The organism is Streptomyces hokutonensis, assembly GCF_000376565.1.
In the GTDB taxonomy this organism is placed as follows: Bacteria; Actinomycetota; Actinomycetes; order Streptomycetales; family Streptomycetaceae; genus Streptomyces; species Streptomyces hokutonensis.
This window is the reverse complement of record NZ_BARG01000030.1, coordinates 114,624-172,294: the sequence shown is the minus strand read 5'-3', so window position 1 is coordinate 172,294 and position 57,671 is coordinate 114,624. Positions and strand designations below refer to the sequence as shown.

Genomic DNA, 57,671 nt, shown 5'->3' with positions numbered 1-57,671 from the left:
CCGAGGCCCTGCACGGCCCGGAACCCGATCAGCTCCCCCATGTTCTGCGCCATGCCGCTCAGCGCGGAGCCGATCAGGAAGATCACGATCGACGACATGAAGACGCCCTTGCGGCCGTACATGTCACCGAGCTTGCCCCAGATCGGGGTGGCCGCCGCAGTGGCCAGCGTGTACGCCGTCACCACCCATGACAGGTGCTCGGTGCCGCCCAGCTCACCCACGATCGTCGGCATGGCAGTACCGATGATCATGTTGTCGAGCATCGCGAGCATCATCGCGATCATGAGCGCGAAGAGCACGAGCCGAGTGCTCCTGGGCTGTTTCGCCGTCCCGGCGCCGTCGACGGTGTCGACGGTTAGCGTGTCCGCCATTGTTCCCTCTTTCCCAGGACTGCGGCCCTGACCAGCCACGTTCCTGCCGAATCAGTCTCCACGAGCTACTTACTTGCCGCCCGGCAAGTTGGCTACACTTGGAAGGTAGCCCCGGAACTAGCCGGGCGTCAAGTAAGTTATCTAGTCGGGCGGCAAGTAAGTTCGCAGGAGACGCGAGGAGCGCGAGAATGGTCGGCACCATGGACGACACCAAGCGGCAGCAACGCGGCAACACGCGCCAGCGCATCCAGGACGTGGCCCTCGAGCTGTTTGCCGAGCAGGGCTACGAGAAGACATCGCTGCGGGAGATCGCGGAGCGCCTGGACGTCACGAAGGCGGCGCTCTACTACCACTTCAAGACCAAGGAACAGATCCTCGTCAGCGTGTACGAGGATCTGACTCGACCGATCGTCGAACTGATCGATTGGGGCCGACAGCAGCCGCAGTCATTGGAGACGAAGCAGGAGATCCTCCGCCGCTACCACGACGCCCTGGTCGAGGCCGCGCCCTTCTTCCGCTTCATGCAGGAGAACCAGGCGACGGTGAAGGAACTGCGTATCGGCGAGATGTTCCGCACACGCATGCTGGGGCTGCGCGACATCCTCCTCGACCCCGACGCCGCCCTCGTCGACCAGGTCCGCTGCGTCAGCGCGGTGTTCACGATGCACGCCGGCATGTTCGCCCTCTCCGACCTAGCGGGCACGGACGAGGAGAAGCGGAGAGCGGTCCTGGAGGTCGCGACCGGCCTGATCACCGACGCGCATCAGGGAACGGATACGCCCTAGGTATGTGAGGGCTCGACGTTGGTGACGGACGATGGCCGGCCGTCTCAGCCCTCACCCGAGCAGCACGCCCGAGAAGACGAGGCACTTGAAGTACCGTCCCGCAGGCAGCGGACAGCGTGGCTCGCGGCAGGCCACTGCGTCCTCAACCTGCCGCCACCACTAGCCTGTTCACCGCCCTTCAGGCATCCACACACGCATGGCTTGCGTGTGCCCGACATGGCCAACGGCGCGCTACTGCCGTACGTGGCGAAGCGCGATGCGGACACGGCCGTCATCGCCTGGAACAAGCCCGACGACGCCACCGGTTTCACCCTCTACCGGACCTCAGACGCAGACACAGCGACCACCAATCCCCATGAGGACGCGGCGGGTTGGGACGACGTCCTCGCCGACACCCGGCTCCGCAGCTAGACGGAGGACGACCTGCGGCATGGCAGACGCTGGTTCAAGGTCGCCGCCTCGCTCGCGAGCGGTGGCAGCAGCCTCAGTGAGGAGGTGGCGATCGTCGGCGGCGAAAGCCTCGGGTACAGCTGACTCTGTCGGTGCGTCTCGGGAAGGCGTTTCCGCGCTGCAACCTGGCGGTCCGGGCGCCGAACCGCCTCGCTGCGGAGGTCAAGGCAATCGAGCGTCCGTGTCGCCGGTCACCGACACATCGACGGCGGGCAGCGGGCGGGCGGCGTCCTGGGCGGGCCGAGTCGAGCAGTGCGAAGGCGGTCTCGTGATCCACGGGCCGCCGTCAGTACGCACGGCATCGTCGACGCGCTCGCCACGACGAATCTGAAGTGCTGAGCGGACCGGGTGCACCAGAGCGCCGGCCGCCCTGTCCGGGGGGTCGTTCCGAGAGGCGCCGACTCGGGTGGCAGCGTCGACACAACAGCACCCACGCCAAGATCCGCTGCAGCGCCACCGGGATCACCGACATGGTGCAGGCTCGTGAGGCTGGAGAACACTCACTCAACCCGTCGACCACATCGAACTGTTGCCTGCCAAACGCCTGACGATCGGCGTCTACGGCATCCGCATCAACCGCCTCACCTACAACAGGTGAACCTGGAGCGACGGGTCGATGCGCGAACCCTGCTGTCCGCATCATGGACAAGGTATGTCATATTTTGGGATGACGAGAGTAGGGTGCCGTACATGTCTCGCATTCTCGATCTCGCAGTGATCCCCGGTGACGGCATCGGCCAGGAGGTCGTGGCCGAAGGTCTCAAGGTCCTCTCCGCCGTCCTTCCGCAGGATGTGAAGCTGGAGACGAAGGAGTACGACTTCGGCGCCCGGCGCTACCACGCCACCGGTGAGACCCTCACCGACGCCGACGCGGACGCGCTCAAGCAGCACGACGCGATCCTCCTCGGCGCCATCGGCGACCCGTCGGTCCCCTCCGGTGTCCTGGAGCGCGGCTTCCTGCTGAAGCTCCGCTTCCTCTTCGACCACCACGTCAACCTGCGGCCGAGCAAGCTGCTGCCGGGTGTCGAGACGCCCCTCAAGGGCGAGCCCGCCATCGACTTCGTCGTGGTCCGCGAGGGCACCGAGGGCCCGTACACCGGCAACGGCGGCACCATCCGCAAGGGCACCCCGCACGAGGTCGCCACCGAGGTCTCCGTGAACACGGCCTTCGGTGTCGAGCGTGTCGTGCGTGACGCCTTCGCCCGCGCCCAGGCCCGTCCGCGCAAGAAGCTCACGCTGGTCCACAAGAACAACGTGCTGTCCTTCGCGGGCCACCTGTGGACGAACATCTTCAACCAGGTGGCCACGGAGTTCCCCGAGGTCACCACCGACTACATCCACGTCGACGCGGCGACCATCTACCTGGTCACCGACCCGGCCCGGTTCGACGTGATCGTCACCGACAACCTCTTCGGCGACATCATCACCGACCTCGCCGCGGCCGTCTCCGGCGGCATCGGCGTCGCGGCGAGCGGCAACATCAACCCCTCCCGCGAGTTCCCGTCGATGTTCGAGCCGGTCCACGGCTCCGCGCCCGACATCGCCGGTCAGGGCAAGGCCGACCCCACCGCCACGGTCCTGTCCGTCGCGCTCCTGCTGCGTCACCTCGGCTACGAGGCCGAGGCCGCCCGCATCGAGGACGCCGTCTCGGCCGACCTCGGCGAGCGCGCCGGCAAGCCCGCCCGCTCCACCTCGGAGATCGGCGACGCGCTGGCCGTACGAGTAGCCGGCTGACCCGCGGCTGCCAGCAACACCTCGAAGCCGCCGGGTCGCAGACGCACCCGGCGGCTTCCGTATGCCCCCCGTCGGCTGACACATCGGCGACCGGCCGCCTGCACTTCGGCTACTTCCGCCGCAGCTCCCGCGAGATGATCGAACGCGGAGCCGCGAACCGGCAGATGGCTAGGCAGGTCAGCCGGCGGACGCGGCGGTCGGTGGCCGCCCGGTGCGGATCGGTCCGTCGGTGCGTCGGCTGTACTGCGAGAACCCGCGATGCGTGAAGACGACGTTCGTCGAGTAGGTCGACGGACCCACGGTGCGCTACCAGCGCAGGGCTGCAGGCGACGGTGATTGCCGTGGTCACCGTCCTTGTAGCTACGGCCGGCTCCCGGCTCCTGCACCGGCTGCATCAGAGCCTGAGCTGGGCCAGCCTGCTTGGCTGCGTGATGAGCACCGCTCCCGCCGTTACGGCGCGATCATGGTCGACGTGGAGAGCCGGCTACCCGTTGGGCCTGGGACACACGCGGCGGTGCGCTAATCACCGACTGGCTGCGCGCGCACCCACAGATCCGTCCTGTGTCCCAGGACGGCTCGTCGGTCCACCGCGGTGCGACATATCGCCGCCTCTCAACAAGCGGCACCCCGCGCGGCTCGACGACTTGATCCACCGGGTCCGCACCTGCGGCGGTCCCCAACTGGGCAGCCTTACCACCTAGTTGCTCGACGACCTCGACGCGGCGACCGCGGCCGCAGGTGGCGGGACGCGTCGGCATTCGCCGCCTGCGCAATGCCTCCTGGCCCATGGGCGATCAACGCCCACGAAAATCCTGTACGCGCCGCGAACTACGCCCTACTGCGAACGGCTCTGGAGGAGCTCGCCGCGCAGACGACGAGCAGCTTGCGCCGTGGGTGACCAGAACCGTAGAGAAGCTGGCAGCCCTTGTGCTGCAAGTCCGGCACGGCTTCGTGATCCGCCGCAGGTACACGTGCTGCGGCATGCGTGGGTCCAGCACTACTGGGACGACGCGGACGGGCAGTTGGGCTGGCGCGGCCCGCCCGCTATACGACGCGAGCGGCCCCGCGATGCCACGATCTCCGAGACTGTCCCCGCCCGCGGCGTGCGGCGCTGCCGCTGTCCCATGCTGGCGAAGATGCGTATCGGAGATCACCAACAGCATCGGAAAGTGCCGAAGAGCCAGATCCAAGTCTCCGTTGACACCCGCGGGGTCGGCTGAGTCGCCCCCTGTCCACTCGGCAGCGAGGAACTCGACGCGGCCAGGGCAGGCAGTGTGAGATCAGTCGACAAGGTCGAGGGCAGCCTGGACGACGCTGTCGGTATCGATGCCGTGGTAGCGATACACCTCGTCCAGGGCGCCGGACTGGCCGAAATGTGTCACGCCCAGTGCGGTGAGGGACACCCTGTTGACGGTGGCCAGGAAAGCGAGGGTGTGTGGATGGCCGTCGAGGAGAGTGACCAGCGGCGTTGCACGGTCCGCGGGCAAGACCTGGTCGAGGATCCATGTCGGGTCATCCGACAGACCGCGACGCCCCTGGACCGCCCGGAACAGCAGATCTGGGCTGGTGACGCAGATGACGTCGGCGCTGTGACCGAGGGCGGTGAGCCGATGGGCGGCTGCCAGAGCTTCGGGGATCATCGCGCCCATCGCGGCGATGGTGACCGTCGGGTTCTGCGTACGCCGCAGCGGGTAAGCCCCCGCGACCACCTGACGCCGTCGTCGCTCGCGGGCCGCCACGTCGGTGGGCACTGCTGCCAGGGTCTGGTCGACGGATCGGGTGGACAGCCGCAGATACGCCGAGCTACCGCCCTCCTTGCCGAGGTTGCCGAGCGCGGCGAGCAGGGTCCACTCTGTGTCCTGGGCGAAGGCCGGCTCGTAGGACACACATCCTGGCTGCTCGATACCCAGGGACGGCGTGGTGATCGACTGGTGTGCGCCACCCTCCGGCGCCAGCGTGACCCCGGACGGCGTACCGACAAGGATCGACTGGCCGCCCGCGTAGATCCCGAACGACCAGGGTTCCAGGGCCCGGTTGACGAACGGGTCGTACACCACTCCGATGGGCAGCAGTGGCTGCCCCCACCTCGACCACGTCGCTCCCAGCTCCCCCAGCACACCGACCAGGTTGGTCTCCGCGATGCCCAGCTCCACGTGCTGCCCGGTGGGCTTCTCCCGCCAGTGCAGAATCGTCTCGGCATCGTCCGCGAACCAATCTGTGTGTTCGGTGTAGGACCACACACCGACCTTGTTCAGCCAACCGCCCAGATTGGTCGATGAACTGACGTCGGGCGCGACCGTCACGATCCGCCCGGCCGCCTCAGGCGCCCTGCGGGTCAGATCCAGCAGCGTACGACCCAGCGCCTGCTGCGTGTTGCCGTTGCCCGTTGGCGCCGGACGCCCGAGGTCCGACGGGATTTCAGGCGAAGCGTGATGCGGGATGATCGGGCGTCGTAGCCGCGCTGCCGCCGCCGCGCACAGCTGTGCCTCCGTCGACCCTGCGGGGAAGCCCGCCCACGGGTCGTCCAGGTTGCTCCCCAGCCGATTCGCCAGCTCCTCCATCTGCTCACCTGACAGCAGCGAGGAGTGGTTCTGCGGGTGGCCCTCGACCGGCAGCGCGTAGCCCTTCACCGTATAGGCGAAGACCACTGTCGGCCGGGAGTCGTCGATCGCCCCATATGCCCCGAGCAGCGCTTCCAGGTCGTGCCCGCCCAGGTTGCGCAGCGCGGACAGCAGCGTGGTGTCGTCCAGGTCGGCGATCAGTTTGGCGATCGGGTCGGCCGTGGACCCGGTCCCCGGCAGCCTTTCGCGCAGCTCACCAGCGCTGCACCGCAGCAGCCGCTGGTACTCCGGGTTGCCCATGGCGTCGATGCGGGTGCGCAGCGCATCGCCGCCGGGCCGCGCGAACAACTCCTCCAGCAACCGCCCGTACTTCAGCGTGAGCACCTGCCAGCCGGCCGCCGCGAACATGCCCTGCAGCTTTTCCGCCGACATCCCGGGCACGACCCGGTCCAGAGACTGCCGGTTGAGGTCGACGATCCACACGACCTCGCCCAGGTACGGAACCATCGGATCCTGCACGGCCTCCCAGATCGCGCCCTCGTCCAGCTCGGCGTCCCCGAGGAGCGAGTACTGCCGACCTGAGCCGGCCCCGCCGAAGTGGTCCTCCACATACCGGCGGGCGATGCCGCCCCAAATCGGGGCCGTGGCGCCGATGCCGACCGAGCCTGTCGAATAGTCCACCGGATCGGGGTCCTTCGACCGCGACGGATACGACTGCAACCCGCCGAACGACCGCAGCGTGGGCAGATATGACACGTCCAGCTCGCCCAGCAGGTAGTTGATCGCGTGCAGCACCGGCGAGGCATGCGGCTTCACCGACACCCTGTCCTCAGCGGCCAGCTCGTGGAACCACAGCGCCGTCATGATCGACGTCATCGAGGCACTGGACGCCTGGTGCCCGCCCACCTTCAGCCCGGTGGGGTTCGGACGGACCCGGTTGGCGTGGTCGATGATGGCCGTGGACAGCCACAGCACCCGACGTTCAACGGCCGCCAGTGCCTCCAGATCCATCCTGATCGCATGAGTCGTCATGACCACGGTCCTCCTTCCAGAAACGTTTGTATGGTCTGCAGCTGCATGGTCTGCGGCGTCTCGTCAGCGGGCAGAGCGGGCGGCGTCCGTGCTGCACCAGGTGACATGGTTGTCGGGCCGAACCGCGACGCCACTGGCGCAGCCGACTTCGCTGACGGCTGACCGCCTGCACGGCACCATCACGCCAGGCTCCCTTGCGGGCCGGAGGCCTTGGCTTTGGACGCCGCGGCGCGTGCCGGTTCCGGGATCAGTGCCGACGCGGCGAGCCCCACACCCCACATAGCGGCGATCACTGCGTAGCTCACCGTCCGCGAGCCGTCCGTGGCATCACGGAGCGCTCCGATCAGAAGTGCGCCGAGGAACTGGCCGATCGCTCCGAAGCTGTTCCCCACCGCCAGGGCCCCGGCGGCCGCTGCCGGGGGAAGTGCCGCGCCCGGGATCGACGCCAGGACGCCTCCGGTGCTGATGACCGCGCCGCCCGCTACTGCGAGCACCGTCATATGAGCCCAGAGGGTGTCGGGCAGCTGGGTGCCGACGAGCAGGGCCGTTGTTGCCATGCCGAACCCCATGAGCATCGGGGTTCTCCGGTTGTCGTGGGCGTCGCTCCACCGTGCGGCCAGCACCACGGCGATCGCCCCGACCAGCGAGGGCAGAGCGGCCATCGTCCCGACCTCAAGGGGTGTCGCGTGCGGAGAGAGGTCCTCGATGATGGTGGGCAGCCACAGGATCAGTCCCACCGATCCGCCGGTGCCGGCGAAGTACAGCGCCGCGAGCACCCAGACGAGACGCTGCCGGACCAGCAGGGCGAGGCGCATCCGGTCCTCGCCGGCCTTGACCGCCTCCTCCGCGGCAACGCGTTCGGTGACTGCCGCGCCCTCGGAACGCTTCAGCCAGCGGGCCCGGTCGGGGGTGTCCGCCGCGACGAAGAGCCACACGAACGCCCACACCAGCGGGGGCAGGCCCTCGATCAGGAAGACCGTGCGCCAGTTCAGGTGTTCCAGCAGCAGCCCGGTGAGCGGGGCGCCCAGCACCTGGGTAATCGGCAGTACCAGCAGGAACCAGGCCGCTGACCGGGCCCGCTCGGCGGACACGAAGTATCTGCTGAGCAGGAGGATGACGAGGGGGATCAGCGGCCCCTCGGCGAGTCCGAGCAGGAACCGCATGGCGACCAGCTGGGGCATGTTCTGCACCAGGCCGGTGCCCGTCGCGGCGAGGCCCCAGAGGATCATGCACCAGAACACGACCCTGCGCGGCCCGAAGCGGTGGGCCGCCCGTACGGCGGGTAGCTGAAGGAGCATGTAGCCGATGAAGGCCGCCCCCTGCGCGAGCCCGGTCGCGGTGTCTGACATGGGAATGTCGTCGTCGACGTGCGGGAACAGCTGTGCGGTGTTGGTGCGGTCGAGGTAGTGCAGCCCGTAGGTCACGAAGACGATGGGAATGAGGATCGTCCAGCGTGTCCGTGGCAGGGGGACGGGGGTGCGGGCGGAAAGGGACATGACCTACTCCTGGGGAGAGAGGAGCTTGCGCCGCTGTGGATGCAGGTGCGGGACGTGTGCGCTGTGCACGGTGAAGAAGCCCTGTCCGGCACGGAAGAACGAAGCTGAGGGGCGGTCGGGCAAGTGCCTTTCGCGTTCGAGGGAGATGGACGGCTGAGGCCTGGCGCGAGTGGGTGTCCGCGGGCAGATATCGGCGATGGTCGTTGGGCGTCCGGGGGTTCTGGCACGCGCGCGGGCCGGTGGTTGGGTCGCCCTTCGGATGGCGAGTGCAGGCGGGTGTGGGAGGCCCGGTGGGGAGGTCGTATACCTGCCCGATGCGGTGGCGGGCCCTTCAGGGCCTGCCGGGCAGGCGTTGCACGACGACCACCGGGCTCTCCCTGATTCGGGAGGAACTGGCCACCCTCATGGGCCGTCCCTCCCGGTCCTGGCCGCCCTTTACCGGGCCTGCTCCCGGTAGAGACCGATCTTGTCCATGAGGGGCTTGTCGCTGAAGTTGAACAGCACCGCCTCCTGGGCCTGGGAGGTGTTGGCGTGCCGGTGCCAGGCCCAGGTGGGGACGGCGAACGTGTCGCCCTTGGTCCACGCGAATTCGGTGCCGTCGATGACGGTCACGCCCTGGCCCTCGATGACGTGGTAGACGGTCGAGGAGGTGTGCCGGTGCTCCTCGGCTCGCAGCCCGGGACGCAGCAGGTTGACGCCGCACGACATGGTGGGTCCGACTGAGCCGCCGGTCGTGGGGTTGCGGAACTCCAGGGAGACCCCGTCGAAGGGGTCGCCGTCCTCGCCGCGCAGGGCGTCGAGCGCGCGGCGGGTGTCGGCCCACTTGTAGTTGAACAGCGGGGAGTCCATTCCCTCCCAGCGCGTCCAGGTCGGCAGGAGCTGGCCGACCCCGTAGCGCCTGATCGAGTCGCCGGTGCTCACGACCGGCTGCGCGCCCTCGGCCAGCTCCTCGTAGAAGATGCCTTCCAGCGACCTCGTGAGCGGCAGATCCAGCCCGTCCAGCCAGATCACGGGCTCGTCCCCGTCGTTGCGGTGGTCGTGCCAGCGCCAGCCGGAGGTGAGCACCACGTCGCCGGGTTCGAGCTCGCACATCTCGCCGTCGACGGTGGTCGACGCGCCGCGGCCCTCCAGGATCAGTCGGAGCGCGTTGATGGTGTGCCGGTGCGCGTCCGCGACCTCGCCGGGCAGCACCATCTGGATCGACGCGGTGAGCGTGTGCGTGGTCCCGATCTTCGGCTCCATGCCGGGGTTGATCAGGTTGAGCACCCGGCGGTCCGCCCCGTCCGCCCCCACCGGGAGCAGCTCGGCTGCCCTCAGCATGGCCGGACGGATGTCCGCCCACCGCCACAGATAGGGCTCCATGGCCGAAGAGGGCTCCGCCGGCATGAATCCCGGCTGGGTGATGAAGACCGGGCTCGCGTGGAAGGCGTGCACCTCGTCGACGAAGGCGGTGCGCTCCGCGGCCTGGGTCTCGGGTGTGGCTTCGGTGATACTCATCGGCTTTCGCTTTCTTTCTCGGCTTCGTTCCCGACTGCTTTCTCGACGGCGATCACATGTAGCCCCGGGAGCGGTAGAACCGCTCGGCGCCGGGGTGCAGCGGGAGCTCGGCGTTCTGCCAGGTCTTCGCCAGGTCGACGGGCTCGCTCAGGCCCTTGTGGGCGCCCTGGGACTCGAAGAGGGTCTCCATCTGGGGCAGTTGCTGCTCCAGGCCCTGCAACGCCAGTAAGACGAGTTCGTCGTCGACGTCTGCGCGGCAGTAGAGCATCCAGCCCGCGAAGTCGATCGTCGGGACGTCACTCCCGATGCCCGGCAGCCGTCCCGCGGGGAGCACGGTCCGGCGGGCGCCGTACTTCGCCTCCAGGGACGACAGCACCTCGTCCTCGACCGGCAGGAAGGTCATGGGCACGGCCTCCGCCAGCTCCAGCCACGACTTCGACATGATGCCCTCGTCGAAGACCGCGTCGAGCTTTCCGTCCGCGAGCAGGGCCGCGCGACCCGTCAGACCGCCGTCGGTGACTTCGAGGAAGTTCAGCTGCCGTTCGCCGGAGGAGACGGTGCCTCCCCAGCCCTCGATGTCCTCGACGCTCACCCCGTACTCGTCGTACAGCAGGTCCATCACCCAGCCCAGCGGGTGGCCCAGGTGCGTCGGCCCGGTCGAGATGCGCAACGGGATCTTCTCCTCGAAGATCTGCCGCAGCGAGGTGATCCCCAGATCCGCACGGACCGCCAGGGCGAGCTGGTCGAAGTGGGGGAAGACGCAGACCGCGCGCAGGTTGAGCGGCCTGTCGGTCAGCCCGAAGGCGGTGACACCGTCCGCCGCGGCCTTGGCCAGCCAGGGCGGCGACGTCATGCCGAAGTCGTAGGTGCCGTCGTCCACCAGCTGCATCCCGCGCATACACGATTTGCCGGTGTCGATGGTGTGGATCGAGACCGACGAACCCTCGGGCAACGGGCTGTTGTAGCCAGTGAGGCCGAGCCCGATCATGCTCCCGACCCTCAGCCAGTTGGCGCCCGAGGTGAGCAGCCGTACCTCGATAGGAGAACTCATCAATGATCATCCCCTTAAGTCGTTAGTCAGTACACTACTATGAGCCGCAGCGCGTGGCTACAGCCCGCCACACGTGTTTCGGGTAACGAGAGGGTGTGCACCCCATGCCGACGCCAGAATCCGCCTCTGCGCACAAAGACCGTCGCGTCGCGGCCGGCCACGACCTGGAGTCCGTGGCCGCCCACTGCGCCCGGCGAGGGTTCAACCCCGAGGTGGTCGCCGATCGCGAAGAGGCACTGCAGAGGATTCGTGAACTGATCCCGGCCGGCTCGGACGTCACCAACGGCAGCTCGGTGACACTCCGCGAGATCGGTCTCATGGCCGAACTGGAGTCCTCTCGGCACTGGCGCTGGCGCCGGGCCGAGATCTACGCCACGAAGGAGCCCGAGAAGCGCGTGGAGCTACGTCGTTGGGCAACTACCGCCGATTACATGGTGGGCAGCGTGAACGCGCTGGCCGCTACCGGTGAGGCCGTCTGTCTCGACGCGGGCGGCACCCGCGTCGGCGGCTACGCCTACGGCGCGGGAAAGGTCATATGGGTGGTCGGCCGCAACAAGATCACCCCCACACTGGCCGAGGCCATCGACCGTGTGCGCACACACGTCTTTCCGCTGGAGGACCAGCGCATGCGCAGAGACATGGGCCAGCCGGCCTTCGCCGGAAAGCTCCTGCTGGTCGAACACGAACCGCTGCCCGACCGGATCAAGCTGATCCTCGTGGACGAGGACCTCGGCTACTGACGGCCTCCCCGCGCCGAACACCCCCACTCCGCCGGCGTGCGCCTCTCGAAGGGCCCTGCGGGGGCGTACCTGGACCGGTGCGCCCCCGCAGGGCCCTTCAACCCGTCGGATCACCGCGTCACTGTCCGGTGCTGAACGTGTCCGCCAGGCCGGAGGACGAGTGCTCCGCCGAATCGGACTCCAGTGCGGCCAGGATTTCGGCCTGCCTGGCTCGGTACCGGGCCACGTTGGCGAGCTTGACGTCCTCGTAGCCGCGAACCATGTCCGGCAGTTCGGCGAGTTCACGGACGAGCGGGTCGCCGGGCGCGATCCGCACCGCGCGGCTGATCGCCTCGCGGTATTCGGCGATGAGTGCGCGTTCCGTGCGGCGGACGGGGTGGTGGCCGAAGGGGTCCAGCCACTTGCCGCGGACCGTGCGCAGGGCGCGCAGCGCGCGGAACGCCGGGCGGAACCACGGGCCGAGCTTGATCTTTCTGTCGATGCCGAGCGCACGCAGGATGGGCGGGTGGAGGTGGTAGGTCGCTCGGGAGCCGACACCGAACTGCGCGTCGATCTCGGCCTGCAGACGCGGATCCAGGCTGAGCCGTGCGACCTCGTACTCGTCCTTGTAGGCCATGAGTTTGTACAGGTTCCGGGCGACCGCTTCGGCGACGTCGGGCGCCTCGCGGCGTATCTGTTCGACGAAGCGGGCGTACTGCGCGGCGTAGGCCTCGCTCTGGTACGCGACCAGGTCGGGAATCCGCAGGTCGAGCAGCCGCGCGAGTTCGCTACCGGGTTCAGCTGCGACCAGGGACCGAAGGCCCGGGGAACCGGCGGGCTCGGCGGCTTCGTTGGCCGGCGGCGTGGCGGACAGTTCCGCCAGCAGGCCTGCGGGATCGGCGACGGCCTGGCGGCCGCGCCGGAACGCCTGGAGATTGGCGGCCACCGCCGTGCCGTTGAGCTCGATGGCGCGCTCGATGCTCGCGGCCGTGATGCCGACGGCCCCGGCCTGGTAGGCGGCGCCCAGCTGGAGGATGTTGGCGAACTGGTCGTCGTCGAAGAACGCTTCGGCCAGTCCGCGCGCGTCGAGGTAGTACTGGTGCCGGGTCGCGGCGTCGATGGCGGTTCTGAGGGACGACGCGCTCGGGAACGAGACGTTCGGGTCGACGATCATGCTCCCGGTGGGGACCTCGGTGGTGGACACCACGGCGGTCGTCCGGGCCGCGTGGGCCACACGCAGGTTTTCCGGGTCGGCACCGACGAGGGAGTCGCAGACGAGGTAGAGGTCGCATTCGCCGGCCGCGAGTTTCGCCGCCTGCTCGACGGACGCCGAGGTGATCTTGAGGTCGGAGACGACGGCGCCGCCCTTCTGGGCCAGCCCCGTCTGGTCGAGGGTCCGAACCTGTCGGCCGTCCAGGAACGCGGCGGTGGCCAGGATCTGCGTGGTGGTGACCACGCCGGTGCCGCCGACGCCGGTGATCCGCACGGTGAAGTCGCCCGTGACGGCGGGGTCGGTGAAGGCGTCCGCCGCCAGCTCGGCGAAGACCCGGTGTGCGCGTCGGCCGGTGGGCGTCACCGTCATGAACGACGGACAGTCGCCGGCGAGGCAGGCGTGGTCGACGTTGCACGACGACTGGTGGATCGCGGTCTTGCGGCCGAACTCGGTCTCCACCGGCTGCACGGACAGACAGTTGGACTTGACGCCACAGTCACCGCAACCCTCGCAGACACGCTCGTTGATGAAGACCTTGGCGGTGGGGGCAGGTTCGAGGCCCCGGCGCCACTTGCGGCGCTTCTCCGTCGCGCACTCCTGCTCATGGATGAGCACGGTGACGCCCGGGACCTTCGCCAACTCCTCCTGGGTACTCAGCAGTTCGTCCCGGTGGCGGACCTCGACCCCCTTGACGGCCCTGATACGGCGGGGCGCGTCGCTGGTGATGACCACCTTCGCCGCGCCTTCGAGGAGCAGCAGTTCAGCGACCTTGTGCACCGGCAGACCGCCCACCGCGTCCTGTCCCCCGGTCATGGCGACCGCGGAGTTGTACAGGAGCTTGTAGGTGATGTTCACCCCGGCGGCGACGGCCGCCCGCACAGCCAGGCTGCCGGAGTGGGTGAAGGTGCCGTCGCCGATGTTCTGCACGAAGTGCTCGGCGTCGACGAAGGGCGCCATCCCGATCCACTGGGTGCCCTCGCCACCCATCTGGGTCAGCCCGATCACGTCGCCGACGGCTTCGGGTTCCATGAACAACGCCATGGTGTGGCAGCCGATACCGGCACCGACGACCGTCCCCTCGGGGACCTTGGTCGAGGAGTTGTGCGGACAGCCCGAGCAGAAGTAGGGGGTTCGGCTCAGCAGCGGGAGATCTATACGGCCTCGGGGGGCGGGGGCCGGGGCGAGCTCGGCGTAGTGCGCGAGCCGGGAGCGCAGGCCCCTGGCGACCTTGTCCGGGTCCAGCTCGCCGGACTCTTCGAAGAACTCCTTCCCCCGCACCACGGGGGCGTCATGACGGCCGTAGAGGACCTCCTTGACCGCGGACTCGATGAACGCCCGCTTCTCCTCGACCACCACGATCTCGTCCAGGCCGGCGGCGAACTCCCGGACGATCTGGGGTTCCAGTGGGTAGACCGCGCCGAGCTTCAGCAGCCGGATCCCGAACCGGCCGAGATCCTCCTCGCCGAGCCCGAGGCTGCTCAGGGCCTGCCGGACGTCCAGGTAGGTCTTGCCCGCCGCCACGATGCCCACCCGGGCACCGCTGCCGCTGCCGCTGATCCTGTTGAGCCCGCTCGCCCGGATGTACTCCATCGCGAGCGGCAGCCTGGTCCGGAACAGGCTCTCCTCCAGGCCGGCCAGCTCCTTGCCGAGCAGTCGGGCACTGGGCTGATGACGGTAGGCGGAGTCGGGCAGCTCCGGCGGCGCCCACTCGCTGCTGACCAGGGCCGTTCCGGCCGTGTCGGCCACGTTGGTGACCAGCTTCATCGAGGACCACAGGCCGCTCGCCCTGGAAAGCTCCACCGCGTGCAGGCCGAAGTCGACGATGTCCTGGACATCGGCGGGGTAGAGCACGGGGACCGCGAGATCGGCCAGGGCACGTTCCGACGCGCATGGGACGGTGGAGGACTTGGCGTTCGGATCGTCACCCACGAGGGCCACCGCGCCTCCGCGCGGATCCGCGCCGACCAGGTTGGCGTGGCGCAGGGCGTCGGTCGCCCGGTCCAGGCCCGGGGCCTTGCCGTACCAGAGCCCGGTCACACCATCGGTGCGCGCGCCGAGTCGTGCCGTCAGCTGGCTGCCCATCACCGAGGTCAGGCCCAGTTCCTCGTTCAGGCCGGGCTGATGCACGACCCGGTACTCGTCGAGAAGGCGACCGCGCCGCGCCAGCTCCAGGTCGAAGCCGCCCAGCGGGGACCCCTCATAGCCGGAGACGAACGCGGAGGTCTCCCTCCCCTTACGGCGATCATGCCGGGCCCGGTCGAGCAGGACGCGGACGAGAGCCTGGATGCCGGTGAGATAGACCTCTCCGTCTTCTTGCAGGTAACGATCTTCGAGTGTGAACGTGACCACTGCGGAACTTCCTCACGGGCGATGGCGAGCATGCTCGGCGCGCGCAGCGCCATCTGCTCGGCGGGGGTGTGGCCGAGGCGCGGCCGGAACGCGGCAGCCTCGTGGGCCAGATGCTTGTCTCTTGCCTGATCAGGCCAGGAAATGCGCGCGGCTGAGCAGGTTGGGCGAAAAGCCGCCGCGGTGCGGCAGCGCGCCGACGGTGGGCGGGGCTGCATGCACTTGCGGCCCCGCGGCTGAGCCGCATATCGGCACTGCGAGCGGAGCGCTCAGGCGGCCGCGTCGCCTTACGGCGCGAGTTCGGTGGTGAAATACGAGCTGAGGCGCGCATGGTTGGAGCGGTAGTTGCCGATGAAGGAGGCGATGCGCCAGCCGTCCGGAGTCCGGCGGCAGGTTCCCTGCCCCAGCACCCCGGAGACTTCGAAGCCGCCGTCCGGCCAGGCGTTGGTCTGAGTGCCCGACATCATCACCTGGGCGGAGTCCCCGTCGAGGTTCACCACGACGTTGGTCCACTGGTGCTGGCCCGTGATACCGGCCGCCTCACGCCAGTTGGTCTTCCTGCTGAGTCCGGTGTTCTCGCCCTGGTCCCAGTTGACGAAGACCGGAACACCGTCAATATGGGTCGCCAGACTGCAGTCGGACGTGATCATCGAAGGAACCGCGTCCCAGTCCCAGCGATCGATATGCGCGTGGAACCGGAGGACCAGCTCGGTCACTTCGGCGCGGTCGAGAAATGCGGAAAACCGTTCCCGCAGGTCCGCGGGCAGTTGGCCGACACCGTCGGAGGTAGTCAACGGTTTGCTCCTTCCGGGCAGAGATGTTCGCACCGAGCATGGAGCGCCGACGTGGTGGTAGGCACCGCCGACAGCGCCCATCACCACGTCGATGCGTAGTTACCCTACAAACGACTACTCTTCAAACGCAAGGGGATGATGCCGGACAAGGCCTGCTTCAGGAGCCCGCGCGCGGTCCTTTCCGGCGAGCCGTTGCCTGCCGTCCGGCCGTGTCGCCGCCGCGGCGGGGTCCGGCCGGCCGCAGCGGTTCCCGGGACGGTTCGACGGTGAAGGCCGACTGGTTCAGGCGCTGCAAAAGGGCCGCGGCACGTCCCGGCGTCCTGAAACGCTGGACCTCGGGATCAGTGGTGAGCACCTCCCGCGCCTCCCGCTCGACACCCAGCTTGCCGAGCACCAACTGCATGCTCAGCTCGTAGCGGACGAGTTCGGTGGCCACCAGCACGATCGCCGGATCGTCCGCGAAGACGCCCCAGGCCTCGTCCTCCACCAGGCCACCGATGACGACCTGCTCGTTGTCCATACCGACGATCAACAACCGACAGCCCAGACTGGCCAGCGCCTCCTCATCGTTCGTCGTCCGGTGCAACACCGTGTAACCGACCGGCTCCTCCGGCTCAACCAGACTGGAGTACACGGTCTCGACCCGGATTCCGTTGCCGGCCGCCCGCCGCAACATCGGTGCGAGTTCCGCGTACTCGGCCGGCCACGCGAACAGCAGCAGACTCTGCTGCGCCGCACCGATCAGATCCTCACACCGCTCGATCAACTGCTTACGGCCGCCCAGCGGATGCGTCAGATGCGTGGTCTGCTGCGTGGTCACATGCCGCAGCGAACGCTCCAGGCTGTCCAGCGAGGCCTCGGTCTCCCGGCGGACCCTGCTCAACAGCATGTTCGCCGGCATGGGTACGTAGGCGGTCGCGCCGCCCTCGCCCTTGACCTCGTACGCCGCGTTCCTCGCCGTGAGCTTGCCGAGAATCTCATACACCGTGCTGCGCGGGACTCCGGAGCGCTTGGCCACCTCATACCCGTTCAGCGCCTCACCCGCCGAGATCAGCGCGATATACGCCTTGGCCTCGTAACCGGACATACCAACGAACTGAAGCTGCGAGATGAGATCGTCCACACCGAACATCGTAGTCGTTAGCAAACACACGTCCAGCGCCATCGGCTCGGCCGGCTCGGTCAGCAACCCGGGGAAACCGCCCGGAGCAGATTTGAGACCGGGAATCCACGGATCGCCCTGCCGAACAGATGTATCCCGGCCGGGGCCGGCGCGATCCACAGCACAAACGCGTCGCTCTTCTGCCGTCGCTGCAGTTTCCCCTCGCGAGGCCAGTGGCGACCTCCGACCCCGCACACCGCCGGCTCCAGGCGGCACGGCCGAGAAGGTGGGGAGCTCACCCCACCGCCCGTCGGCGTGCATCAATCTGCCGCAGCCGCCTCGCCGCCGCCCTCACCACACCGCAATGAAGCGCAGCACTGGTCAGAGGGTGCGGCCGAACAGGTCCAGCAGGCCCGCCCAGTGGCGTTCGTCCGCCTCCTTGTTGTAGAGGGGTAGGAGGTCGCTTGAGCAGAAGCCGTGTTGGGCGTCGGCGTACATTTCGCTGCGGTGGCGGACGCCGGCCGCGGAGAGGACCGCGTTGAAGCGCTCGACCTCTTCGGGCGGGTTGATCGTGTCCTTGTCGCCGTTGGCGAAGAAGACCTCGCCCTTGATGTGCTCGGCAGCCAGGTGGGGGCTGTCCGGCGCGTCGGTGATCAGGTGGGAGCCGTGGATGATGGCCGCGGCGGCGACCCGGTCCGGGTAGGAACCCGCCGTACGCAGGCACAGCATGCCCCCGTTGCAGTAACCCGTGATGCCCACAGAGCCGCCGGTGGTGAACTCACTGACCTCCAGCCAGTCGAGCCAGGCGAGCGCGTCACGCATCGCGTCCTTCGGAGTCAGCGACTGTGCCACCGGCACGGCTCTGCCGACGACGTCCCAGAGGATGTCGTCGGTGACGACGTCGGGCATCTCCACGACGGGTGCCGGGCTGCTGCGGTAGAAGACGTTGGGTACCAGGACCGTGTAGCCGGCCGCCGCCAGGCGGTCCGCCATCTTCTGCATGCTTGGGCGCACGCCCATGATGTCCGTGTAGAAGAGGACGGCCGGGTGCGGGGCGTCGTCGTCGGGGCGCGCGAGGTACGCATCGGCGCCTCCGTCCTGGGTGGGCAGGATCAGGGTCGTTCCACGGACTGCGACTGGGGTCACGGCTAACTCCATTTTGTGCGAGAGCGGCCTGGTCGCGGTGGTGTCACTTCTGAGGGATGAACACCGGCGCAGCAGTAGCGGCGAAGACCGTCATCCGATGCTTGTGCCGCCTGGCGCGCGGGGCCTTGTGCCTCTGTGGGCGGTGAAAGTCACCGATTCGGCGCGCCGGTCACACCTGCTGTACAGGCAATACCAGACCTTAAGCGGACAGCCGTCCGCCAGGACTGACCGTATGGGACAGCCATCCCTCTGGCAAGGGGGAGTGAGCAGCCGATGTCGATGCCGTCCATCGAGAGAGGCATACCGACCAGTCCAGTCCCATGCGGTTCGCGGGATGGGGCTCCAACTCGCCTGGCACCCGGAAGGCGGGCCCTTGGTACTGCTCGGCGTCCGCCATGCACGGCGGAAGCAAGCGGACAGACGCCTGTCCGCTCGGCAGGGCTGACCACTCGGCCGTCGACCTCCGGATCATCAGCCCCGCCCGGGCGCCCCCGCGCGCAACCCGTCCATGACGATGTCCAGAAGCCGCGCACTCTGGGTTTGCCAGTCCCCGCGGAAATCGATCTGCCAGATGCCGGCGATGGCCAGGATGAAGTCGTCGGCGGTCACCCCCGGTCGAATGGTGCCCGCCTCATGGTTGGCGGCGAGCAGAGCTTCGAGCGCCTCGACCACCAGGGCGTAGCCCGGCTGGGCCGGGCCGGCCGTCGTGCCGACGATCTGCCGCATCGCGTCCGACAGGCCGACCTTGGCGATGCCGAAGCGGGCGAGCTGGTCCATCCATTCACGCAGGGCCTGATCGGGCGCCCGGGTCTTGAGCAGTTCCGTCGCGGTGTCGGTGAGCACCTGCACCTCGTGGCGGTAGATCTCGAGGACGAGTGCTTCACGGTTGGGGAAGTTGCGATAGAACGTGCCCTGCCCGACCCCCGCCTTCTTCGCGATCAGGCTCAACGGGACTTCCACGTCGCGGGACAACTCGGCCAGCGCCACCTTCAGGATCCGTTCCCGGTTGCGCTGCGCGTCCGGGCGCTGAGGCCCGTCGCTCCTGGATCGCACTTCCCTCTCCTTCCGGGACTCACGCACCAACCCTTGATAGCCGGACAGCTGTCCGCTATGTTCTCGACTTGCGGACACCAGTCCGCCTGATGTTCACCATAGCGTCGGCCGCAGCGGAGCCGAATGACGGACGGCGTGCGACCGGTGTTCGGTCCCGCCGTCGAGGCACATCGAATGGACGCCCCCGCTCCTGGCGCCCGTCACGGTCAACGGCGTCGGCGGGTTCGGAAAACGCGGGCGCGGTGGCACTCCCCAAAGGTGTCTGTCACCCCCGACACCCTCTCCCCTCCCGTACTGATCGGGTCCTGTCCAGGGAGTAACCAAGTGCTTGATATTTCCCGAGAATTGGGTCGCTGGCTCGAAGAGGGCCGGGAGTTCGCGGTGGCGACCGTCGTCGGCGTCAGCGGCAGCGCGCCGCGCGGGCTCGGGGCCGCCCTCGCTGTGGACCGTAACGGCACGGCCATCGGATCTGTCTCCGGAGGCTGCGTCGAAGCAGCGGTCTACGACCTGTGCCGACAGGCCCTCGCCAGCGGCACAAGCCTCGTTGAACGGTTCGGGTACAGCGACGACGACGCCTTCGCCGTCGGACTCACCTGCGGCGGCATCCTCGACATCCTCATCACACCCGTCACCGCCACCACACCGGCCCGGGCCGTCCTCGAATCCGCCCTGAGCGCCATGAACCACGGTGAACCAGCAGCCCTCGCCCGGATCACCCGCGGCCCGGCCGACCTCCTCGGCGCGCCCCTGCTCGTCCACGCCGACGGCACCTACGAAGGCTCGTACGCAGACGACCGCCCCGAACTGGAGCAGGCCGCCGCCGCTCAGGCACACGCCCTTCTCCAGGCCGGGCGCACCGGCACGGTCGAACTCTCCGAAGACGGCTCCCACTGCCCCGGCGGCATCACCCTGCTCGTCGAGACACACGCCCCGCCACCCCGCATGATCGTGTTCGGCGCCATCGACTTCGCCGCCGCACTCGTCCGCGCCGGCAAGTTCCTCGGCTACCACGTCACCGTGTGCGACGCCCGCCCCGTCTTCACCACCCGAGCCCGCTTCCCCGAGGCCGACGAGATCGTCGTCGACTGGCCCCACCGCTACCTGCGACACACCGAGACCGATGCCCGCACCGCCCTGTGCGTCCTCACCCACGACGCCAAATTCGACATCCCCCTCCTCCAGCAGGCCCTGCGCATGCCCGCCGCCTACATCGGCGCCATGGGCTCCCGCCGCACCCACACCGACCGCGAGCGCAGACTCCTCGAAGCCGGCCTGACCGAACAGGAACTGGCCCGGCTCCGCTCACCCATCGGCCTCGACCTCGGCGCCCACACCCCTGAAGAGACCGCCCTGTCCATCGCCGCCGAAATCATCGCCACCCGACACGGCGCCACCGGTGTTCCCCTCACCCACACCCAGACCCCCATCCACCACACCCCGGCACAGCCCGTGGCCGTGGACGCAGCCTGACGCCGAACCTCACCGGCCCAGCGCGCACCGAACCAAGCGCACATCAGCCGGTCACCTTGTGGCCGGGTGTGAGGTGGTGGTCGGGTCCCGCTGGGGCTCCGAGATCGTGAGGGTGCTCATGCCGCGCTCCCTAGGGTGTCGATGCCGATCGTGGTCGTGGTGCCGTAGTACTCCACCGCATCCCTGGTCACGTCCTTGAACGCCTCTTCCGGCGGCATCGTCCGCTGACCCGGCTCGAACAGCGGAATTCCGCGCCACGGCGCTTGATCCTCTGCAGCACGCCGCGGGACACGACCCTGTGGTGTCCGGCGAGTTGAGTCTCAGGAGGCCCTGGTCTCGATGTCGATCGCCACAAGTTCGGCGGTTCACCTGGTCGGCGTTTCCCCTTTGGCGCCGAGTCCACTGTCGAGGCTGTGCGCGTGACCCACGTCTCTGGACAGCCTGGGTTAACAATCACTAACCTCCCCGATGTTAATTAACGTTAACTAACACGCAGGACCGTGCTTCGATTCTCTTCGAGCGGGCCGCGCGAGGAGACACCATGAACGCCCATGCCACAGCGCGCCGGCTCACAACCGAGGCCGATCCGTTCTCGGAGGCGTTCCGGCGCAACCAGGCCAGTCATGCCGCAGAGGTCGCGGGGCTGCGGGCGCGGCTGGCCGAGACCGCCGAGGGCGGCGGCCGACGAGCCAGGGAAAGGCATGTCGCGCGTGGCAAGCTGCTGCCGCGCGACCGTGTGGAGAACCTGCTCGATCCCGGGTCACCGTTCCTGGAACTGGCGCCGCTGGCGGCGTGGGAGCTGTACGGCGGGGACGCGCCGGCCGCCGGAGTGGTCGCCGGGATCGGCCGCGTGGCCGGGCGCGAGTGCGTCGTCGTCGCCAACGACGCCACCGTCAAGGGCGGCACGTACTACCCGATGACGGTCAAGAAGCACCTTCGGGCCCAGGAAGTGGCGCTGGAGAACCGGCTGCCGTGCATCTACCTGGTGGACTCCGGCGGCGCCTACCTGCCCCGGCAGGACGAGGTCTTCCCCGACCGGGAGCACTTCGGGCGCATCTTCTACAACCAGGCGAACCTGTCGGCCCGCGGCATCCCGCAGATCTCGGCGGTGATGGGATCCTGCACGGCCGGCGGCGCGTACGTCCCGGCAATGAGCGACGAGACGGTCATCGTCCGCAACCAAGGAACGATCTTCCTGGGCGGTCCGCCGCTGGTGAAGGCCGCCACCGGAGAGGTGGTCACCGCGGAGGAACTGGGCGGCGGTGAGGTGCATGCCCGCGTCTCCGGCGTCGTGGACCATCTGGCCGAGGACGACGCGCACGCCCTGCGCATCGTCCGGGACATCGTGGCCACGTTCGGCCCGCGAGCGCCGCGCCCATGGGACGTCGCCCCCGTCGAGGAGCCTGTCGTGGACCCCGCCGAGCTCTACGGCGTCGTACCGGCGGACAACCGCACCCCGTTCGACATCCGGGAGGTCATCGCCCGCATCACCGACGGCTCGCGCTTCGCCGAGTTCAAGGCCGAGTACGGCCAGACCCTGGTCACCGGCTTCGCCCGCATCCACGGCCACCCGGTGGGCATCGTGGCGAACAACGGCATCCTCTTCGCCGAGTCCGCCCAGAAGGGCGCCCACTTCATCGAGCTGTGCGACCAGCGCGGCATACCCCTGCTGTTCCTGCAGAACATCAGCGGCTTCATGGTAGGCCGCGCCTACGAGAACGGCGGCATCGCCAAGCACGGCGCGAAGATGGTCACCGCGGTGGCCACCACCCGGGTGCCCAAGCTGACGGTCGTCGTCGGCGGATCGCACGGCGCGGGCAACTACTCGATGTGCGGCCGCGCCTACTCCCCCCGCTTCCTGTGGATGTGGCCGAACGCCAAGATCTCCGTCATGGGCGGCGAACAGGCCGCCACCGTCCTGGCGACAGTCAAGCGGGACCAGTTGGAGGCCCGCGGCGAGGAGTGGTCCGCCGAGGCCGAGGCGGAGTTCAGGCGCCCCATCCGCGAGCAGTACGAGCAGCAGGGCAGCGCCTACTACTCCACCGCGCGGCTGTGGGACGACGGGATCATCGACCCCCTCGACACCCGTCAGGTGCTCGGCCTGGCCCTGACCGCGTGCGCCAACGCCCCTCTGGCCGAACCGCAGTTCGGCGTCTTCCGCATGTGACCTCCCTCCCTCAGATCCGAGGAGTCTCCAGGTGTTCGACACCGTCCTGATCGCCAACCGTGGGGAAATCGCGGTACGGGTCATCCGCACGCTGCGTCGGCTCGGCATCCGCGCAGTCGCCGTCCACAGCACAGCGGACGCGAGGGCCCGGCACGTACTAGAAGCCGACACGGCGGTGGCCCTGCGCCCCGGCGGGCCCGCCGACGGCTACCTCGACATCCAGCAGATCGTGGACGCCGCCCGTCGTACCGGCGCGCAGGCGATCCACCCCGGCTACGGATTCCTCTCCGAGAACGCCGAATTCGCCAGGGCGGTCACCGACGCCGGACTCGCCTTCATCGGCCCGCCGACGGCCGCGATCGAGCTGATGGGCGACAAGATCCGCGCCAAGGACACCGTTCGCGCGTACGGGGTTCCCGTGGTGCCAGGCAGCAGCGGCAGCGGGCTGACGGACGACCAGCTCGCCGAGGCGGCCGCCGAGGTCGGCCTGCCGGTGCTGCTCAAGCCGTCGGCGGGCGGCGGCGGCAAGGGCATGCGGCTGGTCCGCGATACGGCCGCCCTGCTGGAGGAGATCGCCACTGCCCGGCGTACGGCGCGCGGCGCCTTCGGGGACGACACCCTGCTGGTGGAGCGCTGGATCGACCGTCCGCGCCACATCGAGATCCAGGTGCTGGCCGACGCGCACGGAACCGTGGTGCACCTGGGCGAGCGTGAGTGCAGCCTCCAACGCCGCCATCAGAAGATCGTCGAGGAGGCCCCCTCAGTGCTGCTCGACGAGGCCACTCGGGCGGCGATGGGCGCGGCGGCGGTCGAGGCCGCTCGCTCCTGCGGCTACGTCGGCGCGGGCACGGTGGAGTTCATCGTCTCCAGCGACCGCCCGGACGAGTACTTCTTCATGGAGATGAACACCCGGCTCCAGGTCGAGCACCCGGTGACCGAACTGGTGACCGGCCTGGACCTGGTCGAGTGGCAGGTGCGCATAGCCGCCGGCGAACCGCTGCCCTTCGGTCAGGAGCAGATCGGATTCGACGGCCATGCCATCGAGGTCCGGCTCTACGCCGAGGACGCCGAACGGGACTTCCTGCCCAGCGGCGGCCGGGTGCTGACTCTGCGGGAACCGGCGGGCGAGGGGGTGCGCGTCGACTCGGGGCTCGTCGAGGGTTACGAGGTCGGCAGCGCGTACGACCCCATGCTCGCCAAGGTCATCGCGCACGGCCCGGACCGGGCCACCGCGCTGCGCAGGCTGCGCGCCGCCCTCGACGACACCCGGGTGCACGGAGTGACCATCAACGCCGGATTCCTGCGTCGGCTGCTCGATGACGACGATGTGGTCGCCGGACGTGTGGACACCGGGTTGGTCGAGGCCCGGCTCGACTCACTGGTGCATGCTCCGGTGCCACCCGAGGTTCCACTGGCCGCGGCGCTCGCCGTCCAGCTTTCGATGGAGTCTGCCTCGGATCCGCAGGCGTGGGTGGATCCCTTCTCCGTGCCGTCCGGCTGGCGGATCGGCGGCCCGGCCTGGATCACGCACCGGTTCCTGGACGGCGACCGTGAGCCCATCGAGATTCGCGTCCGCCGTGCTCCCCGTGGACCGGCTGCTTATGAGGTGTCCTTCGAGGGCGACGCGGCTGCGCCGGCCGACCTGCGCACCAGCGGGACCGGCAAGGTGCTCCTGACCTGGGGCAGGGAGACGCGGGGGCTCGACCACACGGTGGAGACGACCCCGACCGGAGAGGTCGTGCACTGGCTCTCCCTCGGCGCCGACACCTGGCGGCTCCGGACCTTCGATCCGGTCGCCGCGGCCGGCGCCGCCGCCGGAGGGATCGCGGGCGGCGCACTCGCCGCCCCCATGCCCGGCACGGTCACACTCGTGAAGGCAGCCGTCGGAGACACCGTCACCGCGGGCCAGGTCGTCCTCGTCGTCGAGGCCATGAAGATGGAGCACGCCCTGACCGCGCCCTTCGACGGCACGGTCACCGAGCTGCGCGCCGCACCGGGCGCCACCGTGGCCCTGGACGAGGTCCTCGCGGTCATCGAACCCGCGAATCCACCGGCATGAGACCCACCGGCGAAGTTCGCCCACGGCCGGCACACCCACCCCCGGCGAACGCCCCGGCCGTCCGGCCCCCAGATGCTCCACCCACACCGTCATGACACAGAGGACGACATGGTGAACCACCGACTCACTGATGAGCACGAACAACTTCGCAGTACTGTCGCGGAGTTCGCCCGCGACGTGATCGCCCCCGTGATCGGCGACCACTACGAACGGCATGAATTCCCGTACAAGATCGTCCAGGAGATGGGCAAGCTCGGCCTGTTCGGGCTGCCGTTCCCTGAGGAGTACGGCGGCATGGGCGGCGACTACTTCGCCCTCGGCCTGGTCCTGGAGGAACTCGCCCGCGTCGACTCCTCCGTGGCCATCACTCTGGAGGCGGGCGTCTCGCTCGGTGCCATGCCCATCCACCTCTTCGGGACCCCTGAGCAGAAGGCCGAGTGGCTGCCCCGGCTCTGCGCCGGCGAGATCCTCGGCGCCTTCGGCCTCACCGAACCGGGCGGCGGCTCGGACGCCGGGGCGACCCGTACGACCGCCCGTCTGGACGAGAACACGCGTGAATGGGTCATCAACGGCAGCAAGTGCTTCATCACCAACTCCGGCACCGACATCACCGGACTGATCACCGTCACCGCGGTCACCGGCACCACAGAGAGTGGAGCCAAGGAGATCAGCGCGATCATCGTCCCCGCGGGCACCCCGGGCCTGACGGTGGCGGCACCGTACTCCAAGGTCGGCTGGAACTCCTCCGACACCCGGGAGCTGTCCTTCGCCGACGTCCGTGTTCCGGCGCAGAACCTGCTGGGCCAACGCGGCTGCGGCTACGCCCAGTTCCTGCGCATTCTCGACGAGGGCCGGATCGCCATCGCCGCGCTCGCCACCGGCCTGGCGCAGGGCTGCGTTGACGAGTCGCTGAAGTACGCCCGTGAGCGGGAGGCGTTCGGCCGTCCCATCGGCGCCAACCAGGCCATCCAGTTCAAGATCGCCGACATGGAGATGCGCGCACACACCGCGCGGCTGTCCTGGTACCACGCCGCCTCCAAGCTGGTCTCCGGTGAGCCCTTCAAGAAGGAGGCCGCGCTCGCCAAGCTCTACAGCTCCGAGATCGCCGTCGACAACGCCCGCGACGCCACCCAGATCCACGGCGGCTACGGCTTCATGAACGAGTACGCCGTCGCCCGTTTCTGGCGCGACTCCAAGATCCTGGAGATCGGCGAAGGGACCAGCGAGATCCAGCGGCTGCTCATCGCCCGGCAGCTCGGCCTCACCGAGTTGGAGGGGGCACGCTGATGGACAAGGTCATCGCATCGGCGTCCGAGGCGGTCGCGGCGGTTTTCGACGGTGCGTCGCTGGCCGTCGGTGGCTTCGGGCTCTGTGGCATTCCCTCGGCGCTGATCCAGGCACTGTTCGAGCAGGGCGCGAGGGACCTGGTGGTCGTATCGAACAACTGCGGAGTCGACGACTGGGGCTTGGGGCTGCTGCTCGAAGCCGGCCGCATCACTCGCGCCACCTCCTCCTACGTCGGCGAGAACAAGGAGTTCGCCCGCCAGTACCTCGCCGGCGAGATCGAACTGGAACTGGTCCCGCAGGGCACGCTCGCCGAGCGACTGCGTGCCGGCGGCTGCGGCATACCGGCGTTCTTCACCCCGGCCGGCGTCGGCACCCAGATCGCCGAAGGCGGGCTGCCCTGGCGCTACGACGGTGCGGGCGGCGTGACCGCGGCCTCCCCACCGAAAGAGGTGCGCGAATTCCACGGGACGGAATACGTGCTGGAGGAGGCGATCACCACCGACTTCGCCCTCGTCCGCGCTGTCCGCGGGGACCGGCACGGCAACCTCGTCTTCGCCCGGTCGGCCCGGAACTTCAACCCCCTTGCGGCGATGGCGGGACGGGTGACCGTCGCTGAGGTCGAGGAGCTCGTCGAGCCAGGCGAGCTCGACCCGGACACCGTCCATCTGCCGGGCGTCTTCGTGCAGTCGGTGGTTCCCCTCACCGCGGCCGAAGTGGACGAGAAGCGGATCGAAAAGGTGATCGTGCACCAGACGACGGGAGGGTGGGAGTAATGGCCTGGTCCAGGAACGAGATGGCCGCCCGGGCGGCCGCCGAGCTGACCGACGGATCGTATGTGAACCTCGGCATCGGACTGCCGACGCTGGTGCCCAACCATCTGCCGCCCGGCGTTCACGTGGTCCTGCAATCGGAGAACGGCATCCTGGGCGTCGGCCCGTATCCCACGGCCGACCGGGTCGATCCTGACCTGATCAACGCCGGCAAGGAGACCGTGACCGTACTGCCGGGCGCCTCCTTCTTCGACTCCGCCCTGTCCTTCGGCATGATCAGGGGCGGGCACATCGACGCGGCGATCCTCGGGGCCATGCAGGTCTCCGCCGTCGGCGACCTCGCCAACTGGACCATCCCCGGCAAGATGATCAAGGGCATGGGCGGGGCGATGGATCTCGTGCACGGCGCACGGAAGGTCGTCGTGCTGATGGAGCATTCGGCCAAGGACGGCACGCCGAAGGTCGTCCGGGAGTGCACGCTTCCCCTGACCGGCAAGCGGTGCGTGCAGCGCATCATCACCGACCTGGGAGTCATCGACGTCACCGAACACGGGCTGGTCCTCGCCGAGACCGCCCCTGGCGTCTCCGTCGAGGAGATCCGGAGCAGGACCGAGGCCGACCTGACGGTGAGGGAGCCGGTGACGATGTGACCAGGGCAGACATGACAGCGGGCCCGAGGCCCGGACCGACAGCACTTCCCAGCCTCTTCGGCGCCCGATTCACGCGCGATCCGCACCCTGTCCTGGAGGAACTGCGCCGCACAGCACCTGTCCACCACGACCCCGACACCGGTCTGTGGCTGGTGAGCCGGTACACGGATGTGCGACAGATCCTGCTGGACCCGGTGACGTATCTGCCAGACAACGCCCAGCACGCCGTCGCCCTGCTCTCCACGCCCGCGCTGAGGGCCCTCGCCCGGGCCCGCTTCTCGCTGCCGCCCGCTCTCGCCAACAACGGTGGTCCCAGCCATGCCGGACTGCGCCGTCTGGTCACCCGGTTCTTCAACGCCGACCGTGTGGCCGCGGCGGTACCGCTGGTCGAGGAGACGGCACGGGAGACGCTGGCCCGTCTACGGGATCGATACACGTCAGGTGCCCCCTGCGACCTCGCCACGGAGTACGCGAAGGTGCTGCCGTGCCGGGTGATGATGCGCCTGCTCGGCATCGCGGACGTGCCCGCCGCCACGCTGGTCGAGTGGAGCGACGCCGCGCTGGAGTTGTTCTACGGCCGACCGTCGGACGAACGGCAGGTCCACTTGGCCGAGTTGGTCGGTGACTTCCACCGATGGCTGACGGACCAGGTGGCCGGGGCAGCGCCGGCGGACGGCCTGGTCGGCGCGCTGCGCCGGCACCGCCTGCCGAGTGGCGAGCCGCTGGACGCCCCGACCGCCGTAGCCGTGTGCTTCTTCGTCTTCATCGCCGGCCAGTCCACCACCGGCCAGCTCATCTCCACGGTGCTGCGCCGGGCCTTGGAGGACCACCAGGTCTGGGCACGGGCCGCCACGGACCACGACTTCGCACAGGCGTGGGTCGAGGAGGTACTGCGCCGTGAACCTCCCGTCACCACTTGGCGAAGGGTTGCCGCACGGGAAGTCGAACTGTCCGGCGTGCGCGTGCCCGCGGGTGCACAGCTCCTGCTGATGCTGATGGGCACAGGTTCGGATCCCGAGATCTTCGACGAGCCGGACCGGATGTGCCCGTACCGGGCGAACATCCGCCACCACCTGTCCTTCGGCGCGGGCCGGCACCGCTGCCCAGGAGCGTCGCTGGCCCGCACCGAGCCGGCGGTAGCGCTCCGCACGGCCGCCGAGCTGATACCGGACGCGGTCCTCGCCGAGGAGACGGACCCGCCGATGCTCGGGCTCCTCTCCTTCCGCGCACCACTGCGCGTGCTGGTACGCCGCCCCTGACCCCGCCGTCGCCAGGCCCGAGCAGACTGGCTGTGGAGACGGGAGCAGGGCAGGGGGCGGGGGCGGGAACCCCAGAGCACCCGGATTCGATCATGTCGACTCCCAGGACAGCTCGGGTCAGGGCGGCCGACAGCGCCCGTCCGGCCAGTAGGGCCGCGACGTAGAGCTGAAGCCGACAAAGCCCTCACTGACATGACGAACCAACCCTATCCTGGTGTAATCACCACATTGGTGTGGGCATGGTTCCCGAGAACGGATGAGTGACCATGGGCGGTACTGCGTCACACCGGCTGAGGCCCGGGCCGATCGGGAGCCGACGTTGTCCTGGCTGAGTACGGCCGTGTCGGACGAACACGGCGTTCTCACGGAGTGGAGCACCGGCGCCGAGCGGCTGCTCGGATACTCCTCCGCAGAAGTCGTGGGGCACTCCGCAACCAACCTGCTCTCCGGGCGGTTGCCCGGAGAGGCCAGGCAAGCTCTGAGAACGCGCTCGTCGTGGAGCAGCGAGATCGAGCTGCGACACCGGAACGGCAGTAGCGTCACCGTGGAACTTCTGGCCGTTCCCACGACCGGGGATGACGGAACCCAAAGGTGGTCCCTGGTGGCTGCTCCGGGAGTCAAGCGCTGTCGACGTGAGGCCGAAGTCCTCACTGAGTGGGCATTCGAACAGTCGGTTTTCTCCACCGCGATATACGACGCGGATGGTCGGCTACTTCGGATCAGTGACGCCGGTGCCAGAGTGATCGGCGTCAGGGAGGACGAGGTACGCGGGCTGCGTCTGACGGAATTCCTACCGGGTCCCCCCTATACCGAGGTCGAGGAGCTGATCTTCACTGCGCTGAGGGCCGGTGAGCCGGGGAAGAAGCAGATATTTGTGCGGGCACCGGGTGAATCCCGCCCCCATGCGTGGACCGTCTTCGTGTGGCCGCTCAAGGGGGCATCCGGTCCGGTACAGGGCGTGTGGGTCTGCTCGCTCGACATCACCAACGAGTACCAGGCGCGGGAGAGGCTCGCCCTGTTGGACAGGGCCGGCGCTCGGATCGGGACCACGCTGAACGTGGAACATACCGCCCGGGAGCTGGCCGAGGTCACCGTTCCAGAGTTCGCCGATGTCGCCTGTATCGATCTTCTGGAATCGGTGCTCCGCAGCGAGGAGCCGGCCGACGGCCTGCTTCCCGGTGACGTGACGCTGCGGCGGGTCGCGTGTGAGACCGGCCTTGAAGGTGCCGCCCCATCTGTCGTGACGCCAGGGCAGGTGCAGGCCTGCGCGGATGCCTCCCCTTCGCGTCGTTGCCTGGCTTCCGGCGCTCCTGTCCTGGTGAGACCGGGGGATGCAGATTTCGACGGCTGGGTCGCGCAACTCCCACCTTCGGTCGCGCAGGGCATCGACTCGTTGATGGCGGTGCCGCTGCACGCCCGCGGGCACCCCCTCGGCGTGGCCGTCTTCGCACGCCGGGGACGGCCGGACCCCTTCGCTGAGGACGACCTGCTCCTCGCCGGGGAACTGGTGGCCAGAGCGGCGGTCTGCGTGGACAACGCACGCCGTTACACACACGAGCGGGCAACAGCGGTCGCCCTCCAACGGAGTCTGCTGCCACACCGAATGCCCAGCCACGCAGCAGTGGAAGCCGCCAGTCGATATCTGCCCGCAGACTCCCGGGTCGGCGTCGGGGGTGACTGGTTCGACGTCATTCCCCTGTCCGGCGCCCGAGTCGCCCTGGTTGTCGGGGACGTCGTGGGGCACGGTATCCATGCTTCCGCGTCCATGGCGGGGTTGCGCACCGCGGTTCGTACGCTTGCCGACGTCGACCTCTCCCCCGACGAACTCCTCACCCAGCTGGACGACCTGGTCATCAGCCGGTCCGCAGACGCCGAGCTCGACAAAGGGGGCGACGTCTCAAGCGAGATCGGCGCCACCTGCCTATACACGGTGTATGACCCGATTTCCCGCCGCTGCAGCCTCGCCCGCGCCGGTCACCTGCAGCCGGCGGTCGTCAGCCCGGACGGCTCGGTCGACTTCCTCGACGTGCCCACCGGTCCCCCGCTGGGCCTGGGCGGTCTGCCGTTCGAGACCACCGAGCTGGAACTGCCGGAAGGAAGTCTGCTCGTCCTGTTCACCGACGGCTTGATCGAATCCTACGATCGAGACATCGATCTGGGACTCAACAGGCTGCGCCACGTCCTGGCAGGATCCACCGAGTCGCTGGAGACGATCTGTGACAACGTGCTGGACAACATGCTCATCGAGCGCCCCGTCGACGACGTCGCACTGCTCATCGCCCGCACCCGTGCCCTCAGCGCCGACCGGGTGGCCGTCTGGGAACTGCCCGCCGACCCTGCTGCCGTCGGCAAGGTCCGCAAGCAAGCAGCCGCCCAGCTGGTCGCATGGGGACTGGAAGAGGCTGTTTTCGTCATCGAGCTGGTCGTCAGTGAACTGGTCACCAACGCCATCCGGTACGGTTACGCGCCCATCGTGCTGCGGCTGATTCACGACCAGGCCCTCATATGCGAGGTGTCCGACGCCAGCACCACCTCCCCGCACCTGCGCCGGGCGCGCACCTTCGACGAGGGAGGACGCGGCCTGTTCCTGGTCGCCCAGCTCTCCCAGCGCTGGGGCACCCGCCACACCACAACAGGCAAGACGATCTGGGCCGAGTGCGCCTTGGAGGGCTCCCCCACGTAGGGCGGGGCTGGCGCCGACCACCTGGGTGGGGGTTCACGGTCTCGAGCAATCAATGCGATGAGTGCGGATCGTTCGGAACGGCCTGGTGTACGGCCATGGGTCTGTGTTGCGAGTAAGACGTCGTCGGGGGCGGAGGAAGGCCGCATCCGTCCCTACAGGGAGGCCCGGCTCGACGTGGGCCGGGCTCGACGAATCCGGCCAGCTCCGAAACGGCTTCAAAGCCATTTATAGAAGGGGGAGGTGGGGGAAGAGTGCACGCTGACTGTCGGGGGCGGGGGAGACGAAGACGCCCTCTGCTTCGACGAGGTTCTGGGCAGGGCGCGTTTCGGTGGCGATCGATCCGTGGACGTAGGTCTTTCGGTTCTCGGTGCGGGTGATGCGGGCCTGGGCGCGCAGGGGTGTGTCGAGCGGGACGGGCTGCAGGTAGCGGGTTGTGAGGGCCACGGTCATGGACGGGCGGGCGCTGTGCAGGCAGACCAGGCCCATGAGTTCGTCGAGGAGCATGGCGCTCATGCCGCCATGTGCGTAGCCCGGCGGGCCCTCGTGGACGAGGGAGAGGGTGCAGTGGCCGGTGACGGTATCGGCGGTGGTTTCCACGCGCATGGGGGGAGCGAGGGGGTTGCCCTCGCCGGAGACGGGGTTGTAGAAGCGTCGGCCGGTTGCGAAGTCGTCGATGGCGGGGACGCTCGCCCGCAGGCGCCGGGGGGTGGCCAGCTGATCGGTGAGGCGTCGGGCGGCCTCGGCGACAAGGTGCAGCGTCTCGGTGGGGGCTTCGGCGCCGACTGCGGCGTCGCCAAGGGCGCGGAGTTCGTCGCCGAGCGCCGTGACCGCGCGTTGACGCTGCTGCAGATCGTCTTCCAGGGCAGTGGGGCCTGTGCCGCGCTGGGCCGGCTGCGGGGTGTCGGGGTTCATCGACTCTCGTTCTGTGCGGGGATCGGTGCGGCGCGGCCCGGTACGCGCCTGTGGGCGGAAGCTCGACTCGCCGGCGGCGGGTCCGTGCCCAGCTTGGCACCGGGCTGATGTGCCGGTGTCACAGGCACAGCAGCCGGGGGTGTCACCTGGCGCGGGTGTTCTCGACCCCGCCGTGGACGTGAAGCCTGTCGGCCTGGTGCCGACCGTGCTCTCAATTGTCCAAGAGGAAGATCGGCTTGTGGCCGGCGTGGTCGGAGGTCAGGATGTCGGGGATCTCGTCCCATTGATAGATCCCGCTGGTGACCAGTTCAGGGTGGAGCTTCCCGGCGGCCACGGCTTCCAGCGTGGGTGTCATATTGGGCCGGGCGTGTCCCTTGCCGTTGTGGAAGTGGACTCCGCGCTGGTACAGGGCCAGCAGGGGCAGCTGGACCTCGTCGAAGTAGATGCCGACGCTGTTGACGTAGCCCTCTGGCATGACCGACAGCAGGGCCTTGCGAAGTCGTTCGGGGTTGCAGCTGGCGTCCACGGCGAGATGGAAGTCCTTCTCTCGCTTGCCGTTGACGTCGTGGACCTCGGCGCCGAGCTGCTCGGCGACCTTCATCCGGACTGGGTCGTCGTCGTAGTACACGGTGCGGGCGCCGGCGCAGTGGACCGCGACGTCGACGCAGTACAGGCCGATGGAGCCGGTCCCGCCGAAGACCGCGATCTTCGGGTCGGTGATTCCGGCGACGGTCGGCATCACCGTCTCCCAGCCGAGGGCGAGGTTGTCGCCGATCGAGGCGAGGTGCACGGGGTCGATTCCGGCGGGCAGCTTGGCCAGGTTGAAGTCGGCGTAGGGGACGCGGATGAGTTCGTCGAAGGTCCCGCCCCAGGCCCCGTTCACGGGGAGCCCGTACTGGGCGTCACCGTGGAGGAGGCAGCGGGCGGTGTGGCCGAGCTTGCACTGTGCGCATGTGCCGCAGGCGATGTGCCAGGCGACGCCGACGACGTCGCCGACCGCGATGTCCGTGCAGTCGGGGCCGACCTCGACCACCGTGCCCACGCACTCGTGGCCGAGCGGGAACGGGCCGAATCCGGAGAACGGCGTCTTGTCTCCGATGACATGGTGGTCGAGGTCGCACGTCGTGGCCGCGAGCGGACGCACGAGGGCGTCCGCGCCCTCGACGAGGGTGGGGGCGTCGATCTCGTCGAAGCGCAGTTGCCCGGGGGCGACGAACATCAGGCTCTTCATAGGAAAACTCCTCGGTTGCGTGGGGGATCCAGGGCCGCACGGTGTGTCCGTCGGCCCGGTCCCGCGTGCGGTCAGATGGCGCCGGACTCCGGGGCGCCGACAGGGATCGCCTCCAGGAAGAGCGCGTCCGGGGGGCCGGCCAGTGCCTGCGCCAGGGCGACGCCGATCTCGCGCATCGCGGCGCCCTTCATGTGCGCGCCCAGTGCCTCCTGCGAGGCCCATTTCTCGATCATGACGAACTCGCCGGTGGTTCCCGCCTTGCGATGCAGCGCGTACTGCAGGCACCCGGGTTCGGCAAGCACCGCGGGTATGGCCGCCTTGAACGTCTTCTCGACCAGCTCTTCCTGGCCCGGCTTCGCGACCATCGTCGCCACCAGGACCACCGGCTCGGCCATGGGGTACACCTCTCTCGATATAACACTCGTCATAATCATGGCAGAAGTTGCGGGCCGCTGGTCACAGCGGCTGGTTGGATCTCAGTTCCTTGCGCAGGATCTTGCCCGCCGATGACTTGGGGATCGCGGCGACGAACTCGACGGCCCGCACCTTCTTGTAGGGCGCGACCTGCGCGGCGACGAACTCCATCACCCGCGCGGCGCTCAACGCGGGATCCGCAGCGACGACGAACGCCTTCGGTGTCTCCTCGCCCTCGGCGTCGGCCACGCCGATCACCGCGGCGTCGGTGATCTCCGGGTGGGTCAGCAGCAGCGCCTCCAGCTCGGCCGGCGCGACCTGGTAACCCTTGTACTTGATGAGCTCCTTGATGCGGTCGACGATGTACACGCATCCGGTGGCATCGACTCTCGCCAGATCCCCGGTGTGCAGGAACCCCTCGGCGTCGAGCGTCTCGGCGGTGGCCTGCGGATTGCCCAGGTAGCCCGCCATCACGTTCGGCCCGCGCACCCACAGCTCCCCGGGCTCGCTCAACCCGTCGGCGGGCACACCGATCTCGGCGCCGGTCGCGGGGGCGACGAGCTTGTTGACCGTGTTGGGCAACGGCCAGCCGGCAGCCTCGATCGGCGCGCGGCACCCAGCGACCCCCGCCCCGCCGTCGGCCACCGGCACGAGGTGGCTGACCGGGCTCAGCTCGGTCATGCCGTACCCCTGCACGACCGGCACCGACAACCGCCGGGCCACCGCCGCGCCCAACTCCTCGTCCAGCGGGGCCGCACCGCTGACGATCGCCCGCAGCGAGCTCAGGTCGTAGGAGTCGACCATCGGATGCTTGGCCAGGGCCACCGCGATCGGCGGCGCGATGAACAGGTAGGTGACCCGGTGGCGCTGGACGGCCTCCAAGAACGCCGACAGGTCGAACCGGGCCATGGTCACGACGCGGCCGCGTGCGGCCAGTGTCGAGTTCAGCAGCACCGACATGCCGTAGATGTGGAAGAACGGCAGGACCGCGAGCACCACGTCGTCGGAACGCAGGTCCAGGACCGGCGTGAGCTGCGCGATGTTGGCCGCCAGGTTGCGATGGGTCAGCATCACCCCCTTCGGTAGGCCGGTGGTGCCGGAGCTGTAGGGCAGTACGGCCACTCGCTCGGCCGGGTCGAACCGGTCAGGCGCGGGCGCCGGGCCGGACACGGGCGGGCGTTCGGCGTCCAGAATCAGGGTCGCGCCCGGGTGTAGCCCAGCCGCGCCCACCGCTTCGCCGGCCTTCGCGGCCAGGGACGTCACCGTCACCAGCGTCCGCGCCCCGGAGGCGGTCAGCTGCTTGGCGATCTCAGCCACAGTCGACAGCACGTTCACTGTGGTCACGGTGGCGCCGGCCCGCAGGATCCCGTGGAACGCAACCGCGAACGCCGGCACGTTCGGACACAGCAGCGCCACCGTGTCGGCGGGGCGGACGCCACGCGCCGCCAGCTCGGCGGCGAACTCGTCGACGCTCGTACGCAAGGACCCGTACGTCAGCATGTCACCGGACTCCGCGGAGACCAGCGCGACTCGGTCCAGGTCGGCGGGGCCCAGACCTGCGAACAGGTAGGCGTGCAGCCCCCGTTCAGGCAGCACCACATCGGCATGGGGACTTACGAAAGTCATCGGCGCACCTTCAATCCAGGGCCGCGAAAGCGGCCTTGACGTACTGGGTCGTGCGGTCGCTGCCGAGCAGCCCGGTGCCCATGTGGTTCATGACGTACGAGATCGCGGCCCGGCGTTCGGTGTCGATCACGACCACCGATCCGCCCCATCCGGTCCAGAAGCAGATCCGTCCTTCCGGGAGATACGGCACCGCCGGGGACGGCAGCCCGAACCCGATGCCGAAGCGCAGATGCATCCCGAGCACCAGGTCCGGTCCGTTGGTCTGCTGGCGGAAGATCAGGTCGATGGTCTGTGGCGACAGCAGGCGTACGTCGTCGAGCGTGCCGCCGCAGGCGATGACGGAGTGGATCCTGGCGAGCGACCGGGCGTTGCCGTGGCCGCTCGCCGCGCCGATCTCGGAGCGACGCCACTCGGGGCGCCATGACTCCTCGGCACCGCCGAGAGGGCCGGTGAAGGTCTTCATCGCCACACCGTTCGGATCGGCGCCGGCGAGATCGCTCGACCGGAACGGCGGCGGTACGACATCGGCGACCCTGCCGAACTCGGAGTCCGGCAGACCGATGTGGAAGTCGGCGCCGAGCGGGCCGGCGATCTCCTCGGCGACGAACCCGCCCAGAGTGCGCCCGTCGATCCGTCGGACCAACTCGCCCACCAGATGGCCGTAGTTGAGCAGGTGGTAACCGGACGCCGTGCCCGGGGGCCACCACGGCGCCTGCGCGGCCAGCCGGGCCGTCGACGCCGGCACATCGAGGACGTCCGCGACGGTCACAGGCCGGTCCCACCCCGAGACACCGGAGGTGTGCGACAGCAGGTGCCGGACCAGCACACCTGCCTTGCCGCGCGCGGCGAACTCCGGCCAGTACCGGGCCACCGGGGCATCGACGTCGAGCAGTCCCCGCTCCACCAGCAGCAGCGCCGCCAGGGAGGTGACCGTCTTCGTGCACGACCACACATTGGTGATCGTGTCGCGCCGCCACGGCGCCGTACGGTCCTGATCGGCCCATCCGCCCCACAGGTCGACCACCGACTCCCCGTCGACCATGACCGCGATCGAGGCGCCGAGTTCGTCGCCCGCGTCGAGGTTCCCGGACAGCCGCGCAGCCAGCTCCGCGAAACGCTCGTCGCACACTCCGTCCAGATCCGCCACGGTCAGCCTCCCAGCCGGACGTCATCGCCGACCGGGCGCACCGACGCGCGAGGCACGCCGTGCAGCTCGCGGCGGAGGTTCGCGCGCGCGATGTCGGCGGTGTCGAGCAGATAGGTCTGGTGCATCCGCCACGGGGTGCGGTGGCCCTGCCGGGGGAAGCTCTGGACGCCCCTTTGGACATAGCCGGACGCCAGCTCGATCATGGGCTGCTCCCGGACACCGGGCTCCGCGGGAGGGGTGACCGCGGCGAGGTCCGCGCGGCGCATGTGGTTGAGGACCCGGCACACCAGCCGCGCGGTGAGGTCCGCCCGCATCGTCCAGGACAGATTGACGTAGCCGAAGCACAGTGCGAGGTTCGGCACGTCGTTGAGCATGGCTCCGCGCCACAACATGTGACCCGCGGGGTCGACCGGTCGGCCCTCCACGCTCACGGCGATGTGGCCGAGCGCCAGCATGCGCAGTCCGGTCGCCGTCACGACGACGTCGGCCGGCAGGACCCGGCCCGATCGCAGGCGGATCCCCTCGGGGACGAAGCTGTCGATGTGATCGGTGACCACCTCGACGTCCTCGCGCCGGATCGCCTTGAACAGGTCCGCGTCGGCCGTGATGCATACCCTCTGGTCCCACGGCGCATAGGAAGGGGTGAAGTGCTCACGTGCCGCCTCCGGGCCGATCCGCCGGGCGGCGGCCTGGGTCAGCAGCGCCCGCGCCCGGTCCGGAAAGCGCCGGCAGTAGTGGTAGAAGCCGTTGGAGTAGGCGGCGTTGCGCGCCCGGATGACCCGGTGCGCCAGCCCGGCGGGCAGGAACCGCCGGATCCTGGCGGCGACGCGGTCGCGACGCGGCAGCACGCTGATCCAGGTCGGCGTGCGCTGGAGCATCGTCACCTTCGCCGCGTCGCGCGCCATCGCGGGCACGACCGTGATCGCGGTGGCGCCGCTGCCGATCACTACGACGTTCTTGCCGGCGTGGTCGAGCCCGTCGGGCCAGAACTGCGGGTGCACGACCGTACCCGCGAAGGACTCGACACCGGGAAACTGCGGTTCATGGCCGCGCTCGTAGTCGTAATAGCCGGTGCACAGGTAGAGGAAGGAGCACGTCACCGTCGACCGGACCGGCCCGTCCTCACCGCCGCGCTCGACGGTCACCGTCCAATGCGCCGTCTCCCCCGACCAGTCGGCCGCGACCACCTTCGTGTTGCAGTGCAGGTGCCGGTCGATGCCGAAGCGCCGCACGGTTCGGCGCAGGTAGTCGAGGATCTCTGGCCCGTCGGCCATGGAGTTCTCACCGGTCCACGGCTGGAACGGAAAACTCAGCGTGAAGATGTCGGAGTCGGCCCGGACGCCGGGGTACCGGAACAGATCCCACGTCCCGCCCAGGGACTCACGGGCCTCCAGCAGGGCGTACGACCGATCCGGACACTGCGACCGCACTCGGTACGCGGCGTCGATGCCGGAGATCCCGGCGCCGACGATCAGCACGTCCACGTGGCCGGGCAGCGGAGCGGGATGCGCGGAACTCGTCATGGCACCCGAGTATGGGAGCGCCCGCCACCGGATACTTAACTCTGTGCGACAAGTATTTACCTTTGCGCGACACCCGGTGGCTGGTGGGTGTCCCTGGCGTCACGGCGGACCTGCGTCGGTGTCCTGCCGAACCACCGGCGTGACGCGCGCGTGAGCGCCGCCTGCCCCGCGAGATCGACCAATGACGCGATCTGGGAGAACGGCATGCCCGTCGTCGTCAGCAACCTGTGCGCGGCGTGCTTGCGTACGTCGTCGACGATGCCCTGGAACGAGGTGCCCTCATCCGCCAGCCGCCGCTGCAGCATCCGGGGGTGCATGTGCAGCCACGTCGCGACCAGGTCGATCCGCACGGGAAACGTGCCCAGCGCGCGGCCGACCGCCGACCGCACCGAGGCGGCGACCCCCTCGCGCGGGTCCACGTAGTGCGACTCCAGGTACTCGACGACCATGTGCCGCAGTTCGGGATTGACCGGCGCGGACATCGGCTGGTCGAACAGCTTCGCCGGCACCCGCAGCAGGGCCTGGTCCGTGTTGAACCGCACCGGCGCGCCGAAGAACTCGGTGTACACCGACTCGTTCGCCAGCGGCGGGTGGGGCAGGTAGACCCCGAGCAGCTCGTATCCGCCGCTCATCGTGATGAGATTGCGGTGCAGCAGCCCCAGACCCGCATCCATCGACTGCGGCTCGAAGGGAACATCCGGATGCACCAGCCGGTACTCGACCGCGCCCACTCCCGCGTAGTGCTCGGGGTCGGGCCCACGAGACAGCCGCAGGCCCTGGTTGTGCACGAACAGGAAGCGTGACGCACAGTCGAGGCCGTCTCCGACCGTGTCGCAGTTGCCGACGGCCACGGCCAGCGGCCCGAGCATCGACATGTCCTGGGATGCCGCCAGGCGCAGACCGAAATCAGGACAGTTCAGCCTCGCGGTGGCGCTCCGCAGAATCCGCCCGGCCGTGACCGCCGGCAGCAACCCGTGATCGGAGTCCAGATCACCGGGGCGCACACCGAACTCGGCCAGCAGCCCTGCCCCGTCGCCTCCGAGATCGTCGACCAGCCGGTCGATGCCTCTGATCGCGGCAGCCCGGATCTGGATTCGCATGCGCTCGAAGGTATCGGCCGGCCGACACAACGGCGGCCCGGTGTCCGGCGACGGGGGACGCCTCGCCGACGAGCGTCCCCGAGAACTTGTTACCACCTGCCCACTCCCGCCTGGCATCACGTTGCCGCCGATACTCGGATTCGGGGCAGCCTGCGATCACTGCCCCGCGCTAGAATATGACAGTCGTTATAGTCGCGGGGAGGGGCACAGGCTTATGGCCAAAGATCCGGAACACGGCCCGGCGCGGGTCAAGATCGTGGCCGGAGCCGCCGACATGATCAGCCGACGCGGCCTGAGCGCCACGAGCATCCGGGAGATGGCCAAGCACGCCAAGGCGCCGCTCGGCTCGACGTACCACTACTTCCCGGGCGGCAAGCGGCAGTTGGCCACCGAAGCGGTCCGCTACACGGGTGAGCGGATCGCCCGCACTCTGCGCAAGGAACTCGCGGCAGGCCCGGCCGCAGGACTGCGCGCCTTCCTGGCCCTGTGGCGCAAGATCGTCGTCGACACCGACTTCCACGCCGGATGCCCCGTCCTGGCAGTGGCCATAGAGGAACCCCCCACTGACGAGGTGCCACCCGCCCTGGTGGCCGCGGCCGAGGTCTTCGACCAGTGGGAGAGCCTGCTCGCCGAGTCCCTGCACGAACACGGCGCCGACGCCGAACAGGCCGTGCAGGTCGCCACGCTCATCGTCGCGGCCGTCGAGGGCACCGTGGCCCTGTGCCGCGCCAAGCGCAGCACCGAACCCCTGGACCGCACGGCAACGCAACTCCAGACCCTCATCGCCGCCACGATCAAGGACTGAGGGGCCGTCGGCCGCCTCCCCGAGGCACGGCCGGGCACACCACCCGGCGAACGTGTTGCGCCTGGCCGGACGCTTCTCATGCGCCGAGCACGGCGCGGACGGCGGCAGCCTTCTCCTCGGTGAACACGCCGCCGTCGAGGAGGGAGAGGATGGACAAGACGCCGCCGCGCGAGCCCCAGCCGCCCTCGTCGATCACGCGGAAGTTTCCCCCACCAGCTCGGCAACGGTTCCGCCACACCACAGGCGTCGGCCATCGCGGCCAGGACGCGCTTGATGACCTCGCCGCGGGCCTCCTGCCGCCAGTCTCCGTCCATGACCGTCACGTCGATCACCATCGCGTCGGCGCCCGGACCGGCATCCGCCAGTGGGTTCACAGGCTTGTGACGGGTTGCCAGGTGAGGGCCGCTCACGGGCACTCCCACCCAGGCAGGGCCGACGCCTCGCCGACTCGACATCCAGACGACCGCAACCCTGCTGCCGATCGCCGGCGTCCGGCAGGGCAAACCGCAGCGAGGCCGAGCGTTCTGCTTCCACAGAAAGATCGAGCTCCTCGACGGCAGCCCTACGGACGCGCCGGGCACACCCTGCGCTGTCGGCGGATTCTGCTCAGACAGCTGCCGGATCGAGACGACCAGCGGTTACGGAAGCTTGGGAGCCCAAGGAGAAAGAACCGCTCATTCGGCCCGTGCCGCCTCTCCGTCGGATCGCCGCCCTTGCCGTGAAACTCGGGACAGCATGGCGGTGGACCAATTGCCGGACCGCAAGAGCTGCTGACGGACGCCGACCGGCAGGGCTTCGGCTCACCCCTTGGGGCCGACGACTCCCAGCTCCATCTCACCGATCTTCTCGATGTACGCGTGCAGCCGGTCGCCGGGGTTGATGGCGCCGACGCCCGGAGGGGAGCCGGTGGTCAGGAGGTCACCCGGGTGAAGGGTCATGACGCTGGAGGCGTAGGCGATCATCTGGTCGATCGGCACCTTCATCGTGCTGGTGTTCACCGACTGCCGGCTGAGGCCGTTGACATTCAGCGTGATGTCGAGCTGCTGGGGGTCGCCGATCTCGTCGGCGGTGACGAGCCACGGGCCGACGGGGCAGAAGGTGTCGTAGGACTTGCGGCGGGTGCGGTCGCCGTCACCGCGGACGGTGACGTCGATGAGGATGGTGTAGCCGAGGACGTGGTCGAGGGCTTGTGAGGCGTCGACGTTCCGTGCGGTCTTGCCGATCACCAGCGCGAGTTCGCACTCATGGTGGATGGCATTGGGCAGGTCGGGCAGCTCGATGTCACTGCCCGGCCCGATGATGCTGCTGGGCGCCTTCAGGAAGACATCGAAGGCGAGGAACCAGGCCGCGGATGCGCGTTGGGCGTCAGTGAGGATGGGGTCCATTTCCGCGAGATGTTCGTCGTAGTTCGCCGCGGCACACACGATCTTCGACGGATTCAACACGGGGGCGTCGAGGCGGACTTGTTCGATCGGGATGCGCGGGCCGGTCGCGGCCACCCGCTCCAGCGGTTCCCGGAGCTTTTCGAAATCGGCGCACAGGCGCAGCCAGTGATTCTGTGCGTAACCCGAGTCGAAGCCCGGCGCCACGGAAGTCACATCCACAATCTCGGAGTCTTCGACGACGCCGATTCGGCCGCCGTCGAACAGTGCAAGTTTCACAGGGTCTCCCGTCGTAGGTATCACCGTGGCCATTACACATGGCCGTGAATCGACTAACGACTATAGAGTCCCGCGAGGTCCAGGTCGAGGGCCCCCATCGCGTGACCATGCTCATTCGTCGGACATCGACCACAGCCCTGAAACCCACACCGCGCTTCGAGTCCGGCGCGCACGCCGTCGACGGAGGGCGCGTACCGCCACGAGGGGAAGCGACCCGCTCGTCACGTCAGTGATGGCCATCCAGGTCGGATGCCGAGGATGGCTCGACGAAGTGACGGTTTCCATCGACTGTCCTGGTCATGGAAAAAACGGATCACTGTCCGCCACCTGGGCACATGGATCGCTCACCCCTGCTCACCCTGCCCGCCCTACAGAGGCTTACATCCTCGAATGATGCATTCATCCCGATTTCCCGCCGCGCAGCACTTCCCGTCTCCTCGATGGGAAGGTAGTGTCCAGGCCAGCGGACAGTCGTCCGCTTGTGGGTGTCGATGAGGCGTGTCCGACTCGCGACCACGCACCACGCGACACCCTCGGTCTTGCCTTGCCGGGTAGTCGTTCGTATCCTAACTACGCACTGCTTGTCACATGTCCACGTGGAGGCCGCATGTCTGACGGTCGTTCGTTGTCCGGGCTGAAGGTGGTTGAGCTCGGGCACCTGATAGCAGGTCCCGTCTGCGGTCGCATGTTTGCCGATCACGGCGCGGACGTGATCAAGGTCGAGCCGCCGAACGGCGATCCGATGCGGCACTGGGGTCGGCTCTACAACGGGGTGGGACTGCACTGGTCCTATGTCGGCAGGGGCAAGAGTTCCGTTGTCATCAACCTGGCCACGGCAGAGGGCCAGGAGCAGCTGAAGCGACTCCTCGGCGATGCGGACGTCGTCATCGAGAACTTCCGCCCGGGGACCCTGGAGAAATGGGGTCTGGGCTGGGACGTGCTCCACGAGCTGAACCCCGCCCTGATCCTCATCCGGATCTCGGGGTTCGGGCAGACCGGCCCCTACAAACACCGTCCGGGCTTCGGCCTGATCGGTGAGGCGATGAGCGGCTTCCGGTACATGACCGCCGAACCCGGCCGGCCTCCCGTGCGGGTGGGCATCTCGATCGCCGACACGATGGCCGGCATCTACGGATTCGTCGGGGCGCAACTCGCCCTTCGGGTGCGGGACCGGACGGGCGCAGGCCAGATGGTCGACGTCGCGCTCTACGAGGCCATGTGGAGCCTGATGGAGTCGATCGCGGCGGAGTACGAGCTGATGGGCGTCGTCCGGGAACCGCAGGGATCCATCCTGCCGGGCATCGCGCCGTCGAACGTCTACCAGACATCCGACGGTGTATGGCTCGCGATCGGGGCCAACCAGGATGCGGTCTTCGAGCGATTCGCCCGCGCGGCCGGTCACGAGGAGTGGCTCCTTCCCGACTCCTACGCCACGCACAACGAACGGGCGCTTCGGCAGACCGAGCTCGATCAGGAAGTCGCCGAATGGGCGAGGTCACTCGACTCGCAAAAGGCGCTTTTGCTGCTGGATGAGGCCGGGGTTCCGGCGAGCCGTATCTACAACGCGGCCGATATCCACAGCGATGAACATTTCCGCGCCCGCGACATGATTCTGCGCGTCGCCGATCCCTCCCTTGACAGCGAAGAGGTGCCTATGCCGGGCATCGTTCCCAAACTCTCCGCCACTCCGGGAGCGGTGGAACGCGGCGCACCGAGACTCGGTGAGCACAACCATCTGCTCGACTGAGCACGTTCCCTTCGGCAATTCCAAGGGATTGGCAAAGACTCTGGTCGTTCACCGCACGGCCAGAAGACCGAAGAACACATTCAGTGAAGCAATGAAACGCAATGGAGCGTGAGCCGTGACCACAGAGATCAGCAAGGCATTCCTGGACCACGGAATCCGGTTCGACATTCCGAAGAACTCGGTCGGCCTCACAGGCCTGGACCACGTCGGAGTGGCGGTCCGCGACCCGCACAAGGCCGGCAAGTTCGTCGAGCAGGTCCTCGGCGGTGTCGAGGTCTACCGGGCAGGCTGGGACGCCGAGGACATCAGGCTGGGGCGCCCGCAGCACATCTTCTACCACGTCGGAACGACGCTGCTCGAGATCGCCAAGCCGAAGGACGACAAGTCCTACCCGGACCTCACCACGCTGGAACCCCAGCCGCACTGGGCGTTCGGCACGACCGCCGAGGGCCTGCTCCAGTTCGCCGACCACCTCAAGGACCAGGGCGTCCCGTTCGACGGCCCGCGCAGCCACCGCGGCATGTCGGCGGTCTCCATCTACTTCCGTGACCTCGACGGCAACAACCTCGAGGTCACGACGTGGGAGGAGGTCCCCGAGGACAAGGTCACCCCCATGGGTGGCCCCTTCGGGTTCCCGAACTGGCCGGAGCTCCTCCACAACTGGACCCCGCGCGACTAGGAGTCGGACATGCCTGAGCCGGTTGTCTCGATTCGCGAGGTCGCGCCACGCGACGGACTGCAGCTCGAGAAGCCACTCGACCGCGCCGACAAGGCGCGGGTGCTGGAGTCTCTCGTCGCGACCGGGGCCAAGCGCATCGAGGCCACCGCGTTCGTCTCGCCCCGGGCCGTTCCGAGCATGGCCGACGCGGAGTATGTCGCCGAACTCGTGACGCAGTGGCCCGGGATCGAGTGGTCGGCGCTGGTGGCCTCCGTCAGTGGTGCGGAGAGGGCGATCAGGGCCGGGTTCCGCACCATCGAGTACGTCGTCTCGGTGGCGGACGGGCACAGCCAGGCCAACGTGCGCCGTTCCACGGCCGAGTCGCTGGACCTCGTGGGTCGGATCACGGAACTCGTCCATGAGGCCGAAGGCCGTTGCGAGGTCATCCTCGCGACGGCCTGGGACTGCCCCTTCGACGGCAGGACCAGCGCCGGCCGCACGGTCGAACTGGCCGCCGGCGCGGTGGCCGCCGGCGCCGACGTCATCGGGCTGGGGGACACGGTCGGGACGGTCGTCCCGGGGCGGGTCACGAGCACGATCGACGCCGTACGGACTGCTGTCCCCGGGACACCTCTGGCGGTCCACATGCACAACACCCGAGGGACGGGCCTGGCCAGTGCCTGGGCGGCGATCGAGGCGGGCGTGTCCATGATCGACGCATCAGCCGGCGGTTTCGGCGGCTGCCCCTTCGCGCCGGGAGCGACCGGAAACATCGCCACCGAGGAACTGGTCTACCTCCTCGAAGACAGCGGCATGTCGACGGGCCTCGATCTCGACGCGGTCATGCGGTCGGCGCGCCTGCTCGAAGCCGTACTCGGTCACCCCGGAGAGAGTCAACTGCTGCGGGCAGGCGGCAGGTTGCAGACGCGGCCACCGATGCCTGCCAGTTAGGACGCTCCGCCTCACTCGGCTCACCATCGGTGGCCGCCCTGGCCGGAGTCGGCCCGCTCGCGCTCACCCCCTCCGGCGCGGCGGGCCGACTCCCAGACATCACCCTCGACGCTCTCGGTGCGTGCCCTTTCCACTGCCGCTGGCATCCAGGTCCGCACCATCCCCCGGGAGCGAGGACCTCTTCGAAGTTCGGCCCCATAGGGAGAAGTGATGACGCAGGACAGACACTTTGATCACGTCGTCGTGGGCGGCGGCGCAGCGGGCAGCGTGGTGGCAACGCGTCTCAGCGAGCGCGACGGAGCTCGTGTCCTGCTCCTGGAGGCCGGCCCCCTGGACACCACTCCCGCGGGTCACCTGATTCCGCCTCTGGGTGTGTTCCAGCTGCAGCGCGGTGAGTTCGACTGGTGCGACGAGACCGTTCCGCAGCCAGAACTCCACGGCCGGAAGGTTCCGATCTCCTCGGGGCGCGTCCTGGGCGGCGGCGGGGCGATCAACTTTCTGTCCTGGTGCCGCGGCACACGCGGGGACTACGACGGCTGGGCGGAACGCGGCATGAAGGGCTGGGGATGGGATGACCTTCTGCCCAGCTTCCGCCGCGCCGAGGACAACGAACTCGGCGACTCCGAGGCGCACGCCCGGGGCGGGCCCATCGCGGTGACCACCCCGCGTGACGTCAACCCCATGTCGCTGGCCTTCGTCACGGCCTGCCTGGAGTTCGGGCTCGACATCAACCGCGATTTCAACAGCGGCGACCTGGACGGCGCAGGCCTCGTCTACAGCAGTATCCGAAACGGCGAGCGCAGCAACGCACGCGACTACCTAGTCCCGGCCATGGACCGGGCCCAGCTCACGGTGCAGGTCGGTGCGGTGGTCCGGCGGGTGCTGCTCAACAGGCAGCGCGTCGTGGGTGTGCAGTATCTGGATCGCGCCGGTCGGCACCGGACCGTGTCGACGGCGTCGGTGGTGCTGTGCGCGGGGGCCCTGCGCTCTCCGCAGATCCTCATGCTGTCCGGGATCGGTCCGGCGCAGCACCTTGCCGATCTCGGCATCGAGGTGGCGGCAGACGTCCAGGGAGTCGGCGCCAACCTGCACGACCATCCGACAGTGCCGGTCACCTGGCCGGTCGTGCGGGGCCGTACCTGGAACGACGCACAGACCGAGGAGAACATCGCCACGTACGCCGAGCGCAGGCGCGGGCCGCTCGCGGTTCTGGCGGAGGTTGCGGCCTACCTTCGGTGCGGGGAGGTCTCCGGTGCACCGGACATCCAGGTGCTGCCCGCGGCGGTCGACTTCTCCGGCGGCAGTGAACGCTGGCTCACGTGCATGGTGAGCCTGCTGTCCCCGGTCAGCCGTGGGCAGTTGCGCCTGCGGTCCGTCGACCCGTCGGCGAAGCCTCTGATCGATCCGCGGTATCTGACCGAGTCGTCCGACCGGCAGACGCTGGTGGAGGGGATCCGCCGGCTCATGGAGATCGCGGCCGCGCCCGTGTTCCGCGTCTATGTCGGGGAACAGCCGCGCGATCTGGCTTCCGCGGCGGACTCCGGCGCGGTGCTCGACTTCGTCCGCCGAACCATGGTGTCCATCAACCACCCCGTCGGCACCTGCCGGGCAGGCACAGACAGCCTCTCTGTCGTCGACCCCGAGCTACGGGTGCACGGCGTCGACGGTCTGCGTGTCATCGACGCCTCCGTCATGCCCGACATCACCCGAGCCCCGACGCACGCGGCGGCGGTCGTGATCGGCGAACGGGGCAGCGAGCTCATGGCCCAGCACGCGTGACGGGCCCGCCCGTCGCGCCATTTGCACACCACTCAGCACAGCACGACTTCCCAGAAAGAAGGCCACGGAATGCCGAACCAGACCCCCGCGACGAGCAGCCTCGCACAGGACGTACGCCCCGGGCCCGACTCCTCCCTGACCGCGGACGACGTGCTGCGGGCGGCGGAGGACCTGGTGCCGCTGCTGCGTGAAGGAGCCGCTGCGACCGACGACTCCCGACGGATTTCCGGCGACACCTACCGGCGGCTGGAGGACGCCGGTTTCCTCCACATCCTCAAGCCCAAGAAGTACGAGGGGCTGGAGCTCACCGATCACGAGCACGCGATGGTGACTTTGACGCTGGCCCGCGGCTGTGCCTCCACCGCCTGGGTCTTCTCGGTCCTGAGTGCCGGCAACATCGCCCTGCTCGCCTTCCCCGAGGAGGTGCAGGACGAGGTCTGGGGGCCGGACCCGTACGCGACGCTCGCCGGAAACATCAACTTGAACCCGAAGGCCAAGGTGGAGCGGGTACAGGGCGGCTACCGGCTGAGCGGCCAGTGGGGGTTCTGCAGTGGCTCGGACTTCTCGAAGTGGCTGATGTTCAACGCGCCCGCGGGCGAGAACGGTGAGGGGCACATGTTCCTCGTCGACCAGAAGGAAGCCGTGGTGATCGACGACTGGTTCCCGACGGGCTTGCGGGGAACGGGCAGCCGCTCGATGGCGATCGAGGACGTGTTCGTGCCCGACCGCCGGATCCTGCCGATGCGTGAGATCCGCCCGCTGCTGGAGCAGCGGCGCGCACTGCACCCGACGTTCGACTCACTGTGGTCGTCCTGGCCCGCGGCTGGCCGGTTCCCGTTCGCGGCGGTCGCCGTCGGCGCCGCCCTGGGCGCGGCGGACCACTTCGCGGAGACGGCCGCGTCGGCGACCCGAGTCGCCAGCGCCGTGGGCGGCGTCGCCAAGCTCGCCGACCAGGAATACGTCGCGACCGAGTTCGCGGAGGCCGCGGGCGAGCTGGACATGGCGAGGACACTCGTCGACCAGCGCAGCCTGGAGGCTTCGCGGCGGGCCGCCGCCCACCAGCCCCCGACCCCCACGGAGCTGATGCGCGACACCCGCGACAACGCGCTCGTCACCCGTATCGCCCTCCGCAACGTCCAGCGGATCGCCTCCCTCGTCGGCGCCAAGGGCGGCAACCCCGCGCACCCGGTCTCCCTCGCCAAGCGGGACGTCGAGATGGCCTCGCACCACGTGACCCTCAACTGGCGCCGGGCCGCTATCGACTACATGGCCACCGCCGCGCAGGGCTGACCAGCCCCGCCCGGCACACCTCTTCACGATCAGCGAAACCGAAGGTAGCGACATGAACGCCCATTCCCCCCGCAGCGACGACCTGAGCGGCCACGGCGTGGCAGTGGCCGAGCCGAGCCCCGTACTGACCGCGGACGCCTTCAAGTTGGCGTTCCGCCTCTACCCGGGCGGGGTGTCGCTCATCACGGCCGACGCTGGCACCGGCCCCGTGGCACTGACCGCGACGTCGGTGTCACCGGTCAGCGCCGAGCCGCCCCTCATCATGTTCTCTCTCTCAGCCCTGTCCTCCAGCACACCCACCATCAGGGACGCCGACACGGTCGTCATCCACCTCCTCAACGCCGGCACCCTCGACCTGGCGCAGCTGGGAGCCACCAGCGGCATCGACCGGTTCGCCGACACGACGCGCTGGGCGCGGCTCGCGACCGGCGAAGCCGTCTTCACCGAGGCGCCGGTGTGGATCCGCGCCCGCGTCCACAGCCGTATGGAAGCCGGCGGCTCGACGGTGATCGTGGCCGAGGCCCTCGAATCCAGCGTCCGGTCGGAGTCGTTCGACGCGTTGGCCTCCAGCGACGGGCTCGTGTACGTCAACCGGGCCTGGCACCGCATCGGTTCGCACTCCCAGATCGACTGAACGCGGCACCCTGCTGAAGGAGTCGGGTATGCGCAAGCCACACCGTCGGATCAGGAACAAGCTGGAGGCGGGCGACCGGGCCTTCGGCATCAGGCTCCAGCTGCCGAGCCCGGACATCGCGGAGATCGCCGGGTACGCCGGTGCCGACTTCGTCTGGCTCGACGCCGAGCACGGCACGATGGACCTCGGGGACATCGGTGGGATCGTGCGCGCCGCCGATGCGTCCGGCATCGACGCGATCGTGCGCGTTCCCGACCACTCGGCGAGCTTCATCCAGCGCGTACTGGACACCGGCGCCGCCGGGATCATCGCGCCGCACGTCCGTACCGTTGGGGAGGCGGCCGCGATCGCCAAGGCGACGCGGTTCGGCCCGGCCGGCACCCGGGGAGCGTGCGCGTCCACCCGTGCGTTCGGTCATCACAGCCCGGACTGGACCGCCGATCGCCGGCGCGCCGACGAGGACGTCCTCGCCTTCGGGGTCGTCGAGGACGCCGAAGGCATGGACAACGTCGAGGCCATCGCCCGCGAGTCCGGCCTGGACGGGCTGCTGTTCGGCGCGTTCGATCTCGCCCAGGACCTGGGCCGCGAAGGCGACGTGACCCATCCCGACATCGACAAGCTGCACCAGCGCTTCCTCGCCGCCGTGCGGGCGGCAGGCACGGAGTACCTCGCCGTCCCCGGCTGGGGCTCCGGCGGCATCACCGCGCTCGCCGAACACGCCCGGCTGTTCAGCCTGTCCGGAGACAGGGCGGCGCTCGCCACCGCGTTCCGCACCGCACTTACCGAGGGAGAAGGGGCGCTTATGGCCTAAGCGCACTGCTCGTCTCTACGCGCCCACGAGAACGAGCACGGATATGAGCCGAAGGGCGCACCCGATGTGGAGCCGCCATGTCGTACATCTCGGTTTTCGTCATCTTTCAACCGGTCGCGTTTACCGGCTTCTGTCCTGACGTGAGAGAGAGCAGCGCATGACATCAACAACCAGCATGATCACGTTGAAGGTCAACGGTGAAAAACACGTCTTGCCCGTTGACCATCGCACGACCCTGCTCGACGCGCTGCGCGAGCGGTTGGACCTGACCGGGACCAAGAAGGGGTGCGACCAGGGTCAGTGCGGGGCGTGCACCGTCCTGCTCGACGGGCGGCGGGTGGTGTCCTGCCTGCAGCTCGCGATGGCGGCCGAGGACCGTGAGATCACCACGATCGAGGGGCTCGCGGAGGATGACCGGCTGCACCCGGTGCAGCAGGCGTTCCTCGATCTGGACGGATACCAGTGCGGTTACTGCACTCCGGGACAGATCTGCTCGGCTGTCGCGGTGCTCGCCGAGCATGCGGCGGGCTGGCCGAGCGCGGTGACCGGAGATGTGCGGCCGGAGGCGGGACAGCCGGAACTGACGGCGGAGGAAATACGGGAGCGAATGAGCGGCAACCTGTGCCGCTGCGGTGCGTACGTGGCGATCGTCGAGGCTGTCGCACGCGCGGCTGACGCCCCCGGCAAGGCATCTGCCGTGACAGCCCGGCCCGAGGGGGCGAGACGGTGAAGGAATTCCAGTACCAGCGCGCGGGAGATGTCCCGGGCGCTGTCGCGCTGCTCGCCGCCGACCCGGAAGCTCGCTTCCTGGGCGGTGGCACCAACCTCGTCGATCTCATGAAGTGCGGTGTCGAACGCCCCGCCCGGCTTGTCGACATCCGGCGGCTGCCCCTCGACCGGATCGAACCGTCCCGGGAAGGCGGGCTGCGGATCGGTGCGACTGTGACCAACAGCGATCTGGCTGCTCATGCTGAGGTCCGTAGCCGTTACCCGGCACTGGCACAGGCGGTGCTGGCCGGTGCCTCCGGGCAACTGCGCAACATGGCCACGGTCGGTGGCAACCTGCTCCAGCGCACGCGGTGCCCCTACTTCGCGGACCTGGCCAAGCCCTGCAACAAGCGTGCCCCGGGCAGCGGGTGTCCCGCCATCACGGGTGAACACCACAACCACGCGATCCTGGGCGCTTCAGACCATTGTGTCGCCACGCATCCCTCGGACATGGGTGTCGCGTTGACCGCTTTCGATGCGATCGTCCAGTACGAGACGGCCGAAGGGCCGGGCGAATTGCCGCTCACCGAGTTCTATCTCCCGGTCGGCGACAGCCCGCATCGGGAGACGGCTCTGCCACCAGGGGCACTGATCACCGGCGTGACGCTCCCGCCCGCCCGGGTGGCCGCCAACTCCCGTTACCGCAAGGTGCGCGAGCGGGCCTCGTACGCCTTCGCGATCGGCTCGATCGCCGCCGCGCTCGACGTTCGGGACGGCATCGTCCACGACGTGCGCCTGGCCTTCGGAGCAGTGGCATCGCGGCCGTGGCGTGCCCGGGCGGCCGAGCGGCTGCTGGTGGGCCGCCCGGCGGACGCCGAGGCCTTCGCCGCGGCAGCCGACGCCGAACTCGCCGCGGCGAGGCCGCTGGCCGGCAACGCGTACAAGGTGACGCTGATCCGCAACCTCGTGGTCTCCGAGCTCACCACCCTGGTCCAGGAGGGAACCCGATGACCGTCACCGCAGGAAAGGAAGCCACCCGCTCCGTCGGTACCGGGCTGACCCGTGTCGAAGGCCGGGAAAAGGTCACCGGAGCGGCCCGCTACGCGGCCGAAGTCCCCTTCCCCGACCTGGCCCACGGCTGGCTGGTGCTGTCCACCGCCGCTCGTGGCCGCATCCGTTCGGTGGAGACCGCTCCCGTTCTCGCAATGCCGGGTGTGCTGGAGGTCCTGCATCACGGTAACGCCCTGCCGGTGGACGCCGGCTTCGTCATTCCGCTCCTGGGCACCCCTCCGGACTCCCTCGTCGCTCTGTTCCAGGACGACCGGATTCCCTGCGCGGGCTGGCCGGCAGCACTGGTCGTCGCCGAGACCTCCGAACAGGCCAGGGAAGCCGCCGAAGCCCTCGTGGTGCACTACGAGACCGAGCCCCACGACATCCTGCTCTCCGGCGATCGCCCGGATGCCGTCGCGCTGGACAGCCAGGTGACCGGGCCGGGAGTGACGCTGAAGGGAGACCTGGAGGCCGAACTCGCGGCGTCGAGCTTCGTCGTGGACGCGCAGTACACCACTCCGCAGGAGCACCACAACCCGATGGAGCCGCACGCGGCCGTGGCCCGCTGGCACGAGGGCACCCTTGAGGTCGTCGACGCCAACCAGGGCAGCGGCTACATCGCACAGCTCCTCGCGCAGCTGTTCTCCCTCGACCCGGCCACCGTGCGGGTACGCGCCGAGCACGTCGGCGGCGGCTTCGGCGGCAAGGGGCAAATCAGCGTGCACCAGGTCGCCGCCGTGATGGCCGCGACCAAGCTGGAACGCCCCGTCCGCGTGGTCCTCACCCGCCGCCAGGTGTTCGCGCTGACGGGCTACCGCAGCGCCACCGTCCAGCGGGTCCGGCTCGGCGCCGACGCCGACGGGCGACTGCGGGCACTGAGCCACCGCTGCCTCGCCATGACCTCGACCACGTACGACTTCGCCGAGCCCACCACCGCCGTGGCCCGGGTGATGTACGACGCGGACGCTCACCACACCTCCAACGAGATCGTCCGGCTCGACGTGCCGACCCCCTCGTTCATGCGCTCACCAGGCGAGACACCCGGGGCGTTCGCCCTGGAGTGCGCCATGGACGAACTCGCGGAGAAGAGCGGCATCGACCCGATCGAGCTGCGTATCCGCAACGAGCCCGAACGCGGCCCGGTGTCCGGGCTGCCGTTCAGCAGCCGCAATGTGGTCGCCTGCTTCCAAGAGGGAGCGCGCCGGTTCGGGTGGAGCGAGCGCGACCCCCGTCCCGGCATACGCCGCGACGGGCGCTGGCTGATCGGCACGGGCACCGCGGCGGCCACCCACCTCGTGATGTCCGTGCCGTCCACGGCAGCCGTGACCGCGGAACCGGACGGGACCTTCACCGTCCGCATCGGGGCGTCCGACATCGGCACCGGCGCCCGGACCACGCTCACGATGATCGCCGCCGAGGCCCTCGACGTCGTACCGGACCGGGTACGGATCCATATCGGGGACAGCTCGCTTCCCCCGGCGGTCATCGCGCTCGGTTCGACCGGGACGCGGTCCTGGGGCTGGGCGATCAAGATCGCGGTCGACGAGCTGCGGAACATGCTCATCCCCGGTATGACCATCCCGCCCGAGGGAATCACGGCCAGGTCGGACACCACCGCCGCCGTCGTCGGCCTCATGCAGAACGCGCCGAAGGAACGGCACACGTACGGAGCCCACTTCGCCGAGGCCGCGGTGGACACCACCACAGGCGAAGTGCGGGTGCGGCGCATGCTCGGCGTCTTCGCCGCCGGCCCGATCGTCAACCCCCTGACGGCCCGCTCCCAGCTCACCGGCGGCATGATCTGGGGCATCTCCATGGCCCTGCACGAAGAGGCGGTCCTGGACGAGGTCACGGGTGGGATCGTCGGAGCGGACCTCGCCAGCTATCACATCGCCGCACACGCCGACGTGCCCAAGGTGGAAGCGACGTGGGTGGAAGAACCGCCAGACCCTGACGACCCGGTCGGGCTCAAGGGCATCGGCGAACTCGGGAACGTGGGACCGGCCGCGGCGATCGCCAACGCCGTCTGGCACGCGACCGGTGTACGCCACCGTCACCTGCCCATCCGCCCCGACCGAGTGCTGTCCGCGCTCAGCGACACCGTACGAGGAAAGGCGACACGATGAACACCTCTGAGCAGTCTCCTGGTAAGGCGACGGACAACGCGCCTCCTCTCGTGTACGACTCGGATGTTGTGGTCGTCGGGGGAGGAATCGCCGGTCTTGCAGCAGCCTTTCGCCTTCATCAGCAGGGCTGGAGTGTGACTGTTCTCGAAGCGGCGGAGTCGGTCGGCGGAAGGATGTCCAGCATCGAGCGCGACGGATTCGTGCTCAACCGAGGGGCGACGATTCTGCCGGCATCCTTCACCAACATCCTTCAGTTGACCGAGGACTCCGGCCTCGGGAAACCGTTCAAGCCACTCGCTGTTACCGTGGGCATGCCGCGGGACGGACGTATGCGTTTTCTCGTCCGCCGGGGTGGTCTGGGTGGAGTCCTCGACCTTGTCGGGACCGATCTACTCTCGTTCCGCAGCAAAATGTTGATGCCTCGTCTCGCCGTGGACGTGCTGCGCTGGCGCCGCCGATTGGCAGGTGACAAGACCTACCAGGCGGCAGCAAGACTCGACAACGAGACCGTTGCCTCGTACGCGCTTCGCAGACTCAACCAAGAGATTCTCGACTACGTGCTGGATCCTTTCCTCCGCGCCCTCTACCTCGGGGAAACGGCCGACATGTCAGTCGTTGACCTCTTTCTCTCGCTGAGCAAGCTCGGCGGCGGGCCACTGGAATATCCGAGCGGCATCAATTTCCTGCCCGAACGGCTGGCATCCTTCGTCGATGTGCGCACCGGAGCCGTCGCCCGGGACGTCCGGCATGTCTCCGGCGGCGTTCGCACCGTATGGCGGGACAGCGATGGTGAGCACACGCTCACCACCCGCGGCGCCGTTCTCGCCATGAACGGACAGGACCTGCTGCCGGTCTACCGCGACCTGTCCGACCGGCAGCGCGAACTGATCGGCTCCGTGCGCCACAAGAGCGTGCTCAAGGGAATCTTCGCCCTGCGCCGCCTGCCGGCGGATGTGCCGACCCTCATTCCCGTGCCCCGCGCCGCCGGCCTGGGCCTGGCCATCACCGTGGTCGACTCCCACTCGATGCCCGATTCCGTTCCGCCGGGCAAGGCCGTGATCTCCGGTCACTGGGTGAGCGAACACAGCAAGGAAGTACTTGAACGCCCTGACGAAGAGTTGCTTCCCGAAATGATTCGGGAGATGGAGACGGTCATTCCTGGGCTTTCCGCGGAGTTGGAGTTCGCCCATATCGTACGGTGGGGATTCGCGACGAACTCAAGATACCGCGGGTTCTACGACACGGTGGCAAACATTCGCCGCACTCTGGCTCCGGACGATGCCATTCAGCTCGCCGGCGAGTACCTCGCGCTCTCCGGGACCGCCAACTCTGTTGAGAATGGCGAACGTGCGGCAGCCAACCTTGATGAACGCCTGCATTCGCTGTACGGATCACCGAAGAACCCTTCGAATCTGTAAATCGGTCTGGACCTGAAACAGAACGCGACGTCGGTAAGAGTGATCAAACGTGCCGAGTCGAAAGCCGTTCACAGATTGACTATGCGTCAGGAGCGGCTGTTTCCCATCGGCAGGAGAAGACAGACATGACAAAGATGACCTTCCCCGAGTGGGCCCCGCAGCGGACCGGGTTCCCGACGAGCGACCGGGCCGCGCAGATCAGATTTCTGCTGCGTTTCGCGATTCTCGCGCCGTCGGGCCACAACGCCCAGCCGTGGAGATACGAGATCGATCACGAGTCCGGGTCACTGCTCATCAACCTCGAGTGGTCGCGGGTCCTGCGGGTGTCGGACCCGAACGACCGCATCACCTTCATGGCCCTGGGCACAACGGCCCGCAACTTCGTCCGTGCGGCCGAATGCTATGGGCTTACTGCGGACGCGCAGATCGTCGGGGAGGGCACCGAGTCATACGTGAGGGTTACGCTCACCGACGCCCGGGATGACGCCGAGCCGTCGACCGACTGGATCGATGCCATCACGCGCAGGATCTCCAACCGATCCAACTTCTACAAAGAGGAACTGAGCGAGCCGCTGAAGGCCCGGCTCACGGACTTCGAGGTCGCGGGCGTCGAAGTCCGCACCTACACCTCGGCGGACGACAAGCGGGCCCTCGCGCACCTCACCTCGATCAGCTCAAAGAAGCTCATCAACTCGAAGACCTTCCGCGGCGAGCTCGCTCAGCACGTCCACCCGAACACGACGACGAAGCGCACGGGGATGCCGGCGTCGGGGCAGGGGATTCCTGGGCCCATTTCGCCTCTCGCGCCGTTCGTCGTGCGCCACGCGAAGATCGGAACCTGGTTCTCGATCAAGGACCGCAAACAGCTCACCGACGCGCCGATGATTGTCGTCCTCATCACCCCGGGCGACGCTCCGCACGACTGGATCCGGGCCGGCATGGCACACGAGGAGCTGTTCCTGAGGACGACATCCGAGCGGCTCGCGCTCGACACCTTCGCAGCCGCGACGTGCGACGACGACTCGCGGGCGAGGCTGGCAAAGCGTCTGGAGGTGGACGGCTACCCCCAGATCCTGGTCAGGACCGGACGTGCGAAGAAGCAGAACAGGCCCCACACCCCGCGGCTCCGCATCGATGACGTCTTCACAGAGGCTCCCGCCGTGTAGAGAGCCGGCGAGTCTGCTCAGCCAAACTCAGACACAGCCATCGGGTACCTCTCTGTGCTGCGTGGGTGACCGTTGCAGGGGCGGCGATCGCCGCCCCTGCATGGCGCATCAACTGGGCCGGGTGGCGGCGAGGTCGTTGAGGGCGCCGTTCACGACGTACCAGGAGACATTGAGGGTGTCGCGGTCGGGTGTGTGGGCTTCGCGGAATTCGCGGTGGGGGTGGACGAAGTTGCGGTAGTCCCGCAGGGCGTGGCTGAAGTTCGTCACGTCCGCGTCGATCCAGCGTGCCTTGTAGCAGATGTCGATCAGTTCTCCGAGGTTGATGTTGTTGGGGCCTTTCCTGCCGAGCAGGGTGGCGTCGCGTTCCTGGACCGCGGTGAGCAGGACGCCTTCGAGGAGGCTGCCGAGCATGATGACGGCGGCGACGTGGGCGCCGTTGGCGAAGCAGGTGCGTGCCTCGTCCAGGCGGCGTTGGAGCAGTGTGGCCATGCGCTCGTCGGCGATGATGTCGGCCATGGTGGCCTTGAGTTCGACCGGGGCGTGCTGGCCGGGGTGGGCGAGTGCGGGGTCGCAGGGCACGAGGCGTGGTCGGCCGCCGGGGTTCTCGAGACGGAGACCTTCGTGGACGAGGAAGGTGTTGACGGCCGCGAGGACCTTGGGGAGCTGGTCGGGTTCGTCGTAGTACTCGCGGGCGTCGGCCAGGCGGAGCAGAACCTTCTCCAGTTCGCTGGGCTGTGTGCGGCGTTCCAGGAGGCGGTCGAGCGTCCACTCGGCGCGGGATTCCCCGTCGATATCCGGTACGTCGCGCCAGCCGGCGTTCTGCAGGAAGTGGGCGATCTCGAAGGCTCTGCGGTAGAAGAGGTGGTCGTCGCCGCAGATGACGCGGGCGAGTTCCTTGAGGGTGTTGGTGTCGAGCGGGGCCGACATGGCCCCCTGGGTCTGTGTCATGCGGAGACCTCCAGGCCGTCGTCGCCGTCCGTGTGGTTGTCGTCCATGCCTGTCGCGTCCTGCTCGCTGGAGGTGTCCGCTTCGTCGGCCTCGGTGTCGTCGGTTGCGTCCGGAAGGGCGAGTGGCGTCCACGGAGCGCTGGTCGTGGGTGCGGCCGGGGTGGAGGAGTAGTCGGCCGGGCGGATGTCCAGGCGGTCGAGTTCGTCCCACAGGCCGTTCAGTGCCTCTTCCGGGTCGAAGCGGAACTCGCTCTCCCGTACGCGCCAGAAGC

Annotated in this window: 46 protein-coding genes (2 of these 46 cut by a window edge); 25 read left to right on the top strand and 21 right to left on the bottom strand. The window is 68.7% G+C overall.

Annotated elements, in window-relative coordinates:
- Positions 1 to 371: the 5' portion of an MDR family MFS transporter gene (locus tag SSP08S_RS17460; RefSeq protein ID WP_019068899.1), read on the bottom strand. 1,207 nt of this gene lie to the left of the window's left edge; the window shows 371 of its 1,578 coding nt (coding positions 1–371); the start codon lies at positions 369 to 371; its stop codon lies beyond the left edge, outside the window.
- Positions 372 to 559: 188 nt separating this feature from the next.
- On the opposite strand from SSP08S_RS17460, the gene SSP08S_RS17455 reads away from it, so the two are divergent.
- The 3 genes from SSP08S_RS17455 to SSP08S_RS17445 all read left to right on the top strand — a co-directional run bounded on the left by SSP08S_RS17455 (position 560) and on the right by SSP08S_RS17445 (position 3,340).
- Positions 560 to 1,156 carry a TetR/AcrR family transcriptional regulator gene (locus SSP08S_RS17455; RefSeq protein ID WP_019068898.1) on the top strand — a complete coding sequence of 199 codons (597 nt, stop codon included), beginning with the start codon at positions 560 to 562 and terminating at the stop codon, positions 1,154 to 1,156.
- Between the two features lie 201 nt (positions 1,157 to 1,357).
- The gene (locus tag SSP08S_RS17450; RefSeq protein WP_158697175.1) at positions 1,358 to 1,567 is read left to right on the top strand and encodes a hypothetical protein; all 210 of its coding nucleotides are present in this window, start codon (positions 1,358 to 1,360) and stop codon (positions 1,565 to 1,567) included.
- Between the two features lie 729 nt (positions 1,568 to 2,296).
- On the top strand, positions 2,297 to 3,340 hold the full coding sequence (locus tag SSP08S_RS17445; protein WP_026178578.1) for a 3-isopropylmalate dehydrogenase: 1,044 nt from the start codon (positions 2,297 to 2,299) through the stop codon (positions 3,338 to 3,340).
- Between the two features lie 1,280 nt (positions 3,341 to 4,620).
- Here SSP08S_RS17445 and SSP08S_RS17430 read toward each other — a convergent pair.
- The 4 genes from SSP08S_RS17430 to SSP08S_RS17415 form a co-directional block, all read right to left on the bottom strand.
- Positions 4,621 to 6,933: a thiamine pyrophosphate-binding protein gene (locus SSP08S_RS17430; RefSeq protein ID WP_026178576.1), complete on the bottom strand. Its 2,313-nt coding sequence runs from the start codon at positions 6,931 to 6,933 to the stop codon at positions 4,621 to 4,623.
- A gap of 179 nt (positions 6,934 to 7,112) precedes the next feature.
- Complete coding sequence (locus tag SSP08S_RS17425; protein ID WP_019068893.1) at positions 7,113 to 8,429, bottom strand: MFS transporter; 1,317 nt, start codon at positions 8,427 to 8,429, stop codon at positions 7,113 to 7,115.
- Positions 8,430 to 8,864: 435 nt separating this feature from the next.
- Positions 8,865 to 9,926 carry a cupin domain-containing protein gene (locus tag SSP08S_RS17420; RefSeq protein ID WP_019068892.1) on the bottom strand — a complete coding sequence of 354 codons (1,062 nt, stop codon included), beginning with the start codon at positions 9,924 to 9,926 and terminating at the stop codon, positions 8,865 to 8,867.
- A 52-nt stretch (positions 9,927 to 9,978) separates the two neighbouring features.
- Positions 9,979 to 10,977 carry a TAXI family TRAP transporter solute-binding subunit gene (locus tag SSP08S_RS17415; protein ID WP_019068891.1) on the bottom strand — a complete coding sequence of 333 codons (999 nt, stop codon included), beginning with the start codon at positions 10,975 to 10,977 and terminating at the stop codon, positions 9,979 to 9,981.
- Between the two features lie 104 nt (positions 10,978 to 11,081).
- On the opposite strand from SSP08S_RS17415, the gene SSP08S_RS55450 reads away from it, so the two are divergent.
- Positions 11,082 to 11,717 carry a lactate utilization protein gene (locus SSP08S_RS55450; protein WP_078532446.1) on the top strand — a complete coding sequence of 212 codons (636 nt, stop codon included), beginning with the start codon at positions 11,082 to 11,084 and terminating at the stop codon, positions 11,715 to 11,717.
- A 118-nt stretch (positions 11,718 to 11,835) separates the two neighbouring features.
- Here SSP08S_RS55450 and SSP08S_RS17405 read toward each other — a convergent pair whose 3' ends face one another.
- The 5 genes from SSP08S_RS17405 to SSP08S_RS17385 all read right to left on the bottom strand — a co-directional run bounded on the left by SSP08S_RS17405 (position 11,836) and on the right by SSP08S_RS17385 (position 19,350).
- The gene (locus tag SSP08S_RS17405; RefSeq protein ID WP_019068889.1) at positions 11,836 to 15,258 is read right to left on the bottom strand and encodes an indolepyruvate ferredoxin oxidoreductase family protein; all 3,423 of its coding nucleotides are present in this window, start codon (positions 15,256 to 15,258) and stop codon (positions 11,836 to 11,838) included.
- Positions 15,259 to 15,542: 284 nt separating this feature from the next.
- A complete protein-coding gene (locus tag SSP08S_RS17400) occupies positions 15,543 to 16,049 on the bottom strand; it encodes a nuclear transport factor 2 family protein (RefSeq protein WP_019068888.1) in 507 nt (168 codons plus the stop codon).
- Positions 16,050 to 16,206: 157 nt separating this feature from the next.
- Complete coding sequence (locus tag SSP08S_RS55445; protein WP_228049395.1) at positions 16,207 to 17,238, bottom strand: TrmB family transcriptional regulator; 1,032 nt, start codon at positions 17,236 to 17,238, stop codon at positions 16,207 to 16,209.
- A 294-nt stretch (positions 17,239 to 17,532) separates the two neighbouring features.
- Entirely contained in the window at positions 17,533 to 18,297 is a 765-nt protein-coding gene (locus SSP08S_RS17390; RefSeq protein WP_019068886.1) for a dienelactone hydrolase family protein, read from the bottom strand.
- A 471-nt stretch (positions 18,298 to 18,768) separates the two neighbouring features.
- On the bottom strand, positions 18,769 to 19,350 hold the full coding sequence (locus tag SSP08S_RS17385) for a TetR/AcrR family transcriptional regulator (protein ID WP_019068885.1): 582 nt from the start codon (positions 19,348 to 19,350) through the stop codon (positions 18,769 to 18,771).
- A gap of 324 nt (positions 19,351 to 19,674) precedes the next feature.
- Here SSP08S_RS17385 and SSP08S_RS17380 point away from each other — a divergent pair, with 324 nt between their 5' ends.
- From SSP08S_RS17380 to SSP08S_RS17340, 8 genes are all read left to right on the top strand, one after another.
- Positions 19,675 to 20,820 carry an XdhC family protein gene (locus SSP08S_RS17380; RefSeq protein ID WP_026178574.1) on the top strand — a complete coding sequence of 382 codons (1,146 nt, stop codon included), beginning with the start codon at positions 19,675 to 19,677 and terminating at the stop codon, positions 20,818 to 20,820.
- Between the two features lie 541 nt (positions 20,821 to 21,361).
- Positions 21,362 to 22,987, top strand: a complete 1,626-nt coding sequence (locus tag SSP08S_RS17370; protein WP_019068882.1) for a carboxyl transferase domain-containing protein — start codon at positions 21,362 to 21,364, stop codon at positions 22,985 to 22,987.
- A 31-nt stretch (positions 22,988 to 23,018) separates the two neighbouring features.
- Complete coding sequence (locus SSP08S_RS17365) at positions 23,019 to 25,046, top strand: ATP-binding protein (protein WP_019068881.1); 2,028 nt, start codon at positions 23,019 to 23,021, stop codon at positions 25,044 to 25,046.
- Positions 25,047 to 25,154: 108 nt separating this feature from the next.
- On the top strand, positions 25,155 to 26,333 hold the full coding sequence (locus tag SSP08S_RS17360) for an acyl-CoA dehydrogenase family protein (RefSeq protein WP_019068880.1): 1,179 nt from the start codon (positions 25,155 to 25,157) through the stop codon (positions 26,331 to 26,333).
- Entirely contained in the window at positions 26,333 to 27,106 is a 774-nt protein-coding gene (locus tag SSP08S_RS17355) for a CoA transferase subunit A (protein WP_019068879.1), read from the top strand. The genes SSP08S_RS17360 and SSP08S_RS17355 overlap by 1 nt, the downstream gene beginning before the upstream one ends.
- The gene (locus SSP08S_RS17350; RefSeq protein ID WP_019068878.1) at positions 27,106 to 27,753 is read left to right on the top strand and encodes a CoA transferase subunit B; all 648 of its coding nucleotides are present in this window, start codon (positions 27,106 to 27,108) and stop codon (positions 27,751 to 27,753) included. The genes SSP08S_RS17355 and SSP08S_RS17350 overlap by 1 nt, the downstream gene beginning before the upstream one ends.
- Positions 27,754 to 27,764: 11 nt before the next feature.
- On the top strand, positions 27,765 to 29,012 hold the full coding sequence (locus tag SSP08S_RS17345) for a cytochrome P450 (protein ID WP_019068877.1): 1,248 nt from the start codon (positions 27,765 to 27,767) through the stop codon (positions 29,010 to 29,012).
- Between the two features lie 340 nt (positions 29,013 to 29,352).
- Complete coding sequence (locus SSP08S_RS17340) at positions 29,353 to 31,695, top strand: SpoIIE family protein phosphatase (protein WP_245607895.1); 2,343 nt, start codon at positions 29,353 to 29,355, stop codon at positions 31,693 to 31,695.
- 225 nt (positions 31,696 to 31,920) lie between these two features.
- On the opposite strand, the gene SSP08S_RS17335 is transcribed toward SSP08S_RS17340, so the two are convergent.
- From SSP08S_RS17335 to SSP08S_RS55440, 7 genes are all read right to left on the bottom strand, one after another.
- Positions 31,921 to 32,607 carry a PaaI family thioesterase gene (locus SSP08S_RS17335; protein WP_019068875.1) on the bottom strand — a complete coding sequence of 229 codons (687 nt, stop codon included), beginning with the start codon at positions 32,605 to 32,607 and terminating at the stop codon, positions 31,921 to 31,923.
- Between the two features lie 211 nt (positions 32,608 to 32,818).
- Positions 32,819 to 33,838: a zinc-dependent alcohol dehydrogenase gene (locus SSP08S_RS17330; protein ID WP_019068874.1), complete on the bottom strand. Its 1,020-nt coding sequence runs from the start codon at positions 33,836 to 33,838 to the stop codon at positions 32,819 to 32,821.
- Positions 33,839 to 33,909: 71 nt separating this feature from the next.
- A complete protein-coding gene (locus SSP08S_RS17325) occupies positions 33,910 to 34,233 on the bottom strand; it encodes a putative quinol monooxygenase (protein ID WP_019068873.1) in 324 nt (107 codons plus the stop codon).
- Positions 34,234 to 34,294: 61 nt separating this feature from the next.
- Entirely contained in the window at positions 34,295 to 35,878 is a 1,584-nt protein-coding gene (locus SSP08S_RS17320; RefSeq protein ID WP_026178571.1) for an AMP-binding protein, read from the bottom strand.
- A gap of 10 nt (positions 35,879 to 35,888) precedes the next feature.
- Complete coding sequence (locus tag SSP08S_RS17315; RefSeq protein WP_019068871.1) at positions 35,889 to 37,025, bottom strand: serine hydrolase domain-containing protein; 1,137 nt, start codon at positions 37,023 to 37,025, stop codon at positions 35,889 to 35,891.
- Between the two features lie 2 nt (positions 37,026 to 37,027).
- Positions 37,028 to 38,548 carry a flavin-containing monooxygenase gene (locus SSP08S_RS17310; RefSeq protein WP_026178570.1) on the bottom strand — a complete coding sequence of 507 codons (1,521 nt, stop codon included), beginning with the start codon at positions 38,546 to 38,548 and terminating at the stop codon, positions 37,028 to 37,030.
- A gap of 56 nt (positions 38,549 to 38,604) precedes the next feature.
- Positions 38,605 to 39,648 carry an AraC family transcriptional regulator gene (locus SSP08S_RS55440; RefSeq protein WP_019068869.1) on the bottom strand — a complete coding sequence of 348 codons (1,044 nt, stop codon included), beginning with the start codon at positions 39,646 to 39,648 and terminating at the stop codon, positions 38,605 to 38,607.
- A gap of 214 nt (positions 39,649 to 39,862) precedes the next feature.
- Between SSP08S_RS55440 and SSP08S_RS17300 the strand changes: the two genes are divergently transcribed.
- The gene (locus tag SSP08S_RS17300; RefSeq protein WP_019068868.1) at positions 39,863 to 40,453 is read left to right on the top strand and encodes a TetR/AcrR family transcriptional regulator; all 591 of its coding nucleotides are present in this window, start codon (positions 39,863 to 39,865) and stop codon (positions 40,451 to 40,453) included.
- Between the two features lie 800 nt (positions 40,454 to 41,253).
- Here SSP08S_RS17300 and SSP08S_RS17290 read toward each other — a convergent pair.
- Positions 41,254 to 42,114, bottom strand: coding sequence for a fumarylacetoacetate hydrolase family protein (locus tag SSP08S_RS17290; protein WP_019068866.1), 861 nt, complete (start codon positions 42,112 to 42,114; stop codon positions 41,254 to 41,256).
- Between the two features lie 607 nt (positions 42,115 to 42,721).
- Here SSP08S_RS17290 and SSP08S_RS55435 point away from each other — a divergent pair.
- From SSP08S_RS55435 to SSP08S_RS17275, 3 genes are all read left to right on the top strand, one after another.
- Positions 42,722 to 43,861 (top strand): CaiB/BaiF CoA transferase family protein, encoded by a 1,140-nt coding sequence (locus SSP08S_RS55435; RefSeq protein WP_078532443.1) that lies wholly within the window; start codon positions 42,722 to 42,724, stop codon positions 43,859 to 43,861.
- Between the two features lie 115 nt (positions 43,862 to 43,976).
- Positions 43,977 to 44,540, top strand: coding sequence for a VOC family protein (locus SSP08S_RS17280; protein WP_019068864.1), 564 nt, complete (start codon positions 43,977 to 43,979; stop codon positions 44,538 to 44,540).
- A 9-nt stretch (positions 44,541 to 44,549) separates the two neighbouring features.
- The gene (locus SSP08S_RS17275) at positions 44,550 to 45,470 is read left to right on the top strand and encodes a hydroxymethylglutaryl-CoA lyase (RefSeq protein WP_019068863.1); all 921 of its coding nucleotides are present in this window, start codon (positions 44,550 to 44,552) and stop codon (positions 45,468 to 45,470) included.
- A gap of 20 nt (positions 45,471 to 45,490) precedes the next feature.
- On the opposite strand, the gene SSP08S_RS64185 is transcribed toward SSP08S_RS17275, so the two are convergent.
- The gene (locus SSP08S_RS64185) at positions 45,491 to 45,616 is read right to left on the bottom strand and encodes a hypothetical protein (RefSeq protein WP_281176147.1); all 126 of its coding nucleotides are present in this window, start codon (positions 45,614 to 45,616) and stop codon (positions 45,491 to 45,493) included.
- 64 nt (positions 45,617 to 45,680) lie between these two features.
- On the opposite strand from SSP08S_RS64185, the gene SSP08S_RS17270 reads away from it, so the two are divergent.
- The 9 genes from SSP08S_RS17270 (at position 45,681) to SSP08S_RS17230 (ending at position 56,452) form a co-directional block, all read left to right on the top strand.
- Entirely contained in the window at positions 45,681 to 47,249 is a 1,569-nt protein-coding gene (locus SSP08S_RS17270; RefSeq protein WP_019068862.1) for a GMC family oxidoreductase, read from the top strand.
- 69 nt (positions 47,250 to 47,318) lie between these two features.
- Entirely contained in the window at positions 47,319 to 48,539 is a 1,221-nt protein-coding gene (locus SSP08S_RS17265) for an acyl-CoA dehydrogenase family protein (RefSeq protein ID WP_019068861.1), read from the top strand.
- Between the two features lie 52 nt (positions 48,540 to 48,591).
- Positions 48,592 to 49,173, top strand: coding sequence for a flavin reductase family protein (locus SSP08S_RS17260; RefSeq protein WP_019068860.1), 582 nt, complete (start codon positions 48,592 to 48,594; stop codon positions 49,171 to 49,173).
- Positions 49,174 to 49,201: 28 nt separating this feature from the next.
- Positions 49,202 to 49,984 carry an HpcH/HpaI aldolase family protein gene (locus tag SSP08S_RS55430; RefSeq protein ID WP_019068859.1) on the top strand — a complete coding sequence of 261 codons (783 nt, stop codon included), beginning with the start codon at positions 49,202 to 49,204 and terminating at the stop codon, positions 49,982 to 49,984.
- 175 nt (positions 49,985 to 50,159) lie between these two features.
- Complete coding sequence (locus tag SSP08S_RS17250; protein WP_019068858.1) at positions 50,160 to 50,714, top strand: (2Fe-2S)-binding protein; 555 nt, start codon at positions 50,160 to 50,162, stop codon at positions 50,712 to 50,714.
- Positions 50,711 to 51,703 carry an FAD binding domain-containing protein gene (locus tag SSP08S_RS17245; protein WP_019068857.1) on the top strand — a complete coding sequence of 331 codons (993 nt, stop codon included), beginning with the start codon at positions 50,711 to 50,713 and terminating at the stop codon, positions 51,701 to 51,703. The genes SSP08S_RS17250 and SSP08S_RS17245 overlap by 4 nt, the downstream gene beginning before the upstream one ends.
- Entirely contained in the window at positions 51,700 to 53,868 is a 2,169-nt protein-coding gene (locus SSP08S_RS17240) for a xanthine dehydrogenase family protein molybdopterin-binding subunit (RefSeq protein WP_019068856.1), read from the top strand. Before SSP08S_RS17245 ends, SSP08S_RS17240 begins: the two co-directional genes overlap by 4 nt.
- Entirely contained in the window at positions 53,865 to 55,286 is a 1,422-nt protein-coding gene (locus SSP08S_RS17235) for a protoporphyrinogen/coproporphyrinogen oxidase (protein WP_078532442.1), read from the top strand. Before SSP08S_RS17240 ends, SSP08S_RS17235 begins: the two co-directional genes overlap by 4 nt.
- Positions 55,287 to 55,411: 125 nt before the next feature.
- Entirely contained in the window at positions 55,412 to 56,452 is a 1,041-nt protein-coding gene (locus tag SSP08S_RS17230) for an Acg family FMN-binding oxidoreductase (RefSeq protein WP_019068854.1), read from the top strand.
- A gap of 108 nt (positions 56,453 to 56,560) precedes the next feature.
- Here the strand turns inward: SSP08S_RS17230 and SSP08S_RS61730 are convergent, their stop codons facing one another.
- Both SSP08S_RS61730 and SSP08S_RS17220 read right to left on the bottom strand, forming a co-directional pair.
- Positions 56,561 to 57,400, bottom strand: a complete 840-nt coding sequence (locus SSP08S_RS61730) for a hypothetical protein (protein ID WP_019068853.1) — start codon at positions 57,398 to 57,400, stop codon at positions 56,561 to 56,563.
- Positions 57,397 to 57,671, bottom strand: the 3' portion of a protein-coding gene (locus tag SSP08S_RS17220; protein WP_019068852.1) for a PDDEXK-like endonuclease domain-containing protein. 4,345 nt of this gene lie beyond the right edge of the window; 275 of the gene's 4,620 nt are visible here — the last part of the coding sequence; its start codon lies off the right edge, out of view — the gene reads right to left on this strand; the stop codon is at positions 57,397 to 57,399. The genes SSP08S_RS61730 and SSP08S_RS17220 overlap by 4 nt, the downstream gene beginning before the upstream one ends.

What these genes read in the sequence shown, in the direction of transcription:
- SSP08S_RS17235 (WP_078532442.1), top strand. Translation starts at nt 53,865, where the DNA reads ATGAACACCTCTGAGCAGTCTCCTGGTAAGGCGACGGACAACGCGCCT.
- SSP08S_RS17240 (WP_019068856.1), top strand. Translation starts at nt 51,700, where the DNA reads ATGACCGTCACCGCAGGAAAGGAAGCCACCCGCTCCGTCGGTACCGGG.
- SSP08S_RS64185 (WP_281176147.1), bottom strand. Translation starts at nt 45,616, where the DNA reads ATGCCAGCGGCAGTGGAAAGGGCACGCACCGAGAGCGTCGAGGGTGAT.
- SSP08S_RS55440 (WP_019068869.1), bottom strand. Translation starts at nt 39,648, where the DNA reads ATGCGAATCCAGATCCGGGCTGCCGCGATCAGAGGCATCGACCGGCTG.
- SSP08S_RS17455 (WP_019068898.1), top strand. Translation starts at nt 560, where the DNA reads ATGGTCGGCACCATGGACGACACCAAGCGGCAGCAACGCGGCAACACG.
- SSP08S_RS17260 (WP_019068860.1), top strand. Translation starts at nt 48,592, where the DNA reads ATGAACGCCCATTCCCCCCGCAGCGACGACCTGAGCGGCCACGGCGTG.
- SSP08S_RS17345 (WP_019068877.1), top strand. Translation starts at nt 27,765, where the DNA reads ATGACAGCGGGCCCGAGGCCCGGACCGACAGCACTTCCCAGCCTCTTC.
- SSP08S_RS17415 (WP_019068891.1), bottom strand. Translation starts at nt 10,977, where the DNA reads ATGAGTTCTCCTATCGAGGTACGGCTGCTCACCTCGGGCGCCAACTGG.
- SSP08S_RS17430 (WP_026178576.1), bottom strand. Translation starts at nt 6,933, where the DNA reads ATGACGACTCATGCGATCAGGATGGATCTGGAGGCACTGGCGGCCGTT.
- SSP08S_RS17355 (WP_019068879.1), top strand. Translation starts at nt 26,333, where the DNA reads ATGGACAAGGTCATCGCATCGGCGTCCGAGGCGGTCGCGGCGGTTTTC.
- SSP08S_RS55435 (WP_078532443.1), top strand. Translation starts at nt 42,722, where the DNA reads ATGTCTGACGGTCGTTCGTTGTCCGGGCTGAAGGTGGTTGAGCTCGGG.
- SSP08S_RS17420 (WP_019068892.1), bottom strand. Translation starts at nt 9,926, where the DNA reads ATGAGTATCACCGAAGCCACACCCGAGACCCAGGCCGCGGAGCGCACC.
- SSP08S_RS17320 (WP_026178571.1), bottom strand. Translation starts at nt 35,878, where the DNA reads ATGACTTTCGTAAGTCCCCATGCCGATGTGGTGCTGCCTGAACGGGGG.
- SSP08S_RS17250 (WP_019068858.1), top strand. Translation starts at nt 50,160, where the DNA reads ATGATCACGTTGAAGGTCAACGGTGAAAAACACGTCTTGCCCGTTGAC.
- SSP08S_RS17310 (WP_026178570.1), bottom strand. Translation starts at nt 38,548, where the DNA reads ATGACGAGTTCCGCGCATCCCGCTCCGCTGCCCGGCCACGTGGACGTG.
- SSP08S_RS17350 (WP_019068878.1), top strand. Translation starts at nt 27,106, where the DNA reads ATGGCCTGGTCCAGGAACGAGATGGCCGCCCGGGCGGCCGCCGAGCTG.
- SSP08S_RS17270 (WP_019068862.1), top strand. Translation starts at nt 45,681, where the DNA reads ATGACGCAGGACAGACACTTTGATCACGTCGTCGTGGGCGGCGGCGCA.
- SSP08S_RS17445 (WP_026178578.1), top strand. Translation starts at nt 2,297, where the DNA reads ATGTCTCGCATTCTCGATCTCGCAGTGATCCCCGGTGACGGCATCGGC.
- SSP08S_RS61730 (WP_019068853.1), bottom strand. Translation starts at nt 57,400, where the DNA reads ATGACACAGACCCAGGGGGCCATGTCGGCCCCGCTCGACACCAACACC.
- SSP08S_RS17265 (WP_019068861.1), top strand. Translation starts at nt 47,319, where the DNA reads ATGCCGAACCAGACCCCCGCGACGAGCAGCCTCGCACAGGACGTACGC.
- SSP08S_RS55430 (WP_019068859.1), top strand. Translation starts at nt 49,202, where the DNA reads ATGCGCAAGCCACACCGTCGGATCAGGAACAAGCTGGAGGCGGGCGAC.
- SSP08S_RS17335 (WP_019068875.1), bottom strand. Translation starts at nt 32,607, where the DNA reads ATGAACCCCGACACCCCGCAGCCGGCCCAGCGCGGCACAGGCCCCACT.
- SSP08S_RS17230 (WP_019068854.1), top strand. Translation starts at nt 55,412, where the DNA reads ATGACAAAGATGACCTTCCCCGAGTGGGCCCCGCAGCGGACCGGGTTC.
- SSP08S_RS17325 (WP_019068873.1), bottom strand. Translation starts at nt 34,233, where the DNA reads ATGGCCGAGCCGGTGGTCCTGGTGGCGACGATGGTCGCGAAGCCGGGC.
- SSP08S_RS17330 (WP_019068874.1), bottom strand. Translation starts at nt 33,838, where the DNA reads ATGAAGAGCCTGATGTTCGTCGCCCCCGGGCAACTGCGCTTCGACGAG.
- SSP08S_RS17300 (WP_019068868.1), top strand. Translation starts at nt 39,863, where the DNA reads ATGGCCAAAGATCCGGAACACGGCCCGGCGCGGGTCAAGATCGTGGCC.
- SSP08S_RS55450 (WP_078532446.1), top strand. Translation starts at nt 11,082, where the DNA reads ATGCCGACGCCAGAATCCGCCTCTGCGCACAAAGACCGTCGCGTCGCG.
- SSP08S_RS17360 (WP_019068880.1), top strand. Translation starts at nt 25,155, where the DNA reads ATGGTGAACCACCGACTCACTGATGAGCACGAACAACTTCGCAGTACT.
- SSP08S_RS17275 (WP_019068863.1), top strand. Translation starts at nt 44,550, where the DNA reads ATGCCTGAGCCGGTTGTCTCGATTCGCGAGGTCGCGCCACGCGACGGA.
- SSP08S_RS17370 (WP_019068882.1), top strand. Translation starts at nt 21,362, where the DNA reads ATGAACGCCCATGCCACAGCGCGCCGGCTCACAACCGAGGCCGATCCG.
- SSP08S_RS17425 (WP_019068893.1), bottom strand. Translation starts at nt 8,429, where the DNA reads ATGTCCCTTTCCGCCCGCACCCCCGTCCCCCTGCCACGGACACGCTGG.